Source organism: Vibrio frigidus (genome assembly GCF_042465995.1).
Lineage (GTDB): Bacteria > Pseudomonadota > Gammaproteobacteria > Enterobacterales > Vibrionaceae > Vibrio.
In genome coordinates this window covers 519,044-576,557 of sequence record NZ_JBCDMC010000001.1, presented here as the reverse complement: position 1 = coordinate 576,557, position 57,514 = coordinate 519,044, and the positions used below count along the sequence as shown (strand labels likewise).

Genomic DNA, 57,514 nt, shown 5'->3' with positions numbered 1-57,514 from the left:
AAACGCACGCTATCCCATGTGACTCATTCCAATTATCTTCTGGTTATACCTCCATTGGTAATACCCGGTATGTCTTCAATTGGAACAACGACAAAGTACCAAACCCTAATGCGATGGCAGATGTATTCCATAATGCAGGCATAAAATTAGCCGCTAACATTAAGCCGTGTTTGCTACATGACCACCCAAGATTTGCCGAAGCCCAAGAGAAAGGTTTGTTTATTCTTGATTCAGAACATGATGAGCCAGAGAAGTCCGTTTTCTGGGACGCCGATGGTTCTCACCTAGACTTCACCAATCCAGATACCATTAAATGGTGGCAAGATAACGTTAAAGAACAGCTACTCGAAAAAGGGATCGATTCCACATGGAACGATAACAACGAATACGAGATTTGGGACAAAGGTGCTCGCTGTTTCGGTTTTGGTCAAACGATTCCTGTCAGCTTAATTCGCCCTCTTCAGCCATTGTTGATGATGCGTGCATCTTATGAAGCACAGGTAGACTATGCGCCTGACGTTCGACCATATTTAATATCTCGTTCTGGCTGTCCCGGGATGAACCGTTATGTACAGACATGGAGTGGCGACAATCGCACCAACTGGACGAGCTTAAAATACAACATTCGCATGGGTTTAGGCATGAGCTTATCGGGTCTGTATAACTTAGGCCACGATGTTGGTGGCTTTTCTGGAGAGAGACCGGATCCCGAGCTATTTGCACGTTGGGTGCAAAACGGTGTCATGCACCCTCGTTTTACCATTCACTCATGGAACGACGATGGGAGCGTTAATGAACCGTGGATGTACCCAGAGGTCACACCAATTATTCGTGATGCGATGGCGCTTCGTTACCGCATTATGCCTTACTTGTATAACCTATTATGGCAAGCGCACAGTGAAGATGAGCCTATTATGCGCCCTACCTTCTTAGACCACGAAAACGATCCCCACACCTTTGAAGAGTGCGACGACTTCCTATTGGGCAAAGACCTTTTGGTTGCCTCAGTCGTCGAGCAAGGCCAAAGAGAAAGGGAGATCTACTTACCGAATAATGGTAAAGGTTGGTACGACTTTTATTCGGGTCAATGGTTTAGCGGTGGTCAGAGTATTGTTGTACCAGCACCACTTGAAACACTACCTCTAATGGTTAAAGCGGGGTCGGTCTTACCGACCAGTGAACGTGTGGCTCATAGTGCGCATAGCAAAGATACGAAGAGAAACCTTGAAGTGTTCCCGCTTAAAGGCTGCGGTGAAATCACGCTGACTATTTTTGATGATGACGGTGAAAGCCACAATTACAAAGACAATGGCTTCCTAACACTAACGATTAACATGGTATGTAGCCAAACAACTGTCGCGCTTAATATTCAATCAACGGGTGAATTTGAGCCTGCATATAAGGCATTCGTTATCAAATTGGCACAATGCGAAAACCGCGAATTGCTCATCAATGGCAAAACATACAAAAATGGTGATTCACTATCACTTGCAGAGACGAAATAAGGACCGCTAACCATGACAAATAATATTTCAAACACCATACTTAATGCAGGTTTAGTGACACCAAGTTACGACCGTAGTCGACTAAAAACCAAGATAGTGCATTTAGGTTTTGGGGCGTTTCACCGCGCTCACCAAGCGCTTTTTACTGACGAAATAGCGGGGATATCCGCGAGTGATTGGGGCTATTGCGAAGTAAACCTGTTTGGTGGTGAAGCGCTAATCAAACAACTTAGAGAACAGGATCATCTTTATACGGTAGCCGAGAAAGGCGCCGACAAGATAGACGTTAAAGTCATTGGTTCCGTAGTCGAATCTTTGCATTCTACTTTTGACGGAGCGCAAGCCGTATTAGAAAAAATGGCCGAGCCACAGGTCGCCATTGTCTCTATGACGATTACGGAAAAAGGCTACTGTTCGGATCCCGCTACAGGTGTTCTAGATAAGAGCAATCCGCTTATTATCCACGACTTAGCAAACCCAAGCACGCCACGATCCGCGATTGGCTACATTGTAGAAGCACTCCGCCTCCGTCGTGATAGAGATTTAACGCCTTTTACCGTCATGTCATGCGATAATGTGCAAGAAAATGGCCATGTTGCTCGCGCTGCGGTAATGGGTTACGTACAACTGTTAGACCAAGAACTAGCGCAATGGATTGAGTCTAATGTTACTTTTCCATGCACGATGGTCGACAGAATTGTTCCCGCTGCCACAGAAGATACATTAGCAGAGATAGCCGAGTTATTGGGTGTCAGTGATCCTTGTGGTATCGCCTGTGAACCATTTCGCCAATGGGTAATTGAAGACAACTTTGTTGCTGGCCGACCGAATTGGAACCTAGCCGGAGCCGAGTTTGTAGAAGATGTCATCCCTTTTGAGGAGATGAAACTGCGCATGCTGAACGGTAGCCACTCGTTCCTCGCCTATCTAGGTTACCTAGGTGGATACGATCATATCTCAGACACAATGACCGATCCTGCCTTCAAAAAAGCGGCGTTTCATTTAATGCTTGAAGAGCAAGCGCCAACGTTATGCATGCCAGAGGGTGCAAACCTAAAGGCCTATGCAGAGCTTTTAATCAACCGATTTACCAACCCCAGTTTGAAGCACCGAACATGGCAGATAGCGATGGACGGAAGCCAGAAGCTACCTCCGCGCATGCTTAACTCCGTCATGTCTCATCTAGAAGCTGGTACCAATTACAAACATTTAGCAATGGGTATTGCTGGTTGGATGCGCTACGCCTCTGGTATTGATGAAAATGAACAGCCTATTGAAGTACTCGATCCACTAGCAACTGAACTGCGCACTCTCTGCGATAAGCACGGCCGCAATACTTCAGTCGTAAAGGCATTGATGACGATAGACTCCATCTTTGCGCCGGAATTAGCGAGCAATAGCCAGTTTGTGAAAGCAATAGAAGAGGCGTATAACCAACTTATTACACTAGGAGCCAAAGGCGCTGTAGCGGCCTTGTAGGGAGAAAATAATGAAAGACTTTATGTGTGACGATTTTCTGCTCACAACAGAAACAGCAAAGCGCCTTTATCACGAATACGCAAAAGATCAGCCAATATATGATTATCACTGCCATCTTAATCCTCAAGAGATAGCGCAAGATCGTCGCTTCGATAACCTAGGTCAAATCTGGCTCGAAGGCGACCACTACAAGTGGCGTGGTATGAGAAGTGCTGGTGTCGCCGAGCAATTGATCACCGGTAATAGTACCGATTTAGAAAAATATATGGCATGGGCTAAAACCGTGCCTCAATGCCTCGGTAATCCACTTTATCATTGGACACATTTAGAGCTCCGTCGCCCATTTGGCATTACTGGCAAGCTATTCGGGCCAAAAACCGCAGACGGGATTTGGAGCCATTGTAATGAACTGCTCGCGACACCGGAATTCAGTGCTCGCGGTATCATGAAACAGATGAATGTTCGCATGGCAGGAACCACCGATGACCCTATCGACTCATTGGCACACCACGCCATTATCGCCAATGATGACAGCTTCGACATAGAGGTTCTGCCGAGCTGGCGACCAGACAAAGCATTTAAAATCGAACTCGAAGGATTTGCCCATTATATGCAGGCCCTTGGTGAGTCTGCCGATACAGAAATTCGCTGCTTCGACGATCTATTAACGGCACTTTCTATCCGCTTAAAACACTTCGATTTACACGGGTGTCGAGCCGCCGATCACGGAATCGAAGTCGTCCGCTATGCGGCTATTCCTTCTGAAACCGATCTCGACAAACTGATGGCACGCCGCCTGAATGGCGAAACCCTGAATGATTTAGAAATCGCACAATTTAGTACCGCAGTGCAGGTTTGGTTGGGTAAGCAGTACACCAAGCTTGGTTGGGTGATGCAGATGCATATTGGCGCGCAGCGTAACAACAGCACACGCATGTTCAAACTGCTTGGCCCAGATACTGGTTTTGACTCCATTAGTGACCGTACCTTCGCGTATGAGCTTTCTTCCATACTTGATGAAATGGACAAAACCGATGAGCTACCTAAAACGATCCTTTATTGCCTAAACCCTAGAGACAACGAAATGATGGCAACCATGATCGGTAACTTCCAAGGGGGGGGGATCGCAGGTAAAGTTCAGTTCGGATCAGGCTGGTGGTTCAACGATCAAAAAGATGGCATGCAGCGTCAAATTGAGCAATTGGCTCAACTTGGTCTACTTAGCCAATTTGTTGGCATGCTGACAGATTCACGCAGCTTCCTTTCTTACACCCGGCACGAGTATTTTCGCCGTATTCTGTGTGAGATGGTCGGTCGCTGGGTTGAAAATGGTGAGGCTCCAAATGACGACTCATTGCTAAAACCGCTGATAGAAAACATCAGCTTTGGTAACGCCGCGAACTTCTTTAAAGGAGCACAATAGCATTATGAGCAAAACTGACAGTATGAAAAAAATCGCCATTATCGGAGAGTGCATGATCGAGCTGAACGGAAAACCGTTCGGCGATATGTGGCAAACGTTTGGTGGTGACAGCCTCAACTCCGCTGTATACCTAGCGCGTGCGGCAAAACAACACATTCAGATCAACTATGTCACCGCAATGGGTATTGACCCATTAAGCGAAGGCATGGTTCACCGCTGGCAAGAGGAAGGCATCAATACACAGTTTGTGCTAAAGGACAAAACAAGGCAACCAGGACTGTATCTTATTCAACTCGATGACCAAGGAGAACGCACTTTTCTCTACTGGCGCAATCAATCCGCTGCTCGCTATATGCTGCAACACTCGGATTTCCCGTCACTGGCAACGGAACTTGAAGCCATGAACATGGTTTATTTAAGCGGCATCAGCTTAGCTATTCTCTCTGATCAAGATAGGACCAGCTTGTTGGCGCTGTTAAAAACGCTGGCAACCAAAGGAGTAGAGATCGCCTTTGATTCCAATTTCAGACCTGCACTTTGGCCACAAAATGAAGATTGGAAAACGGTTAAAGATACCTATTCAGAACTGCTCTCATTTTGCGACCTTGCCCTCGTGACTTTTGACGATGAGCAAGCGATTTGGGAAGACGACTCTCCCGAAGATGCATTGATTCGTCTAGAGAAAGCAGGCGTTAAAAAAGCGGTTATAAAGTTGGGCTCGGAAGGTTGTCTATTTAAAGATTTCTGCCAAACGGGCAGCGAAGCAATATTGGTAGCAACAACACCAATCGAAACGGTTATCGATACCACATCAGCAGGTGACTCCTTTAACGCGGGCTATTTAAGCGGTCACTTAACGGGTATCAAACCAGAAGAGTGTTGTTTACGTGGCCATCAACTTGCTGGCGCTGTAATACAGAGCAAGGGCGCAATTGTGCCATTGTTCGCAACTCAAGCTATAACGAACCAATTTCACAAACCGACTGATCCTTCAGTCTAACCAAATAGGACAATTTAATGAGCACAACAATAGATAAACTGAAGGAACTTAAAGTTATCCCCGTTATCGCGATAGATAGGGCAGAGGACATCGTTCCTTTAGGCAAAGCGCTAGCAGAGAATGGTTTACCCGTCGCAGAGATCACCTTTCGATCGGATGCCGCCGTCGAGGCTATCCGCTTACTGAGAGAAGCACAACCAGACATGCTGATCGGCGCAGGTACCATTCTAAACAAAGAGCAAGCAATGGCAGCAAAAGAGGCCGGAGCAACCTTCATTGTCTCTCCGGGCTTCAACCCGAACACAGTAAAAGCGTGTCAGGAACTGGGTATCGATATTGTACCAGGCGTCAATAACCCAAGCACCGTAGAAGCGGCATTAGAGATGGGTCTAAAAACCCTCAAGTTTTTCCCAGCCGAAGCCTCTGGTGGTATTGCCATGGTGAAATCGTTGCTTGCTCCGTACACCGATATTGAAATAATGCCTACTGGCGGCATCAACTCAAAGAACATCAACGATTACCTTGCCATTCCGAGAGTGATTGCGTGCGGCGGTAGTTGGATGGTAGACAAAAAACTCATCGACGAAGGTCAATGGGAAGAAATAGGCCGTTTAACTAAGGAAGCCGTAGAACTCGTTAATTCGTTCAACTAACACGGCTTAAAATCAAAATTTATCTCCACTTCCATTCGGCTACGATATTCGAACTATCGTAGCCGAATGTCTTTATCTGCATCGTAAAGCATCCTGTAATCCAATAGTTCCATTTAGTGCGACTATATCTTCTTCAAAATTGAGAAAATTGCGGTAAACGTCAATATTTAAGCTATTTTAAATATATAGTATGTATCTATTACTCCAATAAGATATCAACAAAAACAATAGGCTATTTATGAAAGGAATCTCTTTATTACCGCTTGCGTTAATATCCCTGCCCTTCTTCGCATTAGCAGATGAAGCACCTTCTGACTCTTCAGCTCAGCACCAATTAGGCGTTCGTGGTGGGTGGGTTACCCAACAACCAGAATACGAAGGCCTAGGTGAAGCAGATGATCGAACCACTGGCCACGTCTATGGCGTTGACTACACTTTTTTAAAACCCTTTGGCGACTCCAGACAGTTCAAATGGGGTGTGAACGGCGGAGTAGATAAAATATCTAACACCGTTTATTTTGGTGGTAGCAATAGTGGCGTAGACGTAGATTATTACTCCACTCGCGCCGCTGGTGTTTTCGCCTATGGCATCACTCAGCAAATAGACGTGTACGGCAAATTAGGGTTGAGCTACAACTACGGTGATTTTGGTCCTAAGCAAATCAACGGTGTGGGAATATTCGAAGCCGTTGGTTTTAGTTATCAATCATCTAATGGTGCATTTTCTGCCATAGAAGGTCAGATCGACACCTTTAACGATGATCTGTACGAAGCGCCATTCAGCTTGTCGCTCATTCTTCGTGCTGGGTTCACCTTTTAACACGATTCTTTTTTGTATTAACGAAAACGGCCATCCTAGGATGGCCGTTTTTTTATTTTGTTATTTTTATTCTAACTATTGTGAAATAAATCCTATTCTTTAAAGGTCTTGTAATGGTAATCACTTATTTTTAATAGGAAAGAAATGACAGATTGGCTCACGCAAGGATTGGCTGTATCGGGAAACCTTACCGTTTTAGAGATCGCTGTCTCCATTATATTGCTCTCTTACCTGTTAGAAGATCTCGCCATCATCACCGCTGCACTATTGGCTGCTGACCAGTCCGTCTCTCCTGCTATTGCTTTAATCGCTATTTTTATCGGTATCGCGACCGGAGATATGGCTTTGTATGGCGCCGGTGTGCTGGCCGCGAAATGGCGGGGGTTGAGATATCGCTTATTAAAAAACAGAGGGATGCGTATTGTCAGATCACGGCTCAAACACCGCCCTCTTTTAAACATTGCCATTATTCGCTTTATCCCCGGACTAAGAACGATAGGCTTCACTTTAAGCGGTTTGTTTGGCATCAAGTTTTATCATTTTATGGGCGCGGTATTATTAGCCACTGCCATTTGGACCGCATTCATATTCTTCTGTATCTACCAACTTGGTTCAATCAGTTGGCTAAGTGACAGTCAGTGGAAATGGGTTATCGCACCATGTGCCTTCGTCGTTTTATGGTTAATCAATCGAACATCAAGAAAAAGAATGAATACTCACGGGAAAGGAGCCTCCATTTGAGCCCACTCAATCAGCCAGAACCAACTGGTCAAATAAAACAGGACAACGTTCTCCCTCTGAACAAAGGACAGTCTATAGAGTCTCGGCTAGGTATGCCGGAAATGGACAAATCTGGTCCGGCCGTTTCTCGATATGAATTTTGGCCAACGTGGTTTTTCTATACACCCGTTGTTATTCAAAGCTTATGGCATAGCCTTAAATATCGAAGCGTTGGTTTGCCATTGATCGCCAACCCATCCATCTGGTTAAGCGGGATGGTAGGTGAATCGAAGAAAGATATCCTTAACCTAGCAGGTAAAGAAGCAAAGCAATGGATTCTACCTTTCTGTACCCTTAGGAAAAACAATCAATCTATCGCCATTCAGATACAAGATGCACTTGATGCAATGGAATCCGAAAAATTGACGTTTCCGGTCGTCGCCAAACCAGATAAAGGTTGCCGAGGGGCTGGTGTCAGGTTAGTTCACAATAAAAAACAGTTGGTTGACTATATTCAACGCTTCCCAACAGGTGCTGATTATCTGTTACAAAAAAAATCTGATTATGATGCTGAAGTCGGTGTTTTCTATATGCGTTACCCTGGCGAAACCAAAGGTCAGGTTTTCTCAATTACGTTAAAATACGCACCCTATATAGAAGGCGATGGTATAAAAACGTTACAGCAACTGATTCATGACGATCCAAGAGCAGGACAGTTGGCAGAAATCTACGAAGAGAGGCATCAGCAGAAACTCGATTGGGTTCTACCTAAAGGCTTAGAGTTCAGACTGGCGTTTGCAGGCAGCCATAGCCGCGGCAGTATCTTCAAAAACGGTAATCAATTTATTACACCTGCACTAACTGAGCAATTGGATGCGATATTCGACGACTTCGATGGTTTTCACTACGGGCGGCTGGATATCAAATTTAAAAACATCGAAAGCTTAATGGCAGGAGAAGAACTACAGATCATTGAGATCAATGGTGCAAGTAGCGAAGCCACACATATTTGGGACAGTAAAACGACATTGTCAGAGATATTCTCAACCCTACTCTTCCAATACCGTTCTCTTTACAAAATCGGGTATTTACAGAAAAAAGCCGGCCATAAACCGCCCAAACTGAGTGCTTTGTTTCAAGCCTTAAAAGAAGAAAATGAACTTATTAAACAATACCCATCAACGGATTAAGCAGGCCGTAATATGAATAATACATCTATTTGCCCATCTATTATTGGCAGTTTAGAAGCAGTAGAACAGAGCTTGGCTTTATGTGCACTACTTGATAATAACAGTTACACATTTAAAGCAACGCCATATGTACAGAGTTCGATAGGTGAACACCTAAGGCATATTTTGGATATGTTTTATGCACTCGTTAATCAGCCCGATATTGGTGTTGTCGATTACGATCACCGCCGTCGTGGGGCCCCTGTCGAAACAGACCTTCTTGTGGGCATTTCGGAACTGCAAGAGATTAAAGCATGGTTAAATGCATTAAGAACCGATCAACTTGATGCCCCAATTACCATCCTGTCAGAAGCGACTATCTCTACTCAAAAAGTGTGTGAAATGGCCTCTTCATTGAGGCGAGAGTTACTGTTTGTCTCTAGTCATACCATCCATCATTTAGCCATAATAAAAGTGATTACAACGCACTGTGACATAGAAACTAACGAGCATTTAGGCTACGCTCCTGCTACGGCGACATATTTAAGAGGACAAGCTTAATGTGCACGGCATCGTGGCTTCTTGATAAAACGGGTTACCAAGTGTTCTTCAACAGAGATGAACAAATAGGTCGAGCGAAAGCGCGGCCACCATCTCAAGTTAAAAGTGAATCTGACGTCAATTTTTTGATGCCAGTGGACCCTGTTGGACAAGGCAGTTGGATCGCAACCAATGAACTTGGCCTGACGCTATGTCTTCTGAATTTTTATCAGGGAGACATCCCTGAAGGTGAGTTAATTAGCCGTGGACAGTTAGTCCGGTCTTTTGCTCATTTTTCCAGCGCAGAATCATTAACCTCTGATTTCACTAAACTAAACCTAAGCCAATATGCACCATTCACCTTGGTTATATTTGACGCACAGTTAAATTCAGATCAAGGCCACGTAAAAGCGCTTCAATGGGATGGCAAGACACTAGTCGATACGTTGCCATTACCTCCTCTCATTTCCAGCGCCGTTGATGCCGATAATGTACGAACCTCTCGTAGACAACTTTTCACCCGCTTCAATGCCAATGACGAGAGCACGGCATCTAGGCTCGCTTTCCACCATAGTCACGAGCCCAATAAAGGCCGCCTTTCACCCTGTATGCATAGAGATGATGCCCACACGGTCAGTTTCACCCATGTAATAGTAAACAAAGACGAAATAACCGTTAACTATCAAGATGGCTCACCCTGCATGCAAGCGCCCTATCACAAAAGTGCGTTAACTAAACTCGATACTAAACAAAAAGAAAAATTTGCTTAATTTATGTGAAAGATTTCCGCGTCCTTATCTGTCTACTCTGTTAACTGCGAATAATTATCAAAGGACGTCACAATGAGAAAATGGTTATCGAGTATTTTAATACTGATTGCAAGCGTGTTGTTCACTCTACCAACACAAGCTGAAGAGCCAGTATATACAGGATTCTTTAGCAACAAAGCTTTAGATGGTTACGATACCGTCGCCTATTTCTCACACAACAGAGCGATGAAGGGCAAAAGCCAGTTCAAACTAGAATACATGGGTGCTGATTGGTATTTTTCTAGCAAAGGCAATATGGATAAGTTTAGAGCACACCCTTCAAAGTACGCTCCACAATATGGTGGCTACTGTGCGTGGGCAATAGCAGAAAAAAATGATTTTGCCTCTGGTGATCCAGAACAATGGACGATAGTCGATGGCAAGCTATATATAAACTACAATCGAGATATTCAAAATAAATGGCTTAAAGATGTACCGAAATTTATCGCTCAAGGGAATAAAAATTGGCCTATGTTATTCAAGAAAAATAACATTAATAATGAATAATACTCTTTGTTTTGGTGACGGAAATAATCAGGCGGATAGCCTGATTATTTTATCTTCTAAACTCAATTAACTGTTTAAACGCAATTTTTGTCGATTCAAAAGCGAAATTATTAAGATCTACATCCATAATCGCAATCCAATTGATCTCTGCCACATCATCTTGCGGTGTCATAGTGGGTTTTTCATCAAGCTTTACCACAAAAAATGTGTCACACGTTTTATACGTGATTTCTTTATATGGATAGGTATTAGGGTTAGAGCTAACGTATGTCGCATCGCCTAAATCAAGTTCAAGATCAAGTTCTTCATGAAGCTCCCGTAGAATCGCCTGTTCTAACGTTTCATCAGGATCAACAAATCCACCGGGAAAATCCCACATGCCTAAACCTGGGTTCCTTGCCCGAGTCACGATAAGTACCTCATCTTTGCAACAAATTGCGACCATCACTGCCGTCGCTACATTCTGAAACAGAGAGAATGAACATTCACTACATGTGTAAAGCTTTGTAGGCACATATTGAATGATCAGTGATTTTGAACCACATTTAGGGCAAAACTGCATGTTATGAATCCTTTGACGATTTATCGCCAGCTCAGTACTCTGACTTCGTTACCTTCCGTTGGTTTTTCGGGTACGTTCAGCGCAAGTAATAGCGACACAATCGCCATGCCCGCTCCCAATAGAAAAACCGCCGCCGGTGAAACAAGCCAAATAACACCAAAAGTAACGGGAATAACCACTGCTGCGATGTGATTTATAGTGAAGGCGACCCCAGCTGTTGACGCCATATCCGCTGGGTCAGCAATCTTTTGAAAATAAGTACTAATGGCTAAGGCCAAGGCAAAAAATAGATGATCGACGACATAAAGAGCGGCGCCCCACTCTGCTGTTTCCACAAAGGCGTAGCCGAGAAAAACGGCGATCAAACCAATATATTCGAACGCGAGCGCCTTTCGTTCTCCAACTCGGCCAATCAGTCGCCCAATTTTTCTGGCAAATAACCAGTTGAACGCGTAGTTAATGAGAAAGAGTAAGGTAATATCCGCTGCAGAATATCCAAATTTTTCTACCATCAAAAATCCGGCGAATACCGTAAATATTTGTCGCCTCGCGCCACTCATAAAGGTCAGAGCGTAATAAAGCCAATATCGCTTTCTCAAGACAAGCTTTTTATTCTGTTGGGTATGGGTTTCAAAGGCTGGAAAGGCGAATGCAAGCACCAACGCGATCATAAAAGCGACGCTACCAGCGATAAGATAGACCCAAATGTAATCTAGCTTTAACTGTTCTAGCGCCAACCAAAGTGCTGCGTAGGTAAAAAGTGAAGCAAAGGCGCTAACAGAGATAAGCTTACCTAACACCTCTGGTGCTTCTGCCTTCGTTAACCATTGTAAAGAGAGTGACTGCTTCAATGTTTCAAAGTAATGGAACCCAATAGACATCATTAACGTTGTAAACAGTAACCCGCCAAGAGATGGAAAAAACCCCGTTGCAGCAGTGCCTAGTCCACACATTGCCAACGCAATAATCATGAATTTCTGTTCACGGATAAATAGAAGAACAAACACGACGGTAAAGGCTAAAAACCCTGGGATTTCTCGAACACTTTGAAGAAGACCAATATCGGCACCATCAAAATTTGCACGTTCCACCACAAAATTATTCAACAATGCCTGCCAACTCGAAAAGGCGATAGTGATAACAATAGAGGTAAGTATTAAAAAATTCTGTGGGTTTTGCCAAGCCCGATGGTTAAATGTCTGCACTGATTATCCTTAGTGGTGCTAATGCGCATATTATTTAAATCTAAGATGCGATTGATCAAATCGTAAACTTAGTTTTCTATAGAATGGAACATCCTATGACAATAATGCGCGGATGTCGTGCATTGATGACACGCGATATTCAACATCTATATCAGCATGGATTTGATGGGGATCATATAGGACGACATTCATTCCAGCCGCTTGAGCCGCTTGGATCCCGACAGGGCTATCTTCTACGACTAGACAGTTTTTTGGTTTATAACCCATTTGTCTTGCAGTATGCAAAAATATATCCGGCTGAGGCTTCCAAATCTCAATATCATAACAACTAAAAATATTGTTATTAAAAAATGTCTTCAGGCCAGTTATTGTCAAAGCCTGATCAATTTTCGCTCTAGGGGCAGAGGAGGCAACACATATCGGTAACTGAACATTCTCAAGCAGTTCTTTAACCCCTTCGTTTGCCTTCAATGACTCCGAAAATAATGCTTTCACCTTTTCTCGATAATTTACCTCAAAATGTTCGGGCAACGTCATTGAGTGTTGGGCTTCTATTGTGGCAAGAATGTCATTAAATTTAACGCCACGGAACCTATCAACCAAATCTTGAGCGGCAATGACTACACCTAATTCCGCAAGTTTATATTCTAGGGCTTGATTGCACAAAAGCTCGCTATCAACAAGCGTCCCGTCACAATCAAATATCACTAATTCAATCACAATTGATTCTCTTTATGTAAAGCATAAATGGCGTGATCCACAAGGCGACCACCAAGGTATTCCTGTTGCGTGATTATGCCTTCAAGGGTCATTCCCAATCGTTCGCAAATTGCTCGGCTTGGTTTATTTCCGGTCGCGGCAGAAATCTGTACCTTCTGCATATCAAGTTCTACAAACGCTATTTCTATAAGAGCTGTGCATACACGCGCCATGATCCCTTTACCTTGATAAGGTTCGGCAAGCCAATAACCTATCTCTACTTTTTTCAGATGATGGGCAATGGAGTTAAAGCTCGCATTTCCGACCAATTCATTCCGATAAAAAATACCGCAAACCATGGATTTACCATCGGCATAATCATGCAAAGAACGCTGAACAAATTCTTCAAAATCGAGCTTACTTTTACAATGAGGTGGCCAAGCAAGCCATTCTTCAAGGTATTCAAAATTATCTTTGGCCAATTCGGCGTATCGCGGGGCAAATGATTTGTGTACTAACGCAAGCTTTACTTCACTGTCAATTTCTCTATAAAACACCGAAACTCTCTCCACTATTCATTGGTCAACCTTTTGGTCATATTGTATCCGGTTACGTTGAATGCCAACTTTTGATACAATTTTTGGGCACGCTCATTATTCGTCGCCACTCTTAGATTAAGAAACTCAATTCCGTTTTCAATTAAGCGAGTCTCTAATTCCGACAACACCTGTGTTCCAATACCGCAATCTCGGAAGTCCTTGAACACATAGAAGTCATAAATAAAGGCCGCTTTATCTGACGGCATCATTTTGTACCACAGATATCCAACTAATTGGGCAGCTGACTCAACACCAAACTCAATACAGTACATTTCATGATCGCTGGCTTCCACACCATCAGGAAAACATTCTTTTAGTTTATGATCCGCAACATCCGATGCCTTACTCAACGTGTAGCCATAATTCTCCGCCAAGTCTCTCCCATACGCCAGCATTGAGTACTGTCGATAGGCCAAAAACTCATCATCTCGCATTTTTCTGAGTTTTATCATGGTGCACCTTCTTAATTCACAATAGTTAGATATTATTAAGACAATAGCTCGAATGGATTTAAACTCAAGTCAAACTATGATAAACGGAAGTAAAATCGACAATTAGAGCTTGGTTAGCCTAGCAATACCTGAGACAATCCCAAACACAATTTAAAATACAGGTTTTCTATGAAACTTTTAGTGCGCAACCTTGCTCGCAATACCACAGAACAAGAAATTCGTATCCTATTCTCTGCGTTTGGTACAGTAAAGCAGTGCAACTTAGTGTTAGATCAAGAGACAGGGCTGTCAAAAGGATTTGCATTTGTTGAAATGCCAGAAAAAAGCGAAGGAATCGCAGCAATTACCGGCCTAAATCAGACCGAGGTTGCGAATAACAAGATAAGAGTGAAGTCAGCTAACCAGTAAATTTTGAACTGTTGAGGGTTAACTGCCAAATAGGTAAATGACCGAAATTTACATACTACCGCTAGCAACTTTTACATACACCATGGCAAATAGCCCGGCAAAGACAACAATTGTCACAAGTAGTTTGAGCCAGAGAAATTTCATACCGCACTCCTTCTTAATGTATAAATAAATTAGTTGTATAACGTTAACACTCAACGCGTAAATAAAAGCCCCATTGATCTATTATCAATAGGGCTTTTATTCTAGCATTTTTGATCACGTGCAATTCGAGATGGTTATAACATACCCAACAATTTTTCTGCCGCGGACTCTGAGCTCGCCGGGTTTTGACCCGTTACGATAAGTCCGTCTTGGACTACAAACGAAGTCCAGTCACTTACTTTTTGATATTCTGCACCGCGGTTTTTCAGCTCATCTTCCAGTAAAAATGGAACGACATCTGTAAGCTGAACGGCTTCTTCTTCTGTGTTACTAAATCCTGTAACCGCTTTTGCTTTCACCACATATTCGCCTTCAGAATCCTTTGCATTAAGCAGAACCGCTGTTGCGTGGCAAACCGCTGCTACAGGCTTATTGTTTGCTAAGAAGGATTCCACTAACTTCACAGAGTTGGCGTCGTCAACCAAATCCCATAACGGGCCGTGACCGCCTGGATAGAATACCGCATCGAAATTTGACTCATTCATATCTTCAAGTTTCAGCGTATTCGCAAGACGCTGCTGTCCCGCTTGGTCTTCGTCGAAACGTTTTGTTGCCGCCGTCTGAAAATCCTCTAATTCACTACTAGGGTCAATCGGTGGTTGTCCGCCCGCTGGTGATGCCAAAGTAATCTCAATTCCCGCATCTAAAAACGCATAGTAAGGTGAAGCAAACTCCTCTACCCAAAAACCTGTTTTTTTACCTGTATTGCCAAGATCTGCGTGCGAAGTAAGTACCATCAGTATTTTTTTTGCTGTTGTGTTTGTCATGATTACTTTCTCTTATTTTGTTTGTTGGATGACCCTATCGGATATAACACCACTATATAACCGCTAAGATACTTAGACAATGAGGCTTTTATGCACTACATTAGTTCAATTATTAGTACAATAGGCTAATGCCAATATGAACGTATCGATTGAACAGCTTAAAAGCATGGTCGTGTTTACCCATATTGTAGAACAAGGTAGCTTTAGTGCCGCCGCAAAGAAAGTTGAACTGTCTAGAACGGTGGTGAGTTACCACATGAAAAAATTAGAAGACAACTTGGGCGTGAAGCTTCTCAACCGTTCCACGCGAAGTATATCGCTTACTGAGGCAGGGAAAGCGTATTACGAAAGCTGCAGAGTCATCACTGAGCAAGCGCAGTTTGCACAGCAGAAGATGGATAATTTTAAGAACGAACCACAAGGGCTGATTAAGATTACCTGCCCTGTTAACGTGGGATTACAATTAATCGTCCCTGCACTGAACGAATTTAAAGAACAATTTCCAAAGATAGACTTAGATGTCATGTTATCTGACGATGTCATTAATATTATTCAAGAAGGCATCGATCTTGCGATTCGAGGCGCGCCTCTACCGGATTCAGGATTACAAGCCATTAAATTATCGACGCTCCCCACTTGTTTGTGTGCCTCCCCAGACTACTTTAATCGATATGGTCGTCCAAAAAGTCCAACTGAACTTGATGGTCATACATGGGTTGTCTATAAGCAAACATCGACAACCTTAGAGATAACGAAAGGCTCTCGTTCATTTCGAGTCAAAGCAGCAGGAAGTATTTCTACCAACAACGCAGCGGCAAGAACGGCATTTGTAGAAGGTGGGCATGGTCTGGGTCGAATTCCACTCTACGATGTCGCACCAAGGCTTAAACTAGGAAAATTGGAAACGATATTAGACGATTATAGCCTTGCACCGATCAATGTATATGGGGTCTTTCCTCCTGGCGCTTCGGAATCCAAAAAACTTCGGGTTCTACTCGATTTTCTCAAATCTTATTTTACCACCAGAGACACAAGAGAAAGGCGCAGCCTATCTTGAGGTTCTCAGATATTCCTACAATGTTAAAAAAATAACAAGAGCGCTATCTACATCAATGAACACAATGAAAAGCAGCGATATTCTGGTTGTCGTTTTCAACCAACAAAGAAAAGTATGATGAATAAATCCTGTGGTAACTGTAGACAGTTTTTGAGATCAACAGGCAAGCCTGTTGATCTGTGTGGAGCGTGGGGTAACCCTACCACCGCAGATAGAGCCGCATGCGATTTCTGGATGAAGTTAGTCAAGAAAAAATCGGATGAAGAACCAACAAAAATTGATTACTAATCAAGCATTGTATTACCCAACACTGCACTATTCACAATCTAAATAAAAAGCAGTACTCAATTCTTATTAAAAATGATTATACTTACGTCATATCAGAAAGTTAGGTTAGCCCCCAGTTAAAATAGGTTTCGACTCATAAATGCATAATGAAATCAAAATTTCAGAACTCAAAATAGGCATGTATGTCGTTGAAATTACAGAACAAAAAAGTAATTTCCGCTTAAGTAATGCGAGTTGGATTAGAAACCAATCTGCTCTTGAACAACTTCAGAAATCTGGAGTGACCAAGGTGTTGGTTGATCCAGCAAAACGAAAATACCCCAAGTCTACTAACCCGCTAAAATCAGCCCAAAGTAAGAGCGCGTTTGAGCATTTAGAAAAAACGCAAGAAATCCTTAATGAATCCAAAGAGGTACAGCGGAAGGTCTTTGAAAACATCCAAAATGGGCTGCAAATTGATATAGACGAAGTAAAAAAAACGACTCGTAACTATATTAATACTTTGTTCGAAAACCCTAATGCTATCGGTTGCTTGCAAAACATAAGAGACAAAGATCACTACCTATTAGAACACTCTATAGGTGTCGCTACTCTGACTGCCATGTTCGCTCGATACTTAAAACTAGATGAAGAGGTCATTCAGCATATGGCTATCGGCGCAATATTACATGATATTGGTAAAGTTGATATTCCTGACCGAATTCTCTATAAACCCTCTCGCCTTACTACGGCAGAGTTTGATGTGATGAAATCCCACGTTACCGAATCGATTAAAAGGCTTAGGCAAACGTCTGGTGTCTCTAAGCTCTCATTGAATACTGCCGCTCTGCACCACGAAAAATTAAATGGTAGTGGCTACCCAATGGGTTTAGAAGAGAGTGACATCCCTATTAACGGCCGAATCATCGCGATTTGTGACGTATTTGATGCACTAACAGCAACCCGTTGTTATAAACAGAGCTTCACCCATACCAAGGCATTTGAAATTATTCGAAGAATGGCTGCCGAAGGAGAATTAGACGAAATATTGGTAAAAAGATTTATCGACTGCGTTGGTTCTTATCCTGCTGGATCCGTTGTTGAGCTTAGCTCTGACAAGCTGGCCATTGTCGATAACAGAAACATTCAAGATACAACTAAGCCTCGCGTATACTCTTTTTATGACCTGACGACACGGCAATACTGTGATGTGAGTTATATCGATTTGGAAACCATCGAAAACGTTCAGATTGTGAAATGCATCAAAGCTGAACAATATGGGCTGAATATGGGTGATTCGGTCGACTATATCTCTAAAAATCGCTCGAAATCAGTCTAGCGAATGTCCATTGCCTTCATTCCATTATCCAAAAAGGCACCTGTTGCGCTTGAAGGAAAGATTTAGCTTCTTTACCATGAAGCATCGCTATGGTGCTAATTAATCCAGCCTGAATACAATTGCTACCGGCAACCGTGACCTGCGAAGGAGCGTGCTCTATTGGCCAACCTGTTTTAGGACTGACTATATGGCTATATCGGACACCATTTTTCAGAAGATATCGGTTTGCATCACCACTGGTTGCAAGGCCGCCCTGCACAAGATTAATTGATTTTTGGCTGTCATCACCGATTGGCCGTTCAAAACCAATAAGCCAAGGTTTATTCGAAGATTTGGGCTGGCTGATAGCTAGGTCACCACCGAAATTAACCAATACCGACGTATTTGTCGCCATCTCTATCATTTGATTAGCGACTTTGTCAACGGCGTACTCTTTTCCGATACCACCAAAATCCACCTCCATTCCTATTGGGATACAGACGTGATTTTCATCAAACTCGACCTTATTCCAGCCGATAAATGGCAATAACTGCTCTATTTGTTCTTTTGATGGGATTTGATCACCTCCGTTAAACGTCCACACTTTCCTCAATACACCAGAGGTAATGTCGAACATCCCATCGCTTATTTGAAAACATGTGTCGGCAAACTGGAGCAATCGAAATGTTTCTCCATCTATCGCGACCGGTTCACCGTTACTACGGTTAATCTGATAACAGAGATTATCTTTTCTATAACGGCTGAATTTAGATTCGATGCCCTGAGTAATCTCTGCAGCACAGTTAAGTAACTGCTGTGCTAGTCTCTTCTCACACGGTTCTACCAGTATCTCGCAGAGACTCGCCATGGCAGGAAAAACCCCCTGCCAGTGGTCAACTTTCCAATTCAACGTTAACGGCTTATCAACCATACTTTTCCTTGGTCTGATTAAAACGAATAATTAACTTGGGCGATGATGGCGCTAATCTCTGGATACAGGTCATGTTGGGCCAGTTGTCCGGGTTCATCAAACCCTGCATTTTTTGGTTGTTGTACGTAATATTCTAGCCTAAATGCGAGTTCGTCATCATTTATTGGTAAACCATATTTAAAACCAATAGTATAAGTGTTCATCTCTCCCAATCGATAATCCGCACTCATATATTCTGGCAAGGCAGCAGTGCTCATGAGATACGGCGAATAAAAATCGGCGGCAGATTGAGTATAAAATCGAATATGAGGTTCAAGATAGTGATTATTGCTAAACCTGTAATTGTAGCGCACATCGATTGTATGTGAATCAATCTCCCAGTCATCGAGCATGTATCGATAACTCACATCTAATACCTGCCCACTGATATTCGCTTTCGTCTGCCAAAACAATACGTGTTTCGTGCGTGAGTCAGGGCGATTTTCATACAAGTTTTGTTGCGTGGTACCTGTATCATCCACCACACTAACCAGTTTAAATGGATCAGTTAAGTAACCACTTACATTAGAATAATTATAATTTAACGACGTTATTAACCATCGATTGATGACTTGGCTAACACCAAAATTTAACTCCGTTGTCGTTTTGGTTTCACTGCTATCCTGACGAGTATTATCAAACGCCGCGTTAAACTCAGCATCGGATGAGTAGTCATTGCGGTAGACCATCTCTGAACCACCGACAGGTATGCCTCCTTCAGGTTCAAGTGTATCGAAATAACCACCGACCCCCATGGTAAGCTCTGTATTATTTTGATTCAGAGAGCGAGTAAAGCCAAGATTTCCACCCAGAGATAGATAATCATACTCCTTGCTCAAATGTACCCCTGTAGACCAGTCCCAAACGCGATTTATTGGAGAGCTCCAACCCAAATTAAGTTGAACACGAGTATCATGAAAAGTGTCGTCTAGCGGGGTATCACCGGGGGCGACAACATAGGAGCCATTTCCAGAAGGTCTTGTAAACGTTTGTGCCTCATTTTGCGCCACCGCGCCAGTAGGAGACGCACCAGTTAATGCATCTACTGTCAGTTTTGAGCTAAATACCTGCCCATCGCCATTTGTTCTCGTCGCCCCAAACATCCCTTCCGAAGCCATGACTCTGCCTGAATCTTCTCCGTAGTATAAGATTGCCGTGTCATAGTCCCAATCGGCGTCTGACCTGTTCTCATTAGCTTGCGTATTTGGGCTAACTAGCAATTGACTCGCGACGGCAAGCACACTGCTAATTTTTCCTATTTTTATTAATTGCATCCACAACCTCCTGCCGCACTACCACGGCCACCACTCGTCGCTTCTTTACTAAAATAGATATGATCATCAAAACTTTTATCTATTTTATTTGCCTGTAGTTCCATTCGAGGATCGGCAAGAAGATCTTTTTCCCATGGAGGTACCCCTAACTGACTGCATGCCGCTATGAGGCTAATGCTTATCAGCATTAATAATATCTTGGCGTTTTTCATTCTTGCTCCTTAAGGCTGAATTAACACGCTTATTTGTTCCTTGAGCTCTTGCTGGTCACTGGTTTTGAAACCGACATGCATGCCAACAATTTCACCGTTTTTGATTAGATAACTGCTTGGCATTGCTGGTACCTTATAGGCACTCGCTATCTCACCTTTAGGGTCATAAACAACAGTGAAATTCGCGGGGTTATCTTGTAAAAATTGTTCGGCTAATAACCGGTCACTGTCAACATTGACAGTGATGACCTTCAAACCTTTGTCACCGAATTCACTTTGCAATTCATTCATAAACGGAAAAGAATATCGACAAGGGCCACACCAACTCGCCCAAAAATCCAAGTACACCCAGCTACTTTCAGATACAGCCTTTAGGCTAGTTTGTTGACTTTCGAGCTCAACGTTAAAATCGGGAGCCGCATCATTGGCAGCGAATGAATGCGCGCTAAAAGCAATACACAATATAGAAACTAACCGATTAATTACTCTCATCATCCAAACCTCATTATTATAATTATCGTTATATCTCTTTGAGCATAGATCAGATCATGTGAAAAAAGTGTTAATAGATAATCCACCATAACAAATAGGAATGAAAATCATCCTCAATTATATTTATATCAATGCTTTACACTGATTTACATTAACTTACACAGAAATACATTCACAGTATTAATATTAAGGTACACACACAGATAAGGTATGAATCATGAACAGTAAATTAGCGCTTTCAACTATCGCCATTTTAAGTTTGACTATTGCTGTTGGGGTGAACGCGGCTGGCAGAGGCAATAAAATGGCAAGGGCCAACAACCAGATGCCAACCTTTATTCAAATGGATGAGAATCAAGATGGGAATGTCAGCCTAGACGAATTCAACCTCTTTAGAGCAGACCAAATCGCTCAAAAAACAGCAGAAGGTCGAGCATTAAGAAATATGTCTAATGCCCCTATGTTTGAAAATTTAGATACCAACGGAGATCAACTCATTGACCAAGATGAATATCAAAAAATGCCATGTAACAACAATCGACAAGGTTGGAAAGGAAAAGGACAAGGTCGCTCTTCATAAAAACTAAAATCCCATGTGATAAATATGGGATTTTTTTTATAATTTTAATTAGAATATTATAACTTACTAATTATTAGGAAAGTAAAATGTCTCAGTTCAACTGGAAGCAAAGAGTTCTCATTATTCCACCACTTATTCTGGGAGGGATTCTTTTATTTCTTGCTCCGGGAATGAAAGCAGAGCCACCAGCGATAACGCAATCTACCAGTAAAAAAGTCGTTCGGGTTTTAAAGGTTGTTCCTCGAAAATTGCAACCTGTCGCTGTCGGTTACGGGCATACCAAACCGGCACTAGAATGGGAAGCCCAGTCAGAATTGGATGGCACCATTATCTGGGAATCTGGCAACCTTCAAGAAGGTAATATCATTAGCAAAGGGACGCCGTTATTGAAGGTTGACCCATCAGTTTACGAACTTGAAGTTGCAAAACTGAATGCCGAAATCGAAGTGGCCAAGCTAAGAGATAAAACGATTTCAGCATCTTTAAAGATCGCTTCAGAAGAGTACAGAATTCAACAATCAGAATATGAACGTTCTATGCAATTGAGCAAAACAGGCCATATATCCAAAACAGAAAAAGACCGAGCGACACGAGAACTATTGAGTAATCAGCAACAATTACAAACGCTGAAAAACAGCATAGTGATCAATCAGGCCGAACAGCGAGTCATGCAAATGCAGCTTGCCCTTGCAGAACGAGATCTACAACAAACTACTATTTCCGCCCCTTTTGATCTTCGTATAACGGAAAAAGTGGCCGGCATTGCTGAATACGTCAATAAAGGGGAGGTTCTACTTCGTGCGGATGGCATAGACGCGGTAGAAGTCAGTGCGCAATTCGCACTAGGAAAAATGCGGCCACTGCACCAAGCAGCCGATAAAAGTAACATGAGTGGAGATCTGCATCACGAGCTAGAAGCGCTCGTCGAACTAAAAGCAGGTAATCGCATAATCGCTTGGAATGGGGCCGTAGACCGGTCTGGTGGGCAGATTGACGCACAAACACAAAGCCAAAGTATTGTGGTCCGTATCAACAACCCCTATGGGCAGGCGCAGCCCGGTAAAAAACCCCCTCTGATCCGAGACACATTTGTGAAAGTGACATTAAAGGCCCCAGTGTTAAAAAATCAGCTATTAATTCCAGCAAACGCTATCCATCAAGGAAACGTATATGTCGTAAACAGCGACGGAAAACTAGAGGTCAAATCGGTCACCGTTGCTTTTATCCAGAACCAAGTCGCCGTAATTAAAGATGGGCTCTTGCCAAACGATAACGTTGTGGTGAGCAAGCTGTCTCCTGCCGTTAAAGGCATGCCTTTGAAACCTCAAGCAGATAAAAAAATGGTGGCATGGATGGATGACATCACTGGTTTCTCTGTTGGGAAAAAACCAAAAACGGGGAGTAAGTTATGATTGCCTTCTTTGCTCGGCATTCAACTGGCGCAAATGTGCTGATGATAACCATACTATTATTAGGCGCATTTGCGTTGCCCAAATTACAGAAAGATACGTTTCCCGTCACACCAACCAAAGACATTGAAGTTCGAATTAATTATCCAGGCGCATCGCCAATGGAGGTGCTAGAGGAAGTATGTTCACCATTAGAAGACTCTCTGGATAAGCTCAACGGGATCAAAGAGCTCACTTGCGATGCGAGAGAAAACATCGCTATCGCCAACGCGGAAATAACAACTGGTGAGGATATTGATGTCCTCACCGCAGATATCCAGCAACAGGTCAATGCTATCAGCGATTTCCCAGATCGAGTGGAACAGATTACCGTAACCAAACAGGACCGAACTGCAAACGTTGCCAGCGTGGCGATAACGGGCGATATGTCTGAACAAGATCTCTATTACTATGCGCAAGAGGTGAAAAATCGACTCAAAGCCAGCCCTTTAATCGCTCAGGTTGTGGTCTCTGGTTTTTCTGAACAAGAGATAGAGGTCCGTATTTCAGATTGGAAATTAAAACAGTATGGGTTAAGTATTTCTGACCTTTCTACCTTGGTTGAGCAACAAAATATCAACAGCCCTGCAGGGGTATTTACCAATCAATTAGAAGCGCTAAGTGTCCGTTTTAACCATCAAAGTAATCATGTTGAGGATTTCAAAAACTTAATCATCAAAACCAGTGAAAAAGGCAGCCAAATTCGGCTTGGTGACATCGCTAAGATTGAACAAAAATTCGCACTAGATGAAGAAAAAATTCTATTCAACGGCCAACAAGCGGCCTTATTACAGGTATCAAAGACCTATTTTCAAGACACGATAAAAGTAAAAGAAGCGTTAGATAAACTGATAAAGCGTGAACAAAATATGGCCGCCGCTGGCATTGAATTTACGGTCACCCAAGATGTCAGCGTAAACATTAACGAACGCCTTCGTATATTGACCAGTAACGGAATACAAGGGCTAGCCCTTGCGTTCTTGATGTTGTGGGCATTTTTCAATATCCGCTTTAGTTTCTGGGTTGCAATGGGTTTACCTGTCTCATTTCTTGGTTCTATCTTTGTTATGCATTTACTCGGCTATACCATCAATATGATGACCATGGTCGGTCTTATTGTTGCGATCGGATTGTTGATGGATGATTCATTAATCATCGCCGAAAACATAGCAGCCAAACGCCAAGCCGGTATGTCATCTTACGAGGCAGCAATCGTTGGCACTAGACAAGTATTCCCTGGGGTCATTGCCTCTTTTGCGACAACGTTAATGGTCATCGGTCCGCTTATGTTTTTAAGCGGCAAGCTTGGGGAAGTACTACGCTATATACCGATCATTCTTCTGATCACTTTACTGGTCAGCCTTATTGAAGCATTTTTGATTCTACCTTCTCATTTAGCCCATAGTCATATTGAGACCAAATCCAATCCGATCAGAGATCGATTCCTCACAACATTCGAACGGATAAGAGACAGGATATTTGTCCCTATTTCAGTCAAAGCCATGAACGCCCCCTACTTTACCTTAGGGTTAATGTTAATGGTTGTGCTCATTTCAACAGCTACTTTTCCCGCGGGTTGGTTAAAATTTAAAGCGATGCCATCACTAGAAAGCGATACCTTACAAGCCAGAATTTTATTACCGCAAGGGAGCCTTCTGAATCAAACCGAAATGGTAGTAAGCAAGGTTTCCACTGCACTAACTGACCTCAATCAAGAATATGCCGTCAAATTTCCAGATTCGCCGCCCTTAATTGAAAGCACGACAATCATGTACAATACCAATATCGATGCCAAGGAATCAGGCCCTCATTTAGCGACAGTCAGCGCCGATTTACTCGCGGCGCAGTTCCGACAAGAAAGCATAAAGTCGTTAATTCAAAACTGGAAGAAGAAGGTTGGATCAACAGCAGACGTGGTTTCACTCAAATTCACAGATAAAGAGCGCGGAATTGCTGGCAACGGTATTGATATTAGAGTGCAAGGTAGCTCTCTCGATGAACTGAACAAAGTAAGCCGCTCTCTTATCAAGTGGCTGAAAGGGTTCGATGGTGTATTTAACCTTTCGAATGACCTACGTGATGGCCGAACCGAGATCCACGTGAGTCTAAAAGATGAAGCGGGTGTCGTGGGTATCAATGCAGCGCAAGTTGCACAGACATTAAGAAGTGCAGTAAAAGGCGCTACTAACCTTTCCGTATTCCAAAATGGCGAAACTCTAGATATTACCGTCAGAGTAGATGAATTCACCTATCAGGCGAGTTTAAACGGTCTAAAAGATCTCGCGGTTACCGCTTCGAATGGAAAATTGGTACCTCTCTCTAGTGTGGCAGAGTTTCAGGAACAACAGTCCTATTCGAGAATCAATCGTATCAATTCGCTAAATACCGTTACTGTACAGGGTAACGTAAATACCAGAATCGCAAACTCCAGAGAAATTATGCAGAAGTTCTATGGGGAGTTTGTACCGAATTCAAAGAAAAAGTTTCCTGATGTCACGTTTGTTTCTCAAGGACAAGACAAAGAGAGCGCTGACACTGGTTCGTCACTACTGACCTTTTTTTCCCTCGGTGTGATTGGTATCTTTCTAATTCTGGCTTTTCTATTCCAAAGCTTCAGTCAGCCCTTTGCTGTGCTGCTTGCAATACCAATGGGGTGGATCGGTGTTATTTGGGGGCACCTAGGTATGGGACTAGACCTCACCATTCCGAGTTTAGTCGGATTCGCTACCCTTGCTGGTATCGTCGTTAATGACAATATTCTTTTGGTTAATTTTGTTAAAGAAAATATGGCGAAAGGCCAACATTTAAAAGAAGCGTGTAGAGAAGCCGTTCATGACCGATTCAGAGCGATTTTTATTACATCATTAACGACATTTGCTGGTCTGCTGCCTCTACTTACAGAAAGTAGCACTCAGGCTCAGTTTTTAATTCCACTCATTGCGAGCATTGCGTTTGGACTGATGACAGCAACATTACTCGCCTCCATTATCGTCCCCTGCGTGCTATTAATATTGGACGACTTGAAGCTAACTTCGTTTGCTCCATTAGAAAGACAACCAGATACTGCCTACCCGGTCTCGGCTAAATAAACCATCACTCTAAGCGGAAATAAGTTAAGAAATACGTTCAATAGCGATTTGGTGGTTAGACTCAGTATCAATAGCGGCTCTTGGTCCTGAACCTGAGCCGTTACAGCACCCTGACAATAATAGAATGATAGTAACTAAGACTGACCATCTCATAATACTCTCCTACTCATTTTGTTTATCTCTTCATAGAGTATAAATGAGCTAGGAGAGCAGAATGTGACCCACCTTATAAGTCCGCGACCTCACCTCCCTGTTGATCACAAACTTACTTCGTGTTGTCAAAGCATCTCGACCTGAGCCGTCAATATTTTTATAGCGCTAGCAGATAATTGACAAGCTGATAGTACTCAGCAATGGTTTCGATACCATCTGACTTAACGATGTACTTGTTGTTCACAACCACACCGGGGACGCCCGATAAACCCGTCGCTTTAAACTGCTTATCAAAGCGTTTCTGCATCGAATCTACTGCAAACCCATTAAACGCAGAGTCAAACTTCTTAGCAGAAACACCATTATCGATAAAGACTTGACGAAGTTCGGCTTCATTGCTCGGGGTATTCTTGAAGTCATGGATCTGTTTGAACATTGGCATCACAACCTGGTCTTCAACCTTCAACGCTACCATTGTCGCGTAAGCTTTTGCCATAGGAACCGCCATATTGTTGCCCATGAAAGACACGTGTACCTTCTGGAAAGAGGCGCCCTCAGGTAACTCATCCTTCAACCCTTCCATCACGGGTTCGAATCCGTAACAATGTGGACAATAGAATGAAAAGAACTCTGTTACCGTTGGGGAGGAGGCTTTCGCTGTATCCAAGACAGTATAGTGTTTGCCTTCAGAAAATTGTGCTGCATAAGCAGATAGGCTCATTAAGGCTGTTGCGATTAACAATATAATTTTTTTCATTTCAATCTCATTCTCTTAAAAATCCGATTCGGATTTTATACATTACTTTCTAATATCGTCACCAGTCAGGTAGACCTTAGGTCTAACCGAATACATGGTCTTTGATTCACATTACAAAAAGAAAAAAGTTAAGAGATTGGAGGCTTATAGAGGGATTGAACGAGGATATTCGTTTTGTTAGAAAGCTCTCTTTCAATAAGCGCCAAAGTGTAAGAAGGTGTTAGAAGCAAGCTTTGGCTTAGTGCAGACGGTGGATACAATGCATGGACAGCAGACATACAGCAGTGCGACGTCGAGTTAACATTGGTCTCTAGTGTCAATCCATTATGCTCTACAGCATCGGCATAAACTACCTGCGTATTTGCCGCATCGATAGGACATATATCGTAATTGCCAAATGACACAACCACAGACGCACTTGCATTAAAACTCATCATCAATAATGACATGAGTAAAAAGCAAGTAATCGCAATTGGTTGAGTACGAAGCAACATATAATCACTAGTAGTTGAGAGTTATTGTCATCATACATAAAGGTATTCACGTTAACAACGGTGAAATGCGTTCACTCTTGTTGGTGCCAATTCAAAATTGAGTTGAAAGGTATATCCAATAGGCAGACAATCGAAGCAATACCAAGCTAAGAAAGTTTGCGGCCAAGGATAAACATTTTACCCAACAAAACGGAATGGAAGAGACCGAATTGAGCAACACTAATTCTACGGGCAACCTATGCCCGATTCTGGAGACATCTCGATATATCATTCGAGCATTTGAGAAGACGGATCTAACTGTATTTGCACAATACAGAGCAGATGAGAATGTCGCTCGCTACCAAAGCTGGGACAATTACACCTACCAAGATGCCGTTAAGCTATTTGAAAGAATGGATTATTCCACCTTTGGAAGTTTGGGTCACTGGTACCAATTAGCAATAGAACAAAAATCCTCAAAAACACTTGTTGGTGACCTTGCGGTTCACTTTATTGATCAGGAAAAAATGGAAGTTGGGTTCACTATCTCCGCAGAGAATCAAAGAGAAGGCGTTGCATTTGAAGCCCTGTCCGCTTTACTCGATTTTCTATTTTACACACTCAATAAGCAAAAAATCGTCGCCTTCGTTGATATGAAAAATGAGGCATCATACAAACTGTTAGAAAAAACGGGCTTTAAACGCACGGCCAACTTAAAAGCTGATGATTCCCCCCAAGCAGGTTGGGGAGACGAGTATTTCTACATAAAACTTCGTTCTATGCATAGCCATTCCATAAAGATCAACGACAACAAATAACCCGTAATAAACCACTCTACCGTATGGTCAAAACCGGAGCCTTGCATCTTTAGCGTTTTCACGACTGTTGGTAAATAGATTTAGCTATGGTACGAGCCTGATGAGGTTAAGTAACTTGGCATTTCTTTCATACTGTTCTTATGCTCACACTGTTAAACCCTCTAAAACGGAAGAGATGTATTTCTCTTTTTCGTTACTCTCTGCTCCCCCTTTTTTACTCTACATCCCATTAATGCAAACGCAGCTTTCGCATAGTGGAAGGGTATTCGTTAAAAAGTCTACTTCCCTCGATATAACCAAATGATAGTGAAGGTATATTTGTTATGCGCGTTATTACAACGTTATATCTAGCGTTAAAAGATGCTTTTTATATTGGAATGTATTTTGTAGCTTCATTCCCTAACGTATTGAAAATAATATCTAAATAACTGATTAAGTGTTATTGCCACTAAAGATAATAATTACTTTTACCATATTCTACGGTCATAAATTAGGAGATATATATGTCAACTGAGACCCTACCGAATTCAAACCAAACACTGTTACAAAAATTTTCCGGCGTCTGTACTGCGATAGTTCAACGGTACCTGCCAGACCCATTTCTTTTCGCGGCCATACTCACTTTTATTGTATTCTTATTGGTTATGCCTATTACAAATCAAAGTCCATTACAAGTTGTGGATGCCTTCGCCGGAGGGTTTTGGAAGCTGCTCAAATTTGCAATGCAAATGGCTCTAGTCGTCGTAACGGGACAAGCCATGGCTTCTGCTCCTGTATTTAGGAGAGGACTGTCATATTTAGCTATGGCGGCAAAAACACCCGGCCATGCCATTCTTATGGTCACTGTTGTGTCTGCCATTGCTTGTTGGATTAACTGGGGATTTGGTTTAGTTGTTGGTGCTATTTTCGCAAGAGAATTAGCCACAAGAGTGAAAGGGGTTGATTATCGCCTTCTTATTGCTTCCGCTTATACAGGTTTTCTATTCTGGCACGCTGGTTTATCTGGTTCCGTTCCGCTTGCATTGGCGAGTGGTAGTAATCTAGAAACAGTAACGGCTGGCGCGCTTACATCGCCCATCGGTACGAGTGAAACGATTTTCTCAAGCATGAATATCATTATATTGTTGGTGATGTTGGCTGTTATTCCACTTTTAAATCGCGCGATGCACCCAACCGCCGAAAATGTCTTTACTATTCCATCTAACTTATTGTTTGACGAAGAGGAAACTGAAAAATTCGAGCCGAAAACGCCCGCAGAAAAACTTGAGCACAGCCCTTGGATCAATCGAATTTTAGCTCTACTTGGTTTTACCTACATAGTCAGTTATTTTATTGATAATGGTTTTGCACTGAACCTAAACATTGTTAATTTTATCTTCTTGTTTACGGCTATTTTGCTTCATGGTACGCCAAAAAGATTGTTAAAAGCTGTCGCCGAAGGCACTAAAAACACCACAGGCATTTTGCTACAGTTCCCATTCTACGCAGGTATTATGGGCATGATGGTAGCAAAAGGGCCGGATGGCGTCTCACTTGCCGGCGCTATGTCTGACATGTTTGTTTCTATTTCAAATGAGACGACCTTTCCACTATTTACGTTTTTAAGCGCAGGTATAGTCAACTTCTTCGTTCCTTCTGGAGGAGGTCAATGGGCTGTGCAAGCGCCAATAATGATGCCTGCTGGCCTTGAATTAGGTGTCCCAGCAGCAAAAACAGCAATGGCTATTGCATGGGGCGACGCGTGGACAAATATGATTCAACCGTTCTGGGCGCTACCTGCATTGAGTATTGCAGGCTTAAGTGCGAAGGATATTATGGGGTACTGTATTGTATCCTTATTGGCATCGGGCGTTATCATAGGTTTAGGGTTAATGATTCTATAATTTAATTATTAGCTGACTTTAAGAACCACAAATAATTATATTTGTGGTTCTTTTTTTTGGGGTATATTTAGTGTTGAACTGTCCCTTCATCGCGTTAGATAAATACTTTTTTAATCCACATGAAGCCAAGCGTAATATCCAAACTATAATTACTTAATATAAAAGGCACATGGTTGTTAGTGATTGCTATAAATCGAATATTGGGGGAGGTATCGAGTAATCATAAAGTTTTCGTTTTACATCAACGACAGTTTTATTGATTAGCTATCTATATTTTTCTAACCTCACTAAGGTGTAACATATACGAATATCAACCAACCATTACATTCCATCTTTCTGGTTATACGATGTAATTTATGCTCGATAAAATGGCTTTGTGTGTCTATGTTATTCGTACAGGTTCCATCTTTGCAGAAGCCCGTAAAGTTGATGTTTTAGTTTCCGCAGGTAATCGATGGTGACAAAAATGAGAAGAAATTTGGGGTAGTTTTGTATCGACGGGATAATCGTTTACTCAGTGATCATCAAGCTACCAATGCCTTTATGACAACGTTGACAGGCAGCAAGATTAGGCACTGATAAGCTTTAAGGCTGACACATCTGTTTTAGATCAGTAGCAATAATAAGTTCCGCCTCTGTTGCGGCTTGTACTTGTTCAACACTATAACCAGACGCGATTTCGGTCAATTTCATTCCTTGTGGCGTAATAGTAATCACGCCCATTTCGGTCACAATCATATTAACTTGACCCGACGCAGTGAGAGGAAGCGTACAATTTTTGAGTAATTTTGCCTGTCCTTTTGCGGTGTGCTCCATAGCAATAATCACCTTTTTAGCACCAACAACAAGGTCCATAGCCCCCCCCATACCCGGAACCATTTTTCCCGGAATGATCCAGTTAGCAAGGTTGCCTTTTTCATCTACCTGCAGTGCACCTAGCACGCTTACATCAACATGCCCACCACGAATAATGGCAAATGAATCCGCGCTATTAAAATAGCTTGCACCCGTATCAGCCGTGATTGGCTGACCACCCGCATTGACTAAATCAACATCGGTATCACTTTCACCCGCTAATCCTGCAATACCTAATAAACCATTTTCGGATTGCAGTAATACCTCGACATCGGAATCAACTTCATTGGCGACTAACGAAGGCATACCGATGCCCAGATTAATCACATCGCCATCGCTAAGTTCCTGAGCAATACGCCATGCAATAAGACGGCGCATCTGATGTTTATCTGTCTGCACTTTATTAGAACAAGCATTACTTGATGGCATATTTTCACTACCGATTTTCTGGGTCATCTTAGCGCCCTCCTTGATAGATATAATCAACAAATAAACCCGGTGTATGAACACACTCTGGTTCAATTTCACCTACTTCGACTACCTGTTCCGCCTCCACAATAACGAGATCGGCCGCTGTCGCCATTAAAGGGTTAAAATTCTGAGTTGTTTTCTTATAAAACACATTTCCACGTTCATCCACCACAGAACCTCGAATAAAGGCGATATCGGCCCGAATCGGTTTTTCTAACAAAAATGGTTTCTCATCCACCATGATGATCTCTTTATTTTCCGCGACTAATGTCCCCAACCCTGTCGGTGTTAATACCCCACCCAATCCAGCACCACCTGCTCGAATTCGTTCAGCTAGTGTTCCTTGAGGTACTAATTCAACCTCAAGTACGCCTTCGTTCATCTGCTTGCCTGTCTCTGGGTTGGTACCGATGTGTGATGCGGTCAATTTCTGAATCCGATTGGCCGCTATCAAACGTCCGGAACCTTTGGTTGGTGTACCGGTATCGGTAGAAATTAACTTGATATTCTTAATCCCATTGTCTAGCAGAATATCGATTAACCCTTCTGGCGCGCCGTTTGCCATAAAACCACCAATCATTATCGTCATGCCGTCATGCAGTCGATTGGCAATTGCCTCAGCTGATATCTCTTTTTTCATTATCTCTACCTTATGATACCAATCACATTCGTTATGTGACTAAAATGAAACCACGTAATTATTTACATCGACGAATAATGACTGCCGTCCCCATTCCGCCACCAATGCACAAAGAAGCCAAACCAAGGTCTTGTTGTTGTCGTTCCAATTCGTAGATAAGGCTCACCAGAATTCGACTACCTGACGCGCCAAGCGGATGGCCAAGCGCGATGGCACCACCATTTCTATTGGTACGTTCCAGAAGCCACTCTTGAGTGACGTCGTGCTGCGAAGCGAGCTGCTTTAAAACACCAAGTGATTGTGCGGCAAATGCTTCGTTGAGCTCTAGACAGGAAATATCCTGTAGAGACAATGCACTTTTTTCCAATGCTTTGGCTATCGCAGGTACTGGCCCCAACCCCATAACCTCTGGTGATACGCCGGCCTGCGCATAGCTAACCATTTCAGCTAGCGGTGTTAACTGATAACGCTCGACAGCCGATTTAGAAGCAAGTATGAGCACTGCTGCACCATCATTAATACCCGAAGAGTTACCGGCAGTAACCGTTCCTTCTTTGAGAAACGCGGGACGGAGTTTAGTCAGTGACTCTATTGTGGTTTCCGTTTTTGGGTATTCGTCAACGTCCACGGTATATTGTTTTCGGCGATGAGAGACCGACACGGGTTCTATTTCGCTTCTGAATGCATGGCTGTTCAGCGCAGCGGCTGCTTTCATCTGGCTGTTTAGGGCAAATTCGTCCTGCTCTTGACGGGATATATTGAGTTGTTCAGCAATGTTTTCGGCGGTATTACCCATCGGATATTGATGAAATGCATCGGTTAGTCCATCAACAAAAATACTGTCTTCTACCACCTGTTGTCCCATGCGTACACCGGTACGGGCTAGGTGGGACTGTAGGAACGGCGCTTGAGACATACTTTCCATCCCGCAGGCAATGACCACTTCCGCGTCACCAGAACGAATGTGACTGGCCGCATCCATCACCGTTTTCATACCGCTACCACAGATCATATTTAGGGTATAAGCGGGGACCGTTTCCGGGATCCCAGCTTGGATAGCCGCTTGACGCCCGGGACCCATTCCTATTCCCGCACTAAGTACATTCCCAACAATGACTTCATCGACAACCTTCGGGTCTAACTCGCTCTGCGTCAATGCAGCTCGAATAGCGATGGCACCAAGATCCGGCGCACTTAGGGGGGAAAGAGCGCCGTTAAAACTCCCAATCGGAGTGCGTTTCGCCGCAACAATAAAAACAGGTTCCATACCGAATTCCTTGTGGTTTAAAGAGTGTAGTGTATGGACTTAGTGTACTAGTGAACCTAAAAAAGTGTTATGGCGATCTGTTCAAACGCGGTTTGCAAAAATGCAAAGTGGTGTGTGGCGTAGACGCGAGTATCCCAAAATTTAATGAAAAAATAGCCAGTAATTTATACTAGGCTAAGTAAGTTCGTCATCAATTACTTGTCTAGATTGGTATAAATTACTGACTATTTTTCGTCTATCTGAATCATCACGTATGGAACAGATTACTCTATTGTATCGTCGAAACCGAAGCCTTGCGCTTTTAGCGTTTTCGCGATTGTCGGGAAATAGACTTGGCTGTAAAACGAGCCTGTTGAGGCTGCGTAACTTGGCATATCTGTCATACCAATTTTATCCCACCATTGGCGAAGATCTTTATCATATTGTTTTGCACCACTCGCTACATTATTGGCATCATACTTCTCATACATAGCGAAACTTTCTATTGCCACTCTCGGTTTAACCGCAGAAGGCATATCTGTATCTGGAACACCAATGGTTGTCCCCACTAATGGGTATGTATTTTTTGGCAACCCAAGCAGCTCAATCATGGCTTGAGGGTCTCGACGAATACCACCAATGGCAGTCGTACCATATCCCATTGCTTCCGCAGCCGTCTGAATGGCATTTAGCATGATACCCGCATCAACAGCACCAGCCATTATCCCCTCAGCAGCCCTAGGGATAACGATTTCTTGTCCAAGCTCTTTCATTACTGATTCGGCTCTAAAGTAATCCACTACGACGGCAACAAATATATCAGCGCCAGCAACTTGCGGCTGACCACCTGCGATATCAGCTACCTTCTGAATCGTCTCTTTGTCTCGAATAACAACCAATGAAATTTGCTGGCCATTAACGGATGTTGGCGCTTGATGTGCCGATTGCAAAATCAATTGCAAATCTTCTTGAGTAACCGCCTGACCAGAAAAATTGCGAACTGAACGACGATTCAGCATTTGTTCTATTGTAGGGTTCATTAATTCAACCTATTAAAGTTAGTTTTGATCGTTGATTGCATTTATCTATACTTAACCATGTTATGCACTAGTAACCATATAATTATTATCTAATTAGATTAATAATTAAAGTAATAACTCTAATCTCCTAACTCTTCTATTACAAAATCAATAAAACAGCGCACCTTCGCTGACATGTGTTTTCTACTTGGATACACCATAAAGATACCAACAGAGGGCTTGGCCCAGTTTTGAAAGAGTTCAACCAGCTTACCTGTCTCCAATTCATCTTTTAGCGCGAAACACGGAATCCGAAAGATCCCTTGGCCTGCCACCGCAAGCCCAACTTCCAACATTGAATTATTGGTCAATACATGGCTTTCTACATGGACGAGTATCTGCTCACCGTTAAGATCCTCGAATGGCCAGACATTCGGTTGTCTCAGGTTGCTATAGCTGATGACTTTATGTCGATCCAATTCATAGGGATGTTGTGGCGTACCATGTTTAGCAAGGTAGCTAGGAGACGCAAGCACTAACGCCTCTGAACTTGTTATCTTGCGGCTGACCAGACTTGAGTCTTCAAGGTGCATAGTGGCCCGGATGACAATATCGAAGCCGTCGGATACGAGATCAACTTTTCGGTCATTGAGATCAATATCTAACTGAATTTTAGGGTATTTTTCAATAAATTGATCCAAAATTGGGCCTAGATTAGAAAGACCATACGACATGGGACAACTGATCCGCAACAGCCCATGTGGTTCACCTTGTTTCCCTACGATAGCGTTTTCTGCCTGCTCCGCATCTTCAATTATCTGATTACTCAGCTGGAAATAAAGCTCGCCTTCCGGTGTTAAACTCAATGACCGAGTGGTTCGATGTAGCAAGCGAACACCTAACCGCGCCTCAAGTTTATTCACCTCTTTACTGATGTATGAAGTGGAATGCCCACTCACGTCTGCGGCTAAGGTAAAACTGCCTAACTTAACCACCTGAACAAAAATGACCATGCCGTCTAATAAGTTGCTCTTTACCGCCATACGAATGCCTTTTATATATCTGTTATCGCCATTGTTTTCTATTACGAGTCATTTGGAAATAATAAGTCCACATTTGGGGGATTAATAAACATATGAGTTTCAATTAAAGTGTACCCATACCCTATGAAAAAGAAAAGGCATTGATTATGAAAGTACTCGCATTCGCAGCAAGTAGCAGCAAAAACTCTATAAACAAACATCTCGCTCATTACGCCGCACAACAGATAGAAGGTGCACAGGTAGAGCTTCTAGACATCAATGATTATGAGCTACCACTGTTTAATGAAGACCGAGAAAAAGAACTTGGCCAACCAGAACTTGCGAAAGCGTTCTATCAAAAGCTTGGTGAAGCAGATGTCATTGTTATCTCATTTGCAGAGCATAACGGTTCTTATACGGCGGCTTATAAAAACCTGTTTGATTGGACTTCTCGAATAAATATGCAAGTGTTCCAAAACAAACCCATTATCATGCTAGCCACCTCTCCGGGTCCCGGCGGTGCAAGTAGTGTTCTTGCAGCCGCACAAGGTTCTGCACCTCATTTCGCAGCCGATGTGAAGGGGGCGATATCTATCCCAAGTTTCTACGACAACTTTGATTTAGAAACCGGCCAGTTAACCAATAAAGCTTTTGTTGATCAGCTATTAAGTGCGATTTCTCAGCTTTAATCAACGTATAAGCCAGTAATTAGATAAAAAAGGCAAAACAAGAAGAATCATTCTGTTTTGCCTTTTTTCGTATTTTTGTTTACAAGAAGACGTTGTCTATGTGCATTAACGTTGGGAAGTTTTTGTCTTGTAAGCACTCAATCTCTAGTGGAAAGAACAGACCAGATTGAACCGACTCGTTTCTGGACAAAGCCAAGATAGCGGGTCTGCCTCAACTTGGTTAATTCAGGTTAGAGTAAGCACCTTGAAACTATTGTTGTTTGTTAATTGTGCCGCAAATACTCGATAGTATAAAAAAGCTGGATAATAGCTTGCCAGCTTCTCTTTATTCACCATCAATATTAAAGAAAATCTCGCATGACTTTATCGTGGAATATTGAAATATGACTCAGCACATTTTTTAAGTTTTTCTGCTCTAGTTCAGTGATATCACTAAGCGCCAGAACATCATTCACTTTACGCAAATCTGTGTATTCGATGATCTGATTGATAAATCGCAGTTGCCAAATATGGTCAAAAATGTAGACCATTTCGCGAAACGTAATCGCATCGATCTCTCCTCGCGCTAACATCCCTTTCAATCGAGCCATGGTATTGCTTTCTCTGATATCATGTTTAAGGGCATAGATTCGACAAAAAATCTCCATTGGCCTCAAAGCTGCTTTTAAATTCAGTGATGCCTTACCGTCATAATCTTCTGTTTTTATCTCATCTGAGGTATTTAGAGGTATCTCGTATGACAAGCAGTTGTGCGCGTAAGTGGGCAGAAAATCAGGATGTATATGGAGTAGTTTTTGAATGTGCGACTGAATACCATTAACTAAGTCGGCATGACCATAAGTAGAACGAATATCGAAAAACACATTGAGCTCTAGAATCGACTCCGGTGAAGCTTGTTCAATCCAAAGGCTAAAGTTTTCTTCCCACTCTTTCTGACTCAGGCACCATTGATGATTAGATGCCATAATTAGCCCATCACAATAACTGTAACCCGCCTGATTAAGCATGGCACATACCTTTTCTGCTAAATGCAAAAAGTAGCGCCGAATTGACTTGAGGTCTGCATCCGCAGGGGTTTCAAATACGATGGCATTATCTTGGTCCGAGAAGAGTGTCATATCATGACGCGCATTACTGCCAAACGAGATAAAAGAAAACGGCACAGGCGGTTCTCCAATATCATTGATAGTAAGCTCGATAAAACGACAAATTGCGGCGTCGTAGGTGCTGCCAATGAGACGGCGTAAATAATCAGGTCGAGTGCCGGTTTCTATCATATCTCGTATTAGATCTGGAAGTCGATTAAGTGACTCTACGACTTGCCCATGGCGACGGCCATTCTCTATCTCAACCACAATATTACTGCTAATTTTTTGATAATTAGTTATGTGGTTCATTGGCCCAAATCGACCACCATAAATCTTACGCACTATAGGGCGGAAAGTGATGACGTGGCCAAGTTTCTCAGACAAAAATATTCTCGATGTACTCAATATTATGTCGACCTGCTTACCCCCTTTTGATTGAAGCTGAGCCTCAAATTCTCCCGGTTCACTATCATGATTAAAAAGCGATAATAGATGGCGTAAAACTTCTGTATTTTGAGGGCTGTCTGAAAAAAGATCTTTCCAAATCGATTGGGATTTCAACTCAGTGTCTGTATAACCAAGCAACTGGTGGAGCCGACTATTAGAAAAGATAACTTTACCGTCGGCGGTCAATATGTAACCTTCATTTGAGGACTCAACCAAAGCTCTGTATCTGTTTTTCGCTTCATGCAGAGCTTTTTCAGCCCGTTTTTTCCGATTTTCAATCACTTTAGATTGAGTAATCACGTAGCCCATGATGACAATCAGCCCAATGGTGATCACAAAGAACACACGGTATAGCGTACTTTCAAGAAAATCGATCCCTTGTTGAACATCTTCAAAGTAGACACCCGTCCCTATGATCCAGCCCCATTCTTCGACACCTTCAACATAAGTCATTTTAGGGGAAGTAATACTCGGGTCATCTTTCCACTGCCATTGATACTCGATAAACCCATGTTGTTGAGCACTGACCATTTTGGCTATCTCAACAAACACCGGAAAACCAGTGGTATTTTCACTGTCGGTGTAGTGAGTTAAATCTTGTCCTTTTAACTCTTTTCGATAAGGGTGCATCACCATTTTTGGCTGCATATCAGTTATAAAGAAGTAATCTTTATTTTCGCTACCATAGCGCATTGCTTTAATATCCGTAGCCGCTTGAGACTGAGCATCTTCTTTTTCCAAGAGACCTCGCTGCTCTAATGCGACATAACTGTCAACAATACTGACTGCCGTTGATGTCAACTCTTTAAGCATCTGGCGTTTTTGTGACAGCATTGAGTCTTCCACAAGCGGAACAATGACGTAAATGATGCTGGTAACAAACAGTACAATAGCGGCTACGGTTGGCAATACAATTCGGAGACTGAAACTCGCGAGGGTGTTTTGACTCTCTTGCTGCGAAGAGGGCAACCCATTAAAATAGTCGGCTAACTCGTTCGCATCTAAAACTTCACTGAGTTCTTCACCATGAGTGGCTTCATGAAACCTTGCAGTGAAAGTACCATTTTCGAAATCTGCGCGAGAAGGTAAGTAACCGTCGTAATCATCTCGCAAATGGGTTTCAAACACATCTTTGATCTGCTGATTGGTGTATTTATCACCAAACTCTTTAATCGCTTCAAAGAGGGCTTCTTTACAGTGACGAAAACGACGATGATCATAGGGATCATAGTCCATCTTTCTGGCCATTCTTAACGAATGGTCAGTTCCATCATGGTCAAAAAAACCATCAATCCATTTGTGAATGTCTTCGCCACGAACACCAAAAAGGTATTCTGTACGATTAGCGTGCTCGGTAATTTTCATTACGTATATTTATCTCAACAGGACTATTGATAAATGAATCATATATTGTGCGCTAAGTAGCAAGTCTACTCAAACAACCACATTACACCCCAACTATTTTTGATAAATTAATCTAAATCAATAATTTTGCTGAATGGATTTTATAAACTTAGCCTGATTTAATCGTTTTCATTCAATCTGAGAGGTTTTCTTTCAGTAATTTATCATCGAGAAATACCAACCGTCATTTTCCCTCTTTATTACTAACCATATAAAGAAGCATGGTAGCGTCTGGGATGTCGTCTAGTACTGGTTGAAGACCAGTATACCACGCGTAAGTGGAACGTGACTGGCTATGGTAAAACTCAAAATCCTTATAGGAATGACTATATGTCTGACAAAGATAAGAAGTTTTATAGAGATTTACGCAGAAAAGCGCAAGAATTTGAAAGTCGAGAAGAGTTTCTAAACCATGATCTTAAAATCATGAACTTTAAGCGTTGGGGTATCCACTTGCCTTCACGTGACTACAGTATTGAAATAGAAGACTTTGTACCAGCACTTGCCGCAACAATTGGTAAAGTTGTGATGGTAACCGCGATGGTTGCGGTATTTGCAGCGCAGTTTGGTCTTTCGTCTGAATTCGTTGCAGAAAACGTTCGTTACGAGTTGCTTATTGCTGGTGCTCTTTTTGTTATTTTATTCTCCGCTATTTTAAACCCGAACGCTAACTTGGCCGGCACGCATGGGCCAATGATACCACTCATACCACTCATAGCCTCCGCGGGTGGACACCCATTGGCATTGGGGATAATGGTTTGTTTATTTGGTTTGACGCTCGCCTATACCAAAGGTGGCTCAAAGCTCATGACACTGACCGGTGTTGGGGTTCGAGGGGGGTTACTAATCTATTTAGGTGCGGTAGGGCTCATTGGCCAAATTAATAAGACGGAAGCTTGGGCAGCAAGTACTGACCAAGGCTACATCTCATTTGCGGTCATTGGTATTACTGTTTTGGTTTACGCTTATCTAGCAAAAGTAAACAAGCGCTGGTTAGCCATTCCGCTGTGTTCTTTAATCGCTGGTGTTGTTGCTTACGCTCTGGGTGCTGAGTTTTCCTTTACAACGGCACCTGGATTGCCTCATTTCAGCCCATTCTACTGGTGGGGTGAAACCACAGGCTGGCAATTAGGCTGGCCAAACCTAGAGCATTTCATTGCAGTAACACCTTTTGCACTTTTAGCGGTTGCAATGTGGTCACCTGATTATCTTGGTCACCGTGTTTTCCAAGAGCTAAACTACCCGAAAGAAGCAAAAGGTGTATTAATGGATGTTGATGACACTATGACTGTAGCTTCAATCCGTCAAGGTGTTGGTACGCTATTAGGTGGTGGTAACTTAGCATCATCTTGGGGTACTTATATGATCCCAGCAGCGATTGCGAAACGTCCGATTCCAGGTGGCGCATTACTGACAGGTATCATGTGTATTCTTGCTGCTGTGATTGGTTATCCAATGGATCTAGCAATGTGGGAACCTGTATTACGTGTTGCACTTATTGTGGGTGTATTCCTTCCATTGCTTGAAGCTGGTATGCAAATGATTCACAAGCACAAAGATTCATTAAGTGCTGGTATTTGTATCTTCGCTTGTGCCTTTGTAAACCCGGTATTTGGTTGGGCGGCGACAATGTTGCTTGATAATATGGGACTGATTGGTGATCACGAACGTGCGAAAACACTTTCGGCTAAAGACAAATACTTAATCCCAGGCATCGCATTTATTATCTGTGTTGGTTCACTTGCGGTTGTAGGTCAATTACCGGGTATTCCTGCGCTGATTGGTAACTAAAACTGAGCTATAACTCATAGTAATCAGTCGCCAACTAATAAAAAATAAGGGCACGAAAAATAATTCGCGCCCTTTTTATTGCCCGTTGTTTAGGCCAGTTCTGTCATCTCATTTACAACTAAAGGCTCTATCTTACCTTCAGTATTTTTTACAAAAGCTTGAAAATGTTCTGTCTCTATGTGTTTTTTCAGCATCTCAGGACTTTGCCACATTTCAAACATCACAAACAATCCATCGTTATTATTGTCAGCTTGTAGACGATACTCAATACAACCTTCATCTTGGCGCGATGGCTCGACGAGCTTTAACACTTCTTGCTTAACAAATTCACTTTGACCCGGTTTCGCTTCAATTTTCGCTAAGATAGTTAGATTAGCCACGTTGTTTTCCTTTCTTTATTTTCGATAAAATTCATTTTACACCGAGCGTTTGAAACAGAACGGCAATCCTAATTCTACTCATTTTCTGGTAGGGTGAGTAGTATATCAACCGAATTGGTATTAATCAGTTGTCGTGAGGTTAATATAATATGGATCCAGAAGTCATGGTGATGGCTGCAAATCAAAAGATCAACGTTGTATTTTTGGATAACTACAGTTGGATAACGACAGGGAGCTTATTGCTACTGTTTCCTGTACCAGCCAACGCGTATTTGATAGGTAATTCAGAACGATTAATAAAACGTTCAAGTATCGATTCGTCTTTTCTACAACGTTCGCACAACTCTCCTTGTCATTAAGGTCAAAACACGTCGGAGAGATTTAACCATGAGTGCTGGCATTAAATTTTGAAACCATTCCAGGACAAAGGTAAGTCTGTGTTTTTGCTAATTTCACTACCCTTGAATAACTTTTAGTATATCAACAAATCCAAAATCACATTGGTTGGCGGTGACCCATTTGCGCAGAGGTGGAGGGAGTAGAAGCGATTAAATATTAAGCAGGTCACACTTTGTTCATTTACCTATGTTGCTAGTTTTCTGAACACATATACAAAGCGTCTTAGCGCGCACATTTAGTAGGGCAACGTAGCCCCAGATATGAAATAAATGAGAGTTACGCCATATTTACTTCTTTCGCAAGGTTGGTATTTTTAGACCCGCTTCAGATGACGCAATTAATATGCATAGCCTTTTTAATTGTGTCTCTTTTTTCTTAGCACTCATAACCCACCAAATAGAATCTCTTTTATAGGATGGTGCTAAATTAACAAAGAATAACCAAGCGGGTTCGTTTCGCCTGATCTGTCCTTCATACTCTTTGCCAAGTGGTACATTTCTCTGTTCAGAGGAATAGCCCTCTCTATCGGTTCTGTTGTTAAAGATGTTGATTCCTTCTGGTTTCATCTTTCCAAGTTGCATCAATGTTTTTACCTTCTTTATGTTCACAGCACTCCATACGCTTTGTGCTTTGCGCGGAGTAAAGCGAATCTTATAGCTTTCTTTATCCATTGTTTTTCGTATACCGTCGATCCACCCAAAACACAGAGCGGTGTCAACCGACGTAGACCACGTAAGGCTTACACGCCCGGAGCTCTTTTTGTAAAAACCGACCCAAAGTTCATTAGCTTCAGCATGATGCGCTTCTAACCAAACGGTAAACTCGTCTTGGTTTTTGAAAAAAATCAGATCTGCCATCTTATTGCCTCCTTAGTTAGCCACCAATAGTTAGTCACCAATTTTTGCATCGTCGAGCGCTTCCTACAGAATGCCAATATACTCTCCAACCGTTTGAGGTTAAGTTTCGTCTAGAGGCATTCTTAGGGCTAGGTTGTTGTCTAATGTCCCAACCACTCTAAAATTGCTTGGTTTGTTTCTTCTGGCTTTTCTTGCTGGATCCAATGGCCACAATCTAGATTGACGACGTCTACATTAGGTACAAACTCTGTTAGTTTTTCAGACTTCGGAATCATATCCCGGTCTCCATAGATCATGAGCGTAGGCTGTTGAATAATTGGGTTCACTTCCGCCAGTAAGCGCCAGTTTCGGTCAAGGTTTCTATACCAATTTATGCTGCCAGTGAACCCTGTTGATTCGAACGCTGATACGAAAACGGACAATTCGTTGTCGCTCATTATCGCCTCACCGAGTGGTACTTCTGCTCTGGCTCTCTCTGCGGCTCATTTTTCCTGTACAGGTTGCGAAGAAACTGGGATGTATTCTCCTCCAATATGGTATCTGCGACGCCTGGACGTCGATTAAAGTGGACAAAATAGTAATCACTGCCAAGTATCTGTTCCATGAACTCAATCCAAGGGGTTTCTCCACGCTCTTGGTAAGGCAAACTCAGATTTATCACTTTATTAACACGGTTTGGATGCAATAAGGCCAGCCCCCAAACGATCATCGCCCCCCAATCATGACCAACAAAGGTGGCATCTTCGTATCCGTAATGATCGAGAAGTGCGATAAGATCACCCGACAAGTGTTCAATATCATAGGCCGCTACCTCTGTCGGGTGAGATGAGTTGCCATAACCCCTCTGGTTTGGAACAATGACATGGTAGCCCGCTCTTGCGAGCGCGGGTATCTGATATCGCCAAGAAAACGCATGTTCTGGCCAGCCATGACAGAGCACAATGGGGTTTCCTACATTTTGCAGACCCGCTTCGTAGACTTCGAGTTTCACACCGTTGACTGAAATAAGGGTGGGTTTAGGGAAATCGGTTGGATCAAACATTGCTTTCTCCTTTATCTATATTGGATGTTCAGACAGCACCTCCTTTTCGGATGGCCCGCTTTCCAGCGTCAGCGATTTACGGATGTACATTGCACCTTCGACATCTCCTTGCTGACGTGGACAGATAAAGTATATAAGCTAATGGTGACAAATAATGACACCATTGAATGGAAACCTTACGAAATGAATATTCGCCTACGACAAGACGCCATCGTGCGTATCCTTCGTCGCAACGGTACGTCGACGGTCGCCGATCTAGCGGATGAGGTTGGTACATCTCGACGTACCGTATTACGTGATATTTGCACACTGCGCGATGACGGTTTTGTCATTCATTCTGAACCTGGACGCGGAGGAGGCCTGCAACTTGATCCACGCTCTATTCAAACCACAATTCGACTCTCGGTCGCCGAGGTCTTTGCACTTCTCATCAGCGTTGCATCTATGTATGCAACCGGAGGTATTCCATTTTCGGGGCTCGCAGATGTAGGGCTTGCCAAAATCGAAAGCGCATTGCCATCAGACAAATTAGGCGATCTGCGCCGTCTACTGGATTGCTTGTATGTCGCGAAACTTGCACCGCAGGTGGACATAAGCGATATGGGAGAAATGGACCCCGATCTGCTGCCCGCTTTCGAGACAGCTTTTTTGCAACGGCTACATTTGCGCTTTCAATACCGTGACGCAAAAGGAGCAGTAACCAACCGATACGTTGAGCCGCAAGCTATGTTGATCCTGCCACCACTTTGGTATTTGGTCGCCTGGGATCCTGCATGCAGTGATTTTCGCCATTTTCGAATGGATCGAATCAGTACGCCTGAATTCGTCGAAGGGGTCACATTTCTACGACGACATGTGCCGTTCGAAGATCATGTATCTCCAATTCGCAATCTCGCTCGCTAACTTTCATAAACTCTATTCATTCGTCTGTTTAGGTCGGTCGAGTTGAGACAATTAATATGCAGACAACGAGGAAAGAGACTTTAGGCAAGCTTCTCATCATTTATGACGTAGAAATGAGCATCATAGAACCGAGATCACATCTGTCTGGCTTCATCCAACATATCGATGCCACTCACATATATATAAACCATAAAAATCAATTAATGTTTTTGAGACACTATTTAGTCTGATCGCTCTCTCCACCTTTCAACCACATAACCGATATCTTGAGAGCCGGGTCTATTTATCTTTCATGGCCCAGCGTTAATACAAGTGAGCTAGGTATGACCCAGATAGATCAACATCAGCACGTAGAAAACCAGCAAGAAATCAACAGTGACGACGGAAAAGAAGCCATGACGGTTATCGCTTTATATGAAAACCACCTAAAAGACGGCTGTCAGCAACTTCTGACCCTGAACCAAATTCTGTTAAAGGCTGAACGTGGGCAAAGGCGCAGACAAACCCTCAATCGACTGAGCTGGATTTGTGGCCTATCCGTTCTTGTCATTATAATCAGTTATCTCACCGTGGGCGTAAACCTGATAACCGCAATCGGCCTTCTCGTTGCCTATTTTTCAGGTTTGATCCTGCACGATAAGTTATCACCAGCGATGATTGTCCCTGAAGAGACGAATCAGTTGTATACGCTTAACAATCAACTCAGGGAAGAAATCAGCTCAGCAGAAGAAAATACCAATGGCTTACTCTTCCGTCTGCTTAGACAGACCAACTTGTTGGAAATGGCTAGAAGCAGAGGATTATTGCTGGAAGATAATAAGGTCGATCTTTATCAGCTTGAGGCTAACGGGTTATATCAGTATCTGGACGCCATAAACCTGCTTATGGAACACAAAGACCGACTGAAAGGGCTGTAAAAAGCCTAGGTAATTTTGACACTTGTTTTGTAACGCATAGAATCTAGTTACATCCAATCATTGCCTGTTAAAAAGGTTTCTTCATATAACTCTCGTTTTGCAGCATCAAGCGAAAATTCACTATCTTCACCACCACCAGAAATTGCTTGCCACACGCCATTGTCTGCTCTGCGAGCAATCAGGAAGAGGGTTTCCGAAACTATTACTTTGTATGGGGATACTAATACTTGAAATGGTTCTCTCATTCAATTATATCGTGAATCAACCAGTAATTCGTAAATTCTATACCCATGAGGAAGACCAGAACAAATGAAACATGAGCATAGCAATAGGTATTCTCAGTCTAAAAAAGTTTGGGAATACCATTCACAAATTTATAAAATGCCAACTGTAACGTTTCTGGACAAAACCTACTTAGAGTGATTTAACTAACTGGCAAAATTCACATTACTGAAAGTATTACAAAGTCAGAGAGCACCATGATAACTAGATCTAAACATCATGTAGAAACGCTTGAATCTGGAAAAGTGAGGTTCAGAAATATCAAATGGTGATGTCCACTTTCGGCCACCTCAAAAAGCACTCATACGGCTCTGATGATTTTTACCCAAAGATTGCTGGAACCTTTGGGTATGATATTTTTACGCTTGATATGCAGAGTAATCGATATAACCCTTCTCACTGCCTCCATAGAGATTCAGGCGCGCATCAGCATCAAACTCCGTTAACGGCCAATCATTTTTAAAACGCTCAACTAAATCGGGATTGGTAACATAAGGCGTACCAAATGCAACAAAATCTGCGTACTTTTTCTCAAGTAAAACTTGTGCGCTTTCTTTAGTTAGCTTGCCAGCCACCATGATAGGGTTTGAGTATACCTCTCGTGCTTGCTGGCGGAACGCTTCTGGTGCCTCAACATAACGAGAAATATTTTCAGAGAAATGCACATAAGCCAGATTCATCGGCATCATTTTTTCAAGCGCCTTTAAGATAACATCGACAATCTCTACATCCTCTTCCGCAAAGCCCTCGATGACATGAGGTGATACGCGAACCGCGACTTTGTCACCGCCAATTTCGTTGACTAGCGCTTGCAGCACTTCAAGCATAAAGCGCATGCGGTTTTCTTGGCTACCACCATATTGGTCATCACGTTGATTACTTTCTAAACGCATGAAAGTATCCAGTAAGTAACCATGAGCGGCGTGCACTTCTACACCGTCAAAGCCCGCATCAATGGCATTTTTTGCTGCTTGCACGAAATCTACAATGGTGTCGTCGATATCTTGCTGACTCATAGCTCTTGGCTGTTCTGTTTCGACCATGCCAAAACCACCTTCTGGTAATGAACCAAACACTTGATCAGGCACTTTCAGCGCTGACGGTGCTAATGGTTGCTCTCCAGAAATAATAGAATGGCTACGACGACCAACGTGCCAAAGCTGAATAAAAACTTTACCACCCTCTTCATGAATCGCGTGTGTCACCTTCTTCCAACCTTCGATATGGTCTTGAGTGTAGATACCTGGTGTCATTGAATAACCACGGCCCACAGTTGAGATCGGCGTACCTTCTGTGACTATCAAACCGGCATTAGCACGCTGTTTATAATACGTTGCCATCATTTCATTGGGCACGTCACCCGGCTGAGTGGTACGTGAACGCGTCATAGGTGCCATCGCAATACGATTATTTGTTTTTAATCCCGTGTTACTGAATTCTTGAAATAACATAAACTAGCCCTTACGTTGATAAGTTGGGTAATCGGTTAGGCCATTTTCATCACCACCAAACAGCGTCTCTGGATTATGGGTAGCGAGTGGGTAACCATTTTGAATTCGGCTTGGCAGATCTGGGTTAGCCACAAAAGGTCGACCAAAGCCGATCATATCAGCCAGTCCGTCATCAATAGCTTGTTCAGCTTTTTCCGCATTATAACGACCTGCGTAAATCAAAATGCCTTGATAAGCCTCCCGTAAGGCACGTTTAAAAGACACGGGCGTATCAGGGGCGTCATCCCAATCAACTTCAGCAATATGCAGATAAACGATGCCGTGCTTATTCAGTAACGCAGCAGCAGCGGTATAGGTCTCGATAGGGTTCGCATCTACGGTGCCATTTAAGGTAGTCAAAGGAGCCAGACGCACACCAACACGGTCAACACCAATCGCTTCAACTAATGCTGCAACGACTTCATCAAGAAAACGAAGACGATTTTCCAGGCTACCGCCGTATTCATCGGTACGGTTGTTAGCTTCGGAGTCAATGAATTGGTTGATCAAATAACCATTCGCAGCATGCAGTTCAATGCCATCAAAACCTGCTTCAATCGCATTAAATCCCGCTTGACGATAATCTGCGATGACTTGTTGAATATCCGCTTTTGTCATTGCCCTAGGCTGCACGACGTCAACAAAACCAGGTTCATCACTGCCATTGTCAACGAATACTTTTACGTTTTCCGCCTTTAACGCTGATGAAGAAATCGGTTGCTCACCACCAATATTATCTGGGTGAGTGACTCTGCCCACATGCCATAACTGCGCAAAGATAGCGCTTTGTTTGGCATGCACAGCGTCAGTCACTTTACGCCAACCAGCAATCTGCTCAGGTGTGTAAATACCTGGGGTCCACGCATAGCCTTTTGCAGTAGCTGAAATTTGCGTGCCTTCAGACACAATCAATCCTGCACTGGCACGCTGAGCGTAATAGGTTGCCATCATGTCATTAGCGATATCACCAGGCTGACTGGCTCTTGAGCGCGTCATAGGTGGCATGACAATGCGGTTTTTGAGTGTGAGTCCACCCAGCGTAAATGGTTGAAATAGTGATAGTGACATAGTTGAACCCTCTTCATTTGATAGGGGCATACTAGCAAATGAATCACTAAACATTTACAACAACAAAGACAAATAATATTTGTTAAATTTGCAATAATCAGCTCATTCAAGCTGTCTACAGGGTTAACTTAGGCTTAATAAAATCGATAAAAGCGGAGATCCGCTTGGCCACAGAAGAAGTCTTATAATATACCGCGTTGACTTGCTCTCTTCTTGGGTGGTTGATTTTTTCGCTCTCCAACAGCGGGATTAAACGCCCTTCGGCAATATCTTTATTCACCATAAACCCTGATAGACATGCAATGCCATTTCCTGCCAACACAATTTGTCGAATGGTTTCGCCATTACTTGATGACATTAAAGCGTCTAACTGGCTAAAATCTTTTAAAGGCCAGTCATTCAAAATCTTGGGGGCGACAAATCCAATGAGATTATGCTGAGCGAGATCGCTGGTTTTGTTGGGGAGCCCTCGTTTTGATATATATTCTGGCGAAGCCACAATATACAAGAGGCTTCGACCCAGCGACCTAGCATGAAGCGTTGAATCGCTTAACGCACCAATACGGATTGCTAAATCGGTTTTCTTTTCTAGCAAATCCACAATGCCTTCATTGGAGGTTATTTCCAGCTCAATATCGGGATAGGCTTGATTAAATGACAGCACCAATGGCACCAGTTGGTGAAACACAAATGGACTAGCCGCGTCGACACGTAAACGGCCTTTGGGCAATTCCCCACGGGAAATAATATCTTCTTCCGCCTGTTGTAATTGCATTAACCCCACCCGCACAGAGTCAATGAACTGACGCCCTTCATCGGTTAATTCAATACGCCTGGTGGTTCGGTTTAAAATAGTGACCCCAAGTTGACTCTCCACCTTACTTACCGCTCTTGATACTCGCGCGACTTGTATATCTAAGCTCTCTGCAGCCGCAGAAAAACCACCTGTATCGACTACGGCAAGTAAAATTCCTAAATCATCAGATTTTGTTCGCATGCTATTTTCCTCAATTTTATCAACTCGCTCATTAGCTTTATTGCATTTATAACAAATATCATTTGTAAAAACCTCTATTTTTCACAAAAAAGCTTTAGTGCAAAATGCCCCCCATCAATTAACAACACGACTGCATAGCAACAAATACATCGGCTATTGCTGGTCATTTTCAAACAACAGAGAATAAATATTATGCCTTTAGCACTTCTCGCATTGACGCTCAGCGCCTTTGCTATCGGAACAACGGAGTTTGTGATAGTTGGGCTACTACCAACCATGGCTTCTGACTTAAATGTCTCACTACCATCGGCGGGGCTACTTGTTAGCCTTTATGCATTGGGCGTTGCGATTGGCGCTCCCGTTTTAACCGCGCTGACAGGAAAATGGAATCGAAAATACGTGCTGCTTTCCGTAATGTCCCTGTTTGTTGCTGGTAACTTACTGGCGTGGCAAGCACCGGGTTACGATACCTTAATTGCAGCCCGAATATTGACTGGCCTTGCCCACGGCGTGTTTTTCTCCATTGGTGCCACAATTGCCACTGGTTTAGTGGCTAAAGAGAAAGCGGCCAGTGCTATTGCCATTATGTTTACAGGTTTAACCGTTGCTTTGGTGACGGGGGTGCCTTTAGGAACTTATATCGGCCAATCTTTTGGCTGGCAAGCGACCTTTTTAATTGTTGCAATACTGGGTCTTATTGCTTTAATTGGTAGCGCGATCTTAGTGCCACATAACTTAAAACAACCTCCAGCGGCAAAATTGTCAGCACAACTGAAAGTATTGACTCAGCCTCGCTTACTGCTTGTTTACGCCATTACAGCACTGGGTTACGGCGGCACATTTACTGCTTTCACGTTCCTTGCACCAATCTTAGAAGAAGTGTCAGGTTTTGGTTCAAGTGCTATCAGCATAATCATGCTGGTTTACGGAGTATCTGTGGCAATCGGTAATATCTGGGGCGGAAAAATGGCCGATAAGATGGGGCCAATCAAAGCATTAACCATTATTTTCTCAGGTCTGGCGGCAGTATTGGTTGTGTTTAACTTTACCGCTGCTAACCCAGTAGCAGCAGTGTTCACCATCTTAGTTTGGGGGGCATTTGCGTTTGGTAATGTCCCTGGTTTACAAGTCTACGTAGTAAAACTTGCTGAAAAATACACTCCCGATGCAGTGGATGTGGCTTCAGGCTTAAACATTGCGGCGTTTAATGTCGGTATTGCCCTAGGATCTTGGGGCGGCGGTATTATTGTTGCAAAAGCAGGCCTAATGCATACCCCTTGGGTTGGCGCTATGGTTGTTCTCGTCGCTCTTACACTAACTCGATTAAGTGGAAGATTAGATACAAAAACGCCTAACACTCAACGGGCCGGACTTGAATCCGCATAACTTTATGAGTCGAGTATTGTGATACCTGCGTATTGCAATACTCAAACAGCTATTGGAGATTACTTAAAGCGCTGGCTTTTCTTACCTTTGTGCTGTTGCTCGTATTTGAATTAAGGAATCACAATGAAGACTGTTTTTATTACTGGAGCTAACCGCGGACTTGGCCTAGAGCTCGCGGCACAATATGCTCAGAATGACTGGTGTGTGATAACGTGTTGTCGCGACCTCAGTTCAGCATCTGAACTCACTCAGCTTGCCAATGCTTATCGCAATATTACTTTACATAAATTAGATGTAACTGATGAAAACCAAATCTTAGCATTGAGCCAAACATTTTATGAACAACCAATTGATGTACTTATTCACAACGCTGGCGTAAGTGGAAATCAATGTGAAGCTTTAGGTAATATGGGGCAAAAAGGTTGGTTAGAGGTACTGACCATTAATACCGTAGCTCCAGCCTTGATCACACAAGCATTGCTGAACAACCTAACGAGTGGTGAAGACAAAACTATCGTTGGGATGACCTCCGTTTTAGCCAGTATTGATGATAACCGCACTGGTGGGCGATACAGCTACCGAGCATCTAAAGCAGCGCTAAACCAGATTATTAAATCATTGGCTTGTGAGCTATCCAGCCAAGGTATCAAAACTATGGCAATACATCCGGGCTGGGTAAAAACTGACATGGGTGGGCCTGATGGGAAAATCACCACAGCGCAGAGTGTGGAAGGCATAATCAATGTCATTGCGCACCTAGAAGTCAAGCATTCAGGCTCTTTCTTTGTATATGATGGTACGCAACTGCCATGGTAAATACTGCAAATGTAAGTTTATCGATAAGAACCACTCTTAAGAATGCCGCCTTTGTGATCCTTGGTGGTTTAGGTTTAGTTTTACTCTTGCTAAAAGTAGACTTTGACTTTTCTGATATTGAATGGGAGTGGAATGAACTGGATATGGATTACTTAGGCGATATTTCAATAGAGTCAAGTAACATGGAGGGTTCATAACTCAAAGCCATTGATGCTTTTCTAATATCAATGGCTCGACTCTATTCGTTTGGAGGACTTTGTAGTGGTTGAGGCTTTCTTAGTTTGAGGTTCTTTTGAAACGCAACTTTCAGGCCATCTAAAAGTCATTATCAAAGATTATTCATTGAGTTCATTGACATGAAATAAATGGGAGACAGGTCTTACATTCTACAAATTGATTAGCTCAGAGGCTCTTCTCCGCTCAGATATGGCAAATCCCGAACAACAGAATGTACATGAGCCTTTGCTCTAACAAGAAACGGGGCAGATCCTTCTCAGCCGAACTACTGAATCAACTCATTTCTGGACAAAACCTTGTCAGTGATTTTGCTAATTTAGCATTTAAAGGATTAACTCAGGTATTGATAATCTCTAAATACGTGTCCAAGTTCACTTAGCCACTACAGGAGCCGTCCGAGTCTTAAAAAACATCATCCCAATACGGTAAATCACCATAATAGTTACTGAGAAACTCGATAAAAACACTCAACTTAGTCGCAATCAGCTTACGGTGCGGATACACCGCATATAGCGCCATGGGTTCTGGCTCAAACTCTTTTAGAATAACGTTAAGTAGGCCCTTCTTTACTGCGTCAGACACGATAAAAGTGGGTTGAAAAACATAGCCCTCTCCCGCTATAGCGGACTCAACGAGGATATCGCCGTTGTTGCAAGATATACCGGAACTCTCCTCTTTTGACGAGCGCTTCAGAGCATTCATAAGTGGGGACTCGGATTGACTGTAATCCATGTAGCTGTAGCTTAGCAGATGCTCTGGAATAAGCTGTTCCGGATGCTCTGGCGTTCCATGCCGTTCAAGATAGTCAGGGGAAGCACACATAACCAGCCGAACCGGAGCAACACGCTTTGCAATTAAGGATGAGCTTTTTAATTGCCCGATCCGTAACGCTAAATCAAAGCCCTCCTCAACCACATCGACTTTCCGATCGTTGAGTTGCAAATCGATACCCACAGCCGGATTGAGCTGCTTAAAATCCCGAATAAGTGAAGCGAGATGCTTGGTAGCAAAAGTCACCGGTGCACTGATACGCAGTAAACCTTGCGCCTCATTCTTTAACTGCCCCATGCTCCCTTCCATCTCTTGAATACTTTCCAAAATGTGCTGAACGTGTTGCACACATCGCTCGCCCGCTTCTGTTAGGTGTACTTTTCTCGTCGTGCGGTTAAGCAGCCGCACCCCGAGTTGTTCCTCCAAATGAGATACGTACTTACTGACCAACTGATTTGACGTTCCCAGTTTCTCTGCCGCCTTGGTAAAACCGCCTTCTCTAGAAACCGTGAGAAACGCCCTCATGGTGTCAATCCTATCCATTGAACAACTCCTATCTTTAGCTCATTACCAACAATACATTGGAATTCATTCAATGAAAATGCCATTTATCATCAAAATAAGAAACAGTAATCTTATTCCCAAGTTAAGGCTTAATTGAATCAATCAACTCAGAGGGAATATCCATGAACAAGCAAATGTTTAACAAAGTAATTCAATCCAATGCTGGCTTTGCGGCGCTGGTACTGAGAGTTCCAGTTGGAATCGTTTTAGCTGCACATGGTGCACAAAAGCTGTTTGGCTGGTTTGGTGGCTATGGACTTGAAGGCACTGGCCAATGGATGGCAAGCATTGGGCTAGCTCCCGGTTACCTAATGGCATTGATGGCTGGCAGTGCAGAATTCTTCGGAGGTTTAGCCTTGATGTTTGGCCTTTTGACTCGCCCAGCAGCAGTGGTCAATGCATTTGCCATGTTAGTGGCAATCTTCAGCGTTCACATCAGCCATGGCTTATTTATCAGCAATAACGGTTACGAGTTTGCTTTGGCGTTATTCGCTGCCACTTTTGCGCTAGCCATTCAAGGTGGCGGAAAGTTTGCCATTGATAACCGCTTACTTGGTGCAACCAAAACCGCTTAATAAAAGCTATTGGACTCGAAACAAATTAGACAAACAACAGAGGCCCATGGCGTACGCTCGTAGGGGACTCTCCGAAAAAAGGAAAGATTATGTTGGTAAATGGTAAGTGGGAACTCAAGTGGGAACCCGTTCAAGAGAAAGACAGTGAAGGCCGCTTCATCCGCCAAAGCAGCGCATTTACAAATCGCATTGACGATGCACAGTCAGCAGTCGATAAAGGTTTGCGACTCTATGCTGCTTACATTTGTCCTTGGGCAACACGCACATTAATTGCTCGTTCGTTGTTTAACTTAGAAGATGTAATTGACGTGAAAATCTTAGACCCAGTACTAACAGATTTCGGTTGGCAATTTGGTGGGAAATCTGAGTCAACGGTAGGCTCTACAGAGAGTGACATTGAGGGAGTGGAATACGCTCACCATCTCTATACGATGACTGATGACCAATACACTGGTCGAGCGACTGTGCCTGTACTTTGGGATTGTGGTGATAACAAAATCATCAACAACGAGTCTGCTGATATTCTTCATATTTTGAACGAAGACTTACGACCGATTCATAATTCAAACATCAATTTGTACCCGACTGAGTTGCAGTCACAAATTGAAGAGTTTAATGCCAGTATCTACAACAGCTTAAACAATGGCGTGTACCGCGCAGGATTCGCTTCAAGCCAAAAAGCTTACGACGAAGCCATGGTTGATATTTTCGCTCGCTTAGAAGAACTGGAAACACATTTTGCGAATAACGATTTTGCCGTTGGCAACCAGCTAACCGAAAGCGACATTCGGTTATTCGTTACCTTGATCCGATTTGATGTGGCCTACCATGGCCTATTTAAAACTAACATCAAAGCCATCTCAGACTACCCTGCGTTGTCAGCGTATTTGGACCGCTTATTACAAATCGAAGCCTTTGCGAAAAACACTCGTGTCGATCATATTAAAGCGGGCTATTACTCGATAACTGCACTAAATCCATCGGGCATTATTCCTAGGGGACCACGATTGGATTGGTTTAAATATATACCGGAGGGAGTATGAAACTAGCACCTCTGATGTTCGTTGGTCACGGTTCTCCGATGTTTGCGTTAGGCGCAAGCATCGAGGCTCAAAAACAGGTGACCGATAACTTAACCCATCAAACCGCTAAATTTGATGATGTGGAAGCTATCGTAGTGATATCACCACATTGGCTTACCCGCGGTAATGTCGTTATCACCAACGATCAGCCAGAAACCATACACGACTTTGGTGGCTTTCCACCTGAATTATACGAATTGAACTACCCAGCCATGGGCTCACACATTGTTGGTAATAAAGTCATCGACTTATTAACCAACAATGGTTTCGAAACCAAGGCGGACAATTACCGAGGCTGGGATCACGGTGTTTGGGTACCGCTGTGTCACTTGCGCCCAAATGCAGACAAGCCAATAGTGCAATTGTCGCTGAATGTTGATCTATCACCAGATGAACTAGAAAAGCTCGGTAATACCTTGAAACAATTGCGTAAGCAGAATATTGCGGTTATTTGCTCAGGTAGCTTGACTCACAATTTATATGACATTCGAATGAGTCACGAGCGCGTCGCAGATTATGCAAACAAATTCCAAAATTGGGCACGGAAAATCGTTCTTGAAGGCAATTTAGCGGAGGCAAAACAGCCTCACGTTAAATCGGTTCACTATACGAAGTCACACCCTACCTCTGAGCATTATTTGCCGTTAGTTATTGCTATGGGAGCAAAAGATAACGCTGATAATCTTACGGTGTTGGAAAGTCCAATCTTGCATCACTCCATTTCAATGGAGAGTTATGTTTGGTCTCAGTGAGCAATAACATTACTTTAGTTTAGAAAAGAAGCAGCAACCAAGATAGGTATAAACTGCAAGGCTAACACCGAATGGGGCAAATCTTAGTTACGAAGTGACAATCGTCTCGATTTTAGTCTGGTGGAGGAACATACAACATACAACACACAACACTCCTCCTCCCAAACTTTTGAGAACGTAATTATTTGTAAAGACAGTTGCTCTATAATAATTGCAACTTGATAATATCTACTAAATTTGGTCTCTAAATCAAGTTTATGGATAGCTTTATTAAGGATGTTCGGAAATGTCTGACTGGAAACAAAACCTACAAAAAACGCGTTATGCAATGGATGGCCTTTTATTGTTAGGCTTCATGCTAGTTTCTGCCCCGCAATCTACTGGCGTTCCATTGCATGAATGGTTCAGTTTAATATTTGCTATCCCTTTTGTAATTCACATCCTGCTTCACTGGGATTGGATTAAATCGAGCTATCGCAGAATGTCGTCAGGGGCATCCAAAAAAGAAAAATTTAGTATAGTTTGGGCTTATATACTTTATCTTGTCATGCTACTTGTTTTTGTTAGTGGGTTTCTTGTTTCAGTTTCCTTACTACCTGCATTCAATATCGATCTCCATATTCAAGACTTCTGGTCCAAAATTCACCATGACTCAGCCACACTTATTATGCCAGTAATTGGAATTCACCTAGCATTGTATTGGAATTGGATTGTTAAACTAACTAAACGCATGACAGCAAAGAGCGCCTAAATATGAAATATCTTAAAACTCACTGGAAATCGCGCCTTGTAATTGTTTTGATGGTTTCAGTAGCGATTAGTGTACTTATGATAGTGGTAGAACAAACAGATTGGGCAGCTAAAATTAACCAAGAAGGCTTTTCTCATGGTGAAAATGGAGAACCAAAAGGCCCGTCTTTTTTTAATTATATCTTGCCGTTTGTTAAAGAGTTAGTTCTTATTGGTATTCCTATGGGGATATCTCTTTTAATATTGAAAGTATTTAACCGTAAGAAACGCTTATTCAACTAGCGGTTCTACAGTATCCCTGATTTATACAGAGTCAGAATGGTACAAAAACAAGTCTGCGGAGAATTCGCTAACTCTGTGAATACGATAAATTTTCAGGTTACATTATACCGTTGACGTTGATTCGGTGATTAAAAGCGGCGATCTCTCCCTTATTTTCTTTTGGTTATCTGAGAATACTTGGCCTAAAGGCAGTTTGTTGACCACGGATGAATTAGTTAAAGCAGCGACTGGAGAAACCTGAATGTCGCGCACTTTCAGGCGCATTCGAGAAGTCGTTACCTCTAGTGGTATAAATAATTAAGGCTGGTCAGGTATTTCTGATTCAGCCTTTTTAATCACATTTTGAAATACGATGCCATCAACTCATTTTTGGACAAAACCTTGTCAGTGATTTTGCTAATTTAGCTTTTAATGGATAACCTGAAGTACTGCAAAATATCTAGTTAAGTGGCCAAATTCATTCATCCACTACACACCCAATCGTCATCTCGCTAACTGGCTATACACAGATTATTTAAGTGTTTCATGCAACAATTTGTAGCCCACACCATAAACCGAACGGATAGGGTTCGCGGTTGGTGCAACGGCATGTATTTTTTTGCGGATGTTCTTAATGTGGGTATCAATATTTCTGTCTGATACATCCGCAAGATCACTGTAAAGCGCATTGAGAATATCATCACGACTATACACTCGCCCCGGATGCTCAACCAACAGACGAAGTAACATAAACTCTTTGGGCGTTAAGTCGAGAAAGCAGCCGCTAAATCGAGCCTCATACTCGTCAGGCTTCAATACAAATTGTCCTAAAACTAACTCAGGGCTATGTATGGCAGGATTCGGTTGAATCGCCAAAGTTCGGCGCAGTACCGTTTTGACCCTCGCAATCACCTCTCTAGGGCTAAACGGCTTGCAAATATAATCATCGGCTCCGAGCTCTAAACCAATCAATCGGTCGATCTCTTCACTTTTTGCGGTCA

At 42.8% G+C, this 57,514-nt stretch carries 61 protein-coding genes and 2 pseudogenes (2 of these 63 cut by a window edge); 34 read left to right on the top strand and 29 right to left on the bottom strand.

Features of this window, described 5'->3' with window-relative positions:
- The 11 genes from AACW90_RS02560 to AACW90_RS02510 all read left to right on the top strand — a co-directional run.
- Nucleotides 1–1,505, top strand: the 3' portion of a protein-coding gene (locus tag AACW90_RS02560; RefSeq protein WP_390230318.1) for a glycoside hydrolase family 31 protein. The gene continues 910 nt to the left of window position 1, outside the view; only the last 1,505 of its 2,415 coding nucleotides appear in the window; its start codon lies beyond the left edge, outside the window; its stop codon occupies nt 1,503–1,505.
- Nucleotides 1,506–1,517: 12 nt separating this feature from the next.
- Nucleotides 1,518–2,984, top strand: coding sequence for a mannitol dehydrogenase family protein (locus AACW90_RS02555; RefSeq protein ID WP_390230315.1), 1,467 nt, complete (start codon nt 1,518–1,520; stop codon nt 2,982–2,984).
- A 10-nt stretch (nt 2,985–2,994) separates the two neighbouring features.
- Entirely contained in the window at nt 2,995–4,407 is a 1,413-nt protein-coding gene (uxaC, locus tag AACW90_RS02550; protein WP_390230312.1) for a glucuronate isomerase, read from the top strand.
- 22 nt (nt 4,408–4,429) lie between these two features.
- Nucleotides 4,430–5,407, top strand: coding sequence for a sugar kinase (locus AACW90_RS02545; protein ID WP_390230846.1), 978 nt, complete (start codon nt 4,430–4,432; stop codon nt 5,405–5,407).
- A gap of 17 nt (nt 5,408–5,424) precedes the next feature.
- Nucleotides 5,425–6,060, top strand: coding sequence for a bifunctional 4-hydroxy-2-oxoglutarate aldolase/2-dehydro-3-deoxy-phosphogluconate aldolase (locus AACW90_RS02540; RefSeq protein WP_390230310.1), 636 nt, complete (start codon nt 5,425–5,427; stop codon nt 6,058–6,060).
- A gap of 238 nt (nt 6,061–6,298) precedes the next feature.
- Nucleotides 6,299–6,880 carry an outer membrane beta-barrel protein gene (locus tag AACW90_RS02535; protein WP_390230308.1) on the top strand — a complete coding sequence of 194 codons (582 nt, stop codon included), beginning with the start codon at nt 6,299–6,301 and terminating at the stop codon, nt 6,878–6,880.
- Between the two features lie 144 nt (nt 6,881–7,024).
- The gene (locus tag AACW90_RS02530; protein WP_390230305.1) at nt 7,025–7,621 is read left to right on the top strand and encodes a DedA family protein; all 597 of its coding nucleotides are present in this window, start codon (nt 7,025–7,027) and stop codon (nt 7,619–7,621) included.
- Between the two features lie 92 nt (nt 7,622–7,713).
- A complete protein-coding gene (locus tag AACW90_RS02525) occupies nt 7,714–8,790 on the top strand; it encodes an ATP-grasp domain-containing protein (protein ID WP_390230843.1) in 1,077 nt (358 codons plus the stop codon).
- 12 nt (nt 8,791–8,802) lie between these two features.
- Nucleotides 8,803–9,330 (top strand): DinB family protein, encoded by a 528-nt coding sequence (locus AACW90_RS02520; RefSeq protein ID WP_390230302.1) that lies wholly within the window; start codon nt 8,803–8,805, stop codon nt 9,328–9,330.
- On the top strand, nt 9,330–10,079 hold the full coding sequence (locus tag AACW90_RS02515) for an NRDE family protein (protein ID WP_390230299.1): 750 nt from the start codon (nt 9,330–9,332) through the stop codon (nt 10,077–10,079). The genes AACW90_RS02520 and AACW90_RS02515 overlap by 1 nt, the downstream gene beginning before the upstream one ends.
- A 72-nt stretch (nt 10,080–10,151) precedes the next feature.
- Complete coding sequence (locus AACW90_RS02510) at nt 10,152–10,625, top strand: YHS domain-containing (seleno)protein (protein WP_390230296.1); 474 nt, start codon at nt 10,152–10,154, stop codon at nt 10,623–10,625.
- A 49-nt stretch (nt 10,626–10,674) separates the two neighbouring features.
- On the opposite strand, the gene AACW90_RS02505 is transcribed toward AACW90_RS02510, so the two are convergent.
- From AACW90_RS02505 to AACW90_RS02485, 5 genes are all read right to left on the bottom strand, one after another.
- Nucleotides 10,675–11,187, bottom strand: coding sequence for an NUDIX hydrolase (locus tag AACW90_RS02505; protein WP_390230293.1), 513 nt, complete (start codon nt 11,185–11,187; stop codon nt 10,675–10,677).
- A 20-nt stretch (nt 11,188–11,207) separates the two neighbouring features.
- Complete coding sequence (locus tag AACW90_RS02500; RefSeq protein ID WP_390230290.1) at nt 11,208–12,392, bottom strand: MFS transporter; 1,185 nt, start codon at nt 12,390–12,392, stop codon at nt 11,208–11,210.
- A gap of 93 nt (nt 12,393–12,485) precedes the next feature.
- Entirely contained in the window at nt 12,486–13,112 is a 627-nt protein-coding gene (locus tag AACW90_RS02495; protein ID WP_390230288.1) for an HAD-IA family hydrolase, read from the bottom strand.
- On the bottom strand, nt 13,109–13,648 hold the full coding sequence (locus AACW90_RS02490; RefSeq protein WP_390230285.1) for a GNAT family N-acetyltransferase: 540 nt from the start codon (nt 13,646–13,648) through the stop codon (nt 13,109–13,111). Before AACW90_RS02490 ends, AACW90_RS02495 begins: the two co-directional genes overlap by 4 nt.
- Nucleotides 13,649–13,662: 14 nt before the next feature.
- Complete coding sequence (locus AACW90_RS02485; protein ID WP_390230282.1) at nt 13,663–14,142, bottom strand: GNAT family N-acetyltransferase; 480 nt, start codon at nt 14,140–14,142, stop codon at nt 13,663–13,665.
- 168 nt (nt 14,143–14,310) lie between these two features.
- On the opposite strand from AACW90_RS02485, the gene AACW90_RS02480 reads away from it, so the two are divergent.
- Complete coding sequence (locus AACW90_RS02480) at nt 14,311–14,550, top strand: RNA recognition motif domain-containing protein (RefSeq protein WP_390230279.1); 240 nt, start codon at nt 14,311–14,313, stop codon at nt 14,548–14,550.
- A gap of 278 nt (nt 14,551–14,828) precedes the next feature.
- Here the strand turns inward: AACW90_RS02480 and AACW90_RS02475 are convergent, their stop codons facing one another.
- Nucleotides 14,829–15,521, bottom strand: coding sequence for a type 1 glutamine amidotransferase domain-containing protein (locus AACW90_RS02475; protein WP_390230276.1), 693 nt, complete (start codon nt 15,519–15,521; stop codon nt 14,829–14,831).
- Nucleotides 15,522–15,657: 136 nt separating this feature from the next.
- On the opposite strand from AACW90_RS02475, the gene AACW90_RS02470 reads away from it, so the two are divergent.
- The 3 genes from AACW90_RS02470 (at nt 15,658) to AACW90_RS02460 (ending at nt 18,184) form a co-directional block, all read left to right on the top strand.
- Nucleotides 15,658–16,578 (top strand): LysR family transcriptional regulator, encoded by a 921-nt coding sequence (locus AACW90_RS02470; protein ID WP_390230273.1) that lies wholly within the window; start codon nt 15,658–15,660, stop codon nt 16,576–16,578.
- Between the two features lie 114 nt (nt 16,579–16,692).
- A complete protein-coding gene (locus AACW90_RS02465) occupies nt 16,693–16,866 on the top strand; it encodes a hypothetical protein (protein ID WP_390230270.1) in 174 nt (57 codons plus the stop codon).
- A gap of 139 nt (nt 16,867–17,005) precedes the next feature.
- Entirely contained in the window at nt 17,006–18,184 is a 1,179-nt protein-coding gene (locus tag AACW90_RS02460; RefSeq protein WP_390230268.1) for a cyclic di-GMP phosphodiesterase, read from the top strand.
- A 16-nt stretch (nt 18,185–18,200) separates the two neighbouring features.
- Here the strand turns inward: AACW90_RS02460 and AACW90_RS02455 are convergent, their stop codons facing one another.
- From AACW90_RS02455 to AACW90_RS02440, 4 genes are read right to left on the bottom strand one after another with little or no spacing between them, the layout of a single operon-like run.
- Nucleotides 18,201–19,094, bottom strand: a complete 894-nt coding sequence (locus AACW90_RS02455; RefSeq protein WP_390230265.1) for an FAD:protein FMN transferase — start codon at nt 19,092–19,094, stop codon at nt 18,201–18,203.
- A gap of 17 nt (nt 19,095–19,111) precedes the next feature.
- Nucleotides 19,112–20,407, bottom strand: coding sequence for a DUF3570 domain-containing protein (locus AACW90_RS02450; RefSeq protein WP_390230263.1), 1,296 nt, complete (start codon nt 20,405–20,407; stop codon nt 19,112–19,114).
- Entirely contained in the window at nt 20,398–20,619 is a 222-nt protein-coding gene (locus AACW90_RS02445) for a DUF4266 domain-containing protein (protein WP_390230260.1), read from the bottom strand. Before AACW90_RS02445 ends, AACW90_RS02450 begins: the two co-directional genes overlap by 10 nt.
- A gap of 9 nt (nt 20,620–20,628) precedes the next feature.
- Complete coding sequence (locus tag AACW90_RS02440) at nt 20,629–21,114, bottom strand: TlpA family protein disulfide reductase (protein ID WP_390230258.1); 486 nt, start codon at nt 21,112–21,114, stop codon at nt 20,629–20,631.
- Nucleotides 21,115–21,328: 214 nt separating this feature from the next.
- On the opposite strand from AACW90_RS02440, the gene AACW90_RS02435 reads away from it, so the two are divergent.
- The 3 genes from AACW90_RS02435 (at nt 21,329) to AACW90_RS02425 (ending at nt 26,228) form a co-directional block, all read left to right on the top strand.
- Complete coding sequence (locus AACW90_RS02435) at nt 21,329–21,691, top strand: EF-hand domain-containing protein (protein WP_390230255.1); 363 nt, start codon at nt 21,329–21,331, stop codon at nt 21,689–21,691.
- Nucleotides 21,692–21,777: 86 nt separating this feature from the next.
- Nucleotides 21,778–23,103 carry an efflux RND transporter periplasmic adaptor subunit gene (locus AACW90_RS02430; RefSeq protein ID WP_390230252.1) on the top strand — a complete coding sequence of 442 codons (1,326 nt, stop codon included), beginning with the start codon at nt 21,778–21,780 and terminating at the stop codon, nt 23,101–23,103.
- A complete protein-coding gene (locus AACW90_RS02425; RefSeq protein WP_390230249.1) occupies nt 23,100–26,228 on the top strand; it encodes an efflux RND transporter permease subunit in 3,129 nt (1,042 codons plus the stop codon). Before AACW90_RS02430 ends, AACW90_RS02425 begins: the two co-directional genes overlap by 4 nt.
- A gap of 24 nt (nt 26,229–26,252) precedes the next feature.
- Here AACW90_RS02425 and AACW90_RS02420 read toward each other — a convergent pair whose 3' ends face one another.
- The 3 genes from AACW90_RS02420 to AACW90_RS02410 all read right to left on the bottom strand — a co-directional run bounded on the left by AACW90_RS02420 (nt 26,253) and on the right by AACW90_RS02410 (nt 27,632).
- Nucleotides 26,253–26,381 carry a hypothetical protein gene (locus tag AACW90_RS02420; RefSeq protein ID WP_390230246.1) on the bottom strand — a complete coding sequence of 43 codons (129 nt, stop codon included), beginning with the start codon at nt 26,379–26,381 and terminating at the stop codon, nt 26,253–26,255.
- A gap of 157 nt (nt 26,382–26,538) precedes the next feature.
- Nucleotides 26,539–27,138: a thiol:disulfide interchange protein DsbA/DsbL gene (locus AACW90_RS02415; protein WP_390230243.1), complete on the bottom strand. Its 600-nt coding sequence runs from the start codon at nt 27,136–27,138 to the stop codon at nt 26,539–26,541.
- A 128-nt stretch (nt 27,139–27,266) separates the two neighbouring features.
- Entirely contained in the window at nt 27,267–27,632 is a 366-nt protein-coding gene (locus AACW90_RS02410) for a hypothetical protein (RefSeq protein WP_390230240.1), read from the bottom strand.
- 209 nt (nt 27,633–27,841) lie between these two features.
- Between AACW90_RS02410 and AACW90_RS02405 the strand changes: the two genes are divergently transcribed.
- Both AACW90_RS02405 and AACW90_RS02400 read left to right on the top strand, forming a co-directional pair.
- On the top strand, nt 27,842–28,429 hold the full coding sequence (locus AACW90_RS02405; protein WP_390230237.1) for a GNAT family N-acetyltransferase: 588 nt from the start codon (nt 27,842–27,844) through the stop codon (nt 28,427–28,429).
- 503 nt (nt 28,430–28,932) lie between these two features.
- Complete coding sequence (locus AACW90_RS02400) at nt 28,933–30,312, top strand: short-chain fatty acid transporter (RefSeq protein ID WP_390230233.1); 1,380 nt, start codon at nt 28,933–28,935, stop codon at nt 30,310–30,312.
- Nucleotides 30,313–30,897: 585 nt separating this feature from the next.
- On the opposite strand, the gene AACW90_RS02395 is transcribed toward AACW90_RS02400, so the two are convergent.
- From AACW90_RS02395 to AACW90_RS02375, 5 genes are all read right to left on the bottom strand, one after another.
- Nucleotides 30,898–31,596: a 3-oxoacid CoA-transferase subunit B gene (locus tag AACW90_RS02395; RefSeq protein ID WP_390230840.1), complete on the bottom strand. Its 699-nt coding sequence runs from the start codon at nt 31,594–31,596 to the stop codon at nt 30,898–30,900.
- A 28-nt stretch (nt 31,597–31,624) separates the two neighbouring features.
- Nucleotides 31,625–32,278: a CoA transferase subunit A gene (locus AACW90_RS02390; RefSeq protein WP_275137882.1), complete on the bottom strand. Its 654-nt coding sequence runs from the start codon at nt 32,276–32,278 to the stop codon at nt 31,625–31,627.
- A gap of 58 nt (nt 32,279–32,336) precedes the next feature.
- Nucleotides 32,337–33,545: an acetyl-CoA C-acetyltransferase gene (locus AACW90_RS02385; RefSeq protein ID WP_390230229.1), complete on the bottom strand. Its 1,209-nt coding sequence runs from the start codon at nt 33,543–33,545 to the stop codon at nt 32,337–32,339.
- A 263-nt stretch (nt 33,546–33,808) separates the two neighbouring features.
- Nucleotides 33,809–34,564 carry a nitroreductase family protein gene (locus AACW90_RS02380; protein WP_390230226.1) on the bottom strand — a complete coding sequence of 252 codons (756 nt, stop codon included), beginning with the start codon at nt 34,562–34,564 and terminating at the stop codon, nt 33,809–33,811.
- Nucleotides 34,565–34,683: 119 nt separating this feature from the next.
- Entirely contained in the window at nt 34,684–35,586 is a 903-nt protein-coding gene (locus AACW90_RS02375) for a LysR family transcriptional regulator (RefSeq protein WP_390230223.1), read from the bottom strand.
- A 146-nt stretch (nt 35,587–35,732) separates the two neighbouring features.
- Here AACW90_RS02375 and AACW90_RS02370 point away from each other — a divergent pair, with 146 nt between their 5' ends.
- On the top strand, nt 35,733–36,254 hold the full coding sequence (locus AACW90_RS02370) for an NADPH-dependent FMN reductase (protein WP_390230221.1): 522 nt from the start codon (nt 35,733–35,735) through the stop codon (nt 36,252–36,254).
- A gap of 341 nt (nt 36,255–36,595) precedes the next feature.
- On the opposite strand, the gene AACW90_RS02365 is transcribed toward AACW90_RS02370, so the two are convergent.
- Entirely contained in the window at nt 36,596–39,154 is a 2,559-nt protein-coding gene (locus AACW90_RS02365) for a DUF294 nucleotidyltransferase-like domain-containing protein (protein WP_390230219.1), read from the bottom strand.
- A gap of 369 nt (nt 39,155–39,523) precedes the next feature.
- On the opposite strand from AACW90_RS02365, the gene AACW90_RS02360 reads away from it, so the two are divergent.
- Nucleotides 39,524–40,984: a DUF3360 family protein gene (locus AACW90_RS02360; RefSeq protein ID WP_390230217.1), complete on the top strand. Its 1,461-nt coding sequence runs from the start codon at nt 39,524–39,526 to the stop codon at nt 40,982–40,984.
- Nucleotides 40,985–41,073: 89 nt separating this feature from the next.
- Here AACW90_RS02360 and AACW90_RS02355 read toward each other — a convergent pair whose 3' ends face one another.
- Complete coding sequence (locus AACW90_RS02355; protein WP_390230213.1) at nt 41,074–41,364, bottom strand: putative quinol monooxygenase; 291 nt, start codon at nt 41,362–41,364, stop codon at nt 41,074–41,076.
- A gap of 149 nt (nt 41,365–41,513) precedes the next feature.
- On the opposite strand from AACW90_RS02355, the gene AACW90_RS02350 reads away from it, so the two are divergent.
- Nucleotides 41,514–41,723, top strand: a complete 210-nt coding sequence (locus tag AACW90_RS02350; protein ID WP_390230211.1) for a hypothetical protein — start codon at nt 41,514–41,516, stop codon at nt 41,721–41,723.
- A gap of 327 nt (nt 41,724–42,050) precedes the next feature.
- Here AACW90_RS02350 and AACW90_RS02345 read toward each other — a convergent pair whose 3' ends face one another.
- From AACW90_RS02345 to AACW90_RS02335, 3 genes are all read right to left on the bottom strand, one after another.
- Nucleotides 42,051–42,620, bottom strand: a complete 570-nt coding sequence (locus tag AACW90_RS02345) for a YdeI/OmpD-associated family protein (protein WP_390230208.1) — start codon at nt 42,618–42,620, stop codon at nt 42,051–42,053.
- A gap of 140 nt (nt 42,621–42,760) precedes the next feature.
- Nucleotides 42,761–43,057, bottom strand: coding sequence for an alpha/beta fold hydrolase (locus AACW90_RS02340; RefSeq protein ID WP_390230206.1), 297 nt, complete (start codon nt 43,055–43,057; stop codon nt 42,761–42,763).
- Nucleotides 43,057–43,662, bottom strand: a complete 606-nt coding sequence (locus AACW90_RS02335) for an alpha/beta fold hydrolase (protein WP_390230203.1) — start codon at nt 43,660–43,662, stop codon at nt 43,057–43,059. The genes AACW90_RS02340 and AACW90_RS02335 overlap by 1 nt, the downstream gene beginning before the upstream one ends.
- Before the next feature lie 183 nt (nt 43,663–43,845).
- Between AACW90_RS02335 and AACW90_RS02330 the strand changes: the two genes are divergently transcribed.
- Both AACW90_RS02330 and AACW90_RS02325 read left to right on the top strand, forming a co-directional pair.
- Nucleotides 43,846–44,565 (top strand): helix-turn-helix transcriptional regulator, encoded by a 720-nt coding sequence (locus AACW90_RS02330; protein WP_390230837.1) that lies wholly within the window; start codon nt 43,846–43,848, stop codon nt 44,563–44,565.
- 323 nt (nt 44,566–44,888) lie between these two features.
- Complete coding sequence (locus AACW90_RS02325; RefSeq protein WP_390230200.1) at nt 44,889–45,482, top strand: hypothetical protein; 594 nt, start codon at nt 44,889–44,891, stop codon at nt 45,480–45,482.
- Nucleotides 45,483–45,535: 53 nt separating this feature from the next.
- Here AACW90_RS02325 and AACW90_RS02320 read toward each other — a convergent pair.
- The 4 genes and pseudogenes from AACW90_RS02320 to AACW90_RS02305 all read right to left on the bottom strand — a co-directional run.
- A pseudogene (locus AACW90_RS02320) lies at nt 45,536–45,727 on the bottom strand (NUDIX domain-containing protein); the annotation flags it as partial.
- Between the two features lie 396 nt (nt 45,728–46,123).
- Nucleotides 46,124–47,215 carry an alkene reductase gene (locus AACW90_RS02315; RefSeq protein ID WP_390230197.1) on the bottom strand — a complete coding sequence of 364 codons (1,092 nt, stop codon included), beginning with the start codon at nt 47,213–47,215 and terminating at the stop codon, nt 46,124–46,126.
- Between the two features lie 3 nt (nt 47,216–47,218).
- Nucleotides 47,219–48,322 (bottom strand): alkene reductase, encoded by a 1,104-nt coding sequence (locus tag AACW90_RS02310; protein ID WP_390230193.1) that lies wholly within the window; start codon nt 48,320–48,322, stop codon nt 47,219–47,221.
- A 115-nt stretch (nt 48,323–48,437) separates the two neighbouring features.
- Entirely contained in the window at nt 48,438–49,319 is an 882-nt protein-coding gene (locus tag AACW90_RS02305; protein ID WP_390230190.1) for a LysR substrate-binding domain-containing protein, read from the bottom strand.
- Nucleotides 49,320–49,511: 192 nt separating this feature from the next.
- Here AACW90_RS02305 and AACW90_RS02300 point away from each other — a divergent pair, with 192 nt between their 5' ends.
- From AACW90_RS02300 to AACW90_RS02290, 3 genes are all read left to right on the top strand, one after another.
- On the top strand, nt 49,512–50,705 hold the full coding sequence (locus AACW90_RS02300) for an MFS transporter (RefSeq protein ID WP_390230187.1): 1,194 nt from the start codon (nt 49,512–49,514) through the stop codon (nt 50,703–50,705).
- 123 nt (nt 50,706–50,828) lie between these two features.
- Entirely contained in the window at nt 50,829–51,521 is a 693-nt protein-coding gene (locus AACW90_RS02295; RefSeq protein WP_390230184.1) for an SDR family oxidoreductase, read from the top strand.
- The gene (locus tag AACW90_RS02290; protein WP_390230182.1) at nt 51,515–51,718 is read left to right on the top strand and encodes a hypothetical protein; all 204 of its coding nucleotides are present in this window, start codon (nt 51,515–51,517) and stop codon (nt 51,716–51,718) included. Before AACW90_RS02295 ends, AACW90_RS02290 begins: the two co-directional genes overlap by 7 nt.
- Before the next feature lie 442 nt (nt 51,719–52,160).
- Here the strand turns inward: AACW90_RS02290 and AACW90_RS02285 are convergent, their stop codons facing one another.
- Nucleotides 52,161–53,054, bottom strand: coding sequence for a LysR family transcriptional regulator (locus AACW90_RS02285; RefSeq protein ID WP_390230179.1), 894 nt, complete (start codon nt 53,052–53,054; stop codon nt 52,161–52,163).
- A gap of 161 nt (nt 53,055–53,215) precedes the next feature.
- Between AACW90_RS02285 and AACW90_RS02280 the strand changes: the two genes are divergently transcribed.
- The 6 genes and pseudogenes from AACW90_RS02280 to AACW90_RS02255 form a co-directional block, all read left to right on the top strand.
- A complete protein-coding gene (locus AACW90_RS02280; RefSeq protein WP_390230176.1) occupies nt 53,216–53,668 on the top strand; it encodes a DoxX family protein in 453 nt (150 codons plus the stop codon).
- A gap of 89 nt (nt 53,669–53,757) precedes the next feature.
- Nucleotides 53,758–54,711, top strand: a complete 954-nt coding sequence (locus AACW90_RS02275; RefSeq protein WP_390230173.1) for a glutathione S-transferase family protein — start codon at nt 53,758–53,760, stop codon at nt 54,709–54,711.
- Entirely contained in the window at nt 54,708–55,502 is a 795-nt protein-coding gene (locus AACW90_RS02270) for a DODA-type extradiol aromatic ring-opening family dioxygenase (RefSeq protein ID WP_390230170.1), read from the top strand. Before AACW90_RS02275 ends, AACW90_RS02270 begins: the two co-directional genes overlap by 4 nt.
- 286 nt (nt 55,503–55,788) lie before the next feature.
- Complete coding sequence (locus tag AACW90_RS02265) at nt 55,789–56,253, top strand: cytochrome b/b6 domain-containing protein (RefSeq protein ID WP_390230168.1); 465 nt, start codon at nt 55,789–55,791, stop codon at nt 56,251–56,253.
- Between the two features lie 2 nt (nt 56,254–56,255).
- Nucleotides 56,256–56,534 (top strand): hypothetical protein, encoded by a 279-nt coding sequence (locus AACW90_RS02260; protein WP_390230165.1) that lies wholly within the window; start codon nt 56,256–56,258, stop codon nt 56,532–56,534.
- 106 nt (nt 56,535–56,640) lie between these two features.
- A pseudogene (locus AACW90_RS02255) lies at nt 56,641–56,819 on the top strand (carboxypeptidase M32); the annotation flags it as partial.
- Nucleotides 56,820–57,044: 225 nt separating this feature from the next.
- Here the strand turns inward: AACW90_RS02255 and AACW90_RS02250 are convergent.
- Nucleotides 57,045–57,514: the 3' portion of a response regulator gene (locus AACW90_RS02250; protein ID WP_390230162.1), read on the bottom strand. 235 nt of this gene lie beyond the right edge of the window; the window shows 470 of its 705 coding nt (coding positions 236–705); its start codon lies off the right edge, out of view — the gene reads right to left on this strand; the stop codon is at nt 57,045–57,047.

Coding starts and splice junctions, on each gene's coding strand:
- AACW90_RS02290 (WP_390230182.1), top strand. CDS start 51,515: ATGGTAAATACTGCAAATGTAAGTTTATCGATAAGAACCACTCTTAAG.
- AACW90_RS02460 (WP_390230268.1), top strand. CDS start 17,006: ATGCATAATGAAATCAAAATTTCAGAACTCAAAATAGGCATGTATGTC.
- AACW90_RS02465 (WP_390230270.1), top strand. CDS start 16,693: ATGATGAATAAATCCTGTGGTAACTGTAGACAGTTTTTGAGATCAACA.
- AACW90_RS02515 (WP_390230299.1), top strand. CDS start 9,330: ATGTGCACGGCATCGTGGCTTCTTGATAAAACGGGTTACCAAGTGTTC.
- AACW90_RS02445 (WP_390230260.1), bottom strand. CDS start 20,619: ATGAAAAACGCCAAGATATTATTAATGCTGATAAGCATTAGCCTCATA.
- AACW90_RS02540 (WP_390230310.1), top strand. CDS start 5,425: ATGAGCACAACAATAGATAAACTGAAGGAACTTAAAGTTATCCCCGTT.
- AACW90_RS02410 (WP_390230240.1), bottom strand. CDS start 27,632: ATGTTGCTTCGTACTCAACCAATTGCGATTACTTGCTTTTTACTCATG.
- AACW90_RS02360 (WP_390230217.1), top strand. CDS start 39,524: ATGTCTGACAAAGATAAGAAGTTTTATAGAGATTTACGCAGAAAAGCG.
- AACW90_RS02270 (WP_390230170.1), top strand. CDS start 54,708: ATGAAACTAGCACCTCTGATGTTCGTTGGTCACGGTTCTCCGATGTTT.
- AACW90_RS02340 (WP_390230206.1), bottom strand. CDS start 43,057: ATGAGCGACAACGAATTGTCCGTTTTCGTATCAGCGTTCGAATCAACA.
- AACW90_RS02260 (WP_390230165.1), top strand. CDS start 56,256: ATGAAATATCTTAAAACTCACTGGAAATCGCGCCTTGTAATTGTTTTG.
- AACW90_RS02300 (WP_390230187.1), top strand. CDS start 49,512: ATGCCTTTAGCACTTCTCGCATTGACGCTCAGCGCCTTTGCTATCGGA.
- AACW90_RS02555 (WP_390230315.1), top strand. CDS start 1,518: ATGACAAATAATATTTCAAACACCATACTTAATGCAGGTTTAGTGACA.
- AACW90_RS02265 (WP_390230168.1), top strand. CDS start 55,789: ATGTCTGACTGGAAACAAAACCTACAAAAAACGCGTTATGCAATGGAT.
- AACW90_RS02305 (WP_390230190.1), bottom strand. CDS start 49,319: ATGCGAACAAAATCTGATGATTTAGGAATTTTACTTGCCGTAGTCGAT.
- AACW90_RS02280 (WP_390230176.1), top strand. CDS start 53,216: ATGAACAAGCAAATGTTTAACAAAGTAATTCAATCCAATGCTGGCTTT.
- AACW90_RS02510 (WP_390230296.1), top strand. CDS start 10,152: ATGAGAAAATGGTTATCGAGTATTTTAATACTGATTGCAAGCGTGTTG.
- AACW90_RS02325 (WP_390230200.1), top strand. CDS start 44,889: ATGACCCAGATAGATCAACATCAGCACGTAGAAAACCAGCAAGAAATC.
- AACW90_RS02400 (WP_390230233.1), top strand. CDS start 28,933: ATGTCAACTGAGACCCTACCGAATTCAAACCAAACACTGTTACAAAAA.
- AACW90_RS02425 (WP_390230249.1), top strand. CDS start 23,100: ATGATTGCCTTCTTTGCTCGGCATTCAACTGGCGCAAATGTGCTGATG.
- AACW90_RS02435 (WP_390230255.1), top strand. CDS start 21,329: ATGAACAGTAAATTAGCGCTTTCAACTATCGCCATTTTAAGTTTGACT.
- AACW90_RS02430 (WP_390230252.1), top strand. CDS start 21,778: ATGTCTCAGTTCAACTGGAAGCAAAGAGTTCTCATTATTCCACCACTT.
- AACW90_RS02385 (WP_390230229.1), bottom strand. CDS start 33,545: ATGGAACCTGTTTTTATTGTTGCGGCGAAACGCACTCCGATTGGGAGT.
- AACW90_RS02470 (WP_390230273.1), top strand. CDS start 15,658: ATGAACGTATCGATTGAACAGCTTAAAAGCATGGTCGTGTTTACCCAT.
- AACW90_RS02545 (WP_390230846.1), top strand. CDS start 4,430: ATGAAAAAAATCGCCATTATCGGAGAGTGCATGATCGAGCTGAACGGA.
- AACW90_RS02375 (WP_390230223.1), bottom strand. CDS start 35,586: ATGGCGGTAAAGAGCAACTTATTAGACGGCATGGTCATTTTTGTTCAG.
- AACW90_RS02315 (WP_390230197.1), bottom strand. CDS start 47,215: ATGTTATTTCAAGAATTCAGTAACACGGGATTAAAAACAAATAATCGT.
- AACW90_RS02415 (WP_390230243.1), bottom strand. CDS start 27,138: ATGAAAAAAATTATATTGTTAATCGCAACAGCCTTAATGAGCCTATCT.
- AACW90_RS02420 (WP_390230246.1), bottom strand. CDS start 26,381: ATGAGATGGTCAGTCTTAGTTACTATCATTCTATTATTGTCAGGGTGC.
- AACW90_RS02380 (WP_390230226.1), bottom strand. CDS start 34,564: ATGAACCCTACAATAGAACAAATGCTGAATCGTCGTTCAGTTCGCAAT.
- AACW90_RS02525 (WP_390230843.1), top strand. CDS start 7,714: ATGCCGGAAATGGACAAATCTGGTCCGGCCGTTTCTCGATATGAATTT.
- AACW90_RS02350 (WP_390230211.1), top strand. CDS start 41,514: ATGGATCCAGAAGTCATGGTGATGGCTGCAAATCAAAAGATCAACGTT.
- AACW90_RS02395 (WP_390230840.1), bottom strand. CDS start 31,596: ATGCCATCAAGTAATGCTTGTTCTAATAAAGTGCAGACAGATAAACAT.
- AACW90_RS02520 (WP_390230302.1), top strand. CDS start 8,803: ATGAATAATACATCTATTTGCCCATCTATTATTGGCAGTTTAGAAGCA.
- AACW90_RS02390 (WP_275137882.1), bottom strand. CDS start 32,278: ATGAAAAAAGAGATATCAGCTGAGGCAATTGCCAATCGACTGCATGAC.
- AACW90_RS02285 (WP_390230179.1), bottom strand. CDS start 53,054: ATGAGGGCGTTTCTCACGGTTTCTAGAGAAGGCGGTTTTACCAAGGCG.
- AACW90_RS02475 (WP_390230276.1), bottom strand. CDS start 15,521: ATGACAAACACAACAGCAAAAAAAATACTGATGGTACTTACTTCGCAC.
- AACW90_RS02505 (WP_390230293.1), bottom strand. CDS start 11,187: ATGCAGTTTTGCCCTAAATGTGGTTCAAAATCACTGATCATTCAATAT.
- AACW90_RS02310 (WP_390230193.1), bottom strand. CDS start 48,322: ATGTCACTATCACTATTTCAACCATTTACGCTGGGTGGACTCACACTC.
- uxaC (WP_390230312.1), top strand. CDS start 2,995: ATGAAAGACTTTATGTGTGACGATTTTCTGCTCACAACAGAAACAGCA.
- AACW90_RS02365 (WP_390230219.1), bottom strand. CDS start 39,154: ATGAAAATTACCGAGCACGCTAATCGTACAGAATACCTTTTTGGTGTT.
- AACW90_RS02455 (WP_390230265.1), bottom strand. CDS start 19,094: ATGGTTGATAAGCCGTTAACGTTGAATTGGAAAGTTGACCACTGGCAG.
- AACW90_RS02530 (WP_390230305.1), top strand. CDS start 7,025: ATGACAGATTGGCTCACGCAAGGATTGGCTGTATCGGGAAACCTTACC.
- AACW90_RS02295 (WP_390230184.1), top strand. CDS start 50,829: ATGAAGACTGTTTTTATTACTGGAGCTAACCGCGGACTTGGCCTAGAG.
- AACW90_RS02335 (WP_390230203.1), bottom strand. CDS start 43,662: ATGTTTGATCCAACCGATTTCCCTAAACCCACCCTTATTTCAGTCAAC.
- AACW90_RS02370 (WP_390230221.1), top strand. CDS start 35,733: ATGAAAGTACTCGCATTCGCAGCAAGTAGCAGCAAAAACTCTATAAAC.
- AACW90_RS02330 (WP_390230837.1), top strand. CDS start 43,846: ATGAATATTCGCCTACGACAAGACGCCATCGTGCGTATCCTTCGTCGC.
- AACW90_RS02275 (WP_390230173.1), top strand. CDS start 53,758: ATGTTGGTAAATGGTAAGTGGGAACTCAAGTGGGAACCCGTTCAAGAG.
- AACW90_RS02485 (WP_390230282.1), bottom strand. CDS start 14,142: ATGATAAAACTCAGAAAAATGCGAGATGATGAGTTTTTGGCCTATCGA.
- AACW90_RS02440 (WP_390230258.1), bottom strand. CDS start 21,114: ATGATGAGAGTAATTAATCGGTTAGTTTCTATATTGTGTATTGCTTTT.
- AACW90_RS02480 (WP_390230279.1), top strand. CDS start 14,311: ATGAAACTTTTAGTGCGCAACCTTGCTCGCAATACCACAGAACAAGAA.
- AACW90_RS02450 (WP_390230263.1), bottom strand. CDS start 20,407: ATGCAATTAATAAAAATAGGAAAAATTAGCAGTGTGCTTGCCGTCGCG.
- AACW90_RS02535 (WP_390230308.1), top strand. CDS start 6,299: ATGAAAGGAATCTCTTTATTACCGCTTGCGTTAATATCCCTGCCCTTC.
- AACW90_RS02345 (WP_390230208.1), bottom strand. CDS start 42,620: ATGGCAGATCTGATTTTTTTCAAAAACCAAGACGAGTTTACCGTTTGG.